The organism is Pseudomonas sp. LAMO17WK12:I10 (assembly GCF_900215185.1).
Taxonomy (GTDB): Bacteria; Pseudomonadota; Gammaproteobacteria; order Pseudomonadales; family Pseudomonadaceae; genus Aquipseudomonas; species Aquipseudomonas chlororaphis.
In genome coordinates this window covers 1-55770 of the sequence record NZ_OBDX01000031.1, presented here as the reverse complement: position 1 = coordinate 55770, position 55770 = coordinate 1, and the positions used below count along the sequence as shown (strand labels likewise).

Below are 55770 nucleotides of genomic sequence, written 5' to 3'. Positions count from 1 at the left end.
CTGGCCGGGCATCGCCGGGTGTTCGGGTTTGCCGGACGGGTCATGGGCGACCTGGACTGATGCAATCCCGGTAGCCGCTGCCGCAGGCTGCGATGGCTGCGCAGCGGCCCCAGCATTTCAAAACGAACGAAGGTCCTTCGGCCCTTAGCGCAGCCTTCGGCAGCGGCTACAGGTGCTCGACTCAATTCTTAGGAAGGTGCAATGAAGATTTCCCGCCAAGCCTACGCCGACATGTTCGGCCCCACCGTCGGTGACAAGGTGCGCCTGGCCGACACCGAGCTGTGGATCGAAGTCGAGAAGGACTTCACCACCTACGGCGAAGAAGTGAAGTTCGGCGGCGGCAAGGTGATCCGTGACGGCATGGGCCAGGGTCAGCTGCTGGCGGCCGAGGTGGTCGACACCCTGATCACCAACGCGCTAATCATCGATCACTGGGGCATCGTCAAGGCCGACGTCGGCCTCAAGGACGGACGCATTGCCGCCATCGGCAAGGCCGGCAACCCGGACATCCAGCCCGACGTGACCATCGCCGTCGGCGCCAGCACCGAAGTCATCGCCGGCGAGGGCATGATCCTCACCGCCGGTGGCATCGACACCCATATCCACTTCATCTGCCCGCAGCAGATCGAAGAGGCGCTGATGAGCGGCGTCACCACCATGATCGGCGGCGGCACCGGGCCGGCTACCGGCACCAACGCCACCACCTGCACCTCGGGGCCCTGGCACATGGCGCGCATGCTCCAGGCGGCGGACGCGTTCCCGATGAACATCGGCTTCACCGGCAAGGGCAATGCCAGCCTGCCGGAACCCTTGATCGAGCAGGTCAAGGCCGGGGCCATCGGCCTCAAGCTCCACGAAGACTGGGGCACCACCCCGGCCAGCATCGACAACTGCCTGAGCGTCGCCGACCAGTACGACGTGCAGGTGGCGATCCACACCGACACCCTCAACGAATCGGGTTTCGTCGAAACCACCCTCGGCGCGTTCAAGGGCCGTACCATCCACACCTATCACACCGAAGGCGCCGGCGGCGGCCACGCCCCGGACATCATCAAGGCCTGCGGTTTGCCCAACGTGCTGCCGAGCTCGACCAACCCGACCCGGCCGTTCACCCGCAACACCATCGACGAACACCTGGACATGTTGATGGTCTGCCACCACCTCGACCCGAGCATCGCCGAGGACGTGGCCTTCGCCGAAAGCCGCATCCGCCGCGAGACCATCGCCGCCGAAGACATCCTCCACGACCTGGGCGCCTTCTCGATGATCAGCTCCGACAGCCAGGCCATGGGCCGGGTCGGCGAGGTCATCACCCGCACCTGGCAGACCGCCGACAAGATGCATCGCCAGCGCGGCCCGCTGCCGGGCGACGGCGCCGGCAACAGCAACTTCCGGGTCAAGCGCTACATCGCCAAATACACCATCAATCCGGCGATCACCCACGGCATCAGCCACGAAGTGGGCTCCATCGAAATCGGCAAATGGGCCGACCTGGTGCTCTGGCGGCCGGCGTTCTTCGGGGTCAAGCCGACGCTGATCCTCAAGGGCGGGGCCATCGCCGCCAGCCTGATGGGCGATGCCAACGCCTCGATCCCGACCCCGCAGCCGGTGCATTACCGGCCGATGTTCGCCAGCTACGGCGGCAGCCGGCACGCCACCAGCCTGACCTTTATCAGCCAGGCCGCGCTGGCGGCCGGGGTGCCGCAACAATTGGGGCTGAAAAAGCAGATCGCGGTGGTCAAGGGTTGCCGCGACGTGCAAAAGAGCGACCTGATCCACAACGACTACCTGCCGGATATCGAGGTCAACCCGCAGACCTATCAGGTCAATGCCGACGGCGTGCTGCTCTGGTGCGAACCGGCGGACGTGTTGCCGATGGCGCAGCGCTACTTCCTGTTCTAGGGGCTGTACGAAAAGTCGGCGAGCGAAGGTCAGGCAAGGCGCAACGACCAACGGGAGTAACAGCCAAGGGCTGGCCCGAAGGGTGAGCGCAGCGAATCAAAACAGGCGAGGAACGGCCGGGGTCGCGTTCGACTTTAGGGGCTCGAGCCTGTTTCTGCGTAACGCCGCAGGCGTCTAGCGCGCAGCATGGTCTGCGTAGCGCCGAAGGCGCCCAGCGCGCAGCCACTTTTCGTACAGAGCCTAGAAACCTGGATCCAACGGGCGCCCATCCGGGCCGCCCAACGGTCAGCAAAGCCGGACGTCTTGCTGTGTTGAACGGCTCAATCGCGGCTAGAATTCGACAGGCCGTCCTCACTTTTGCTGCCTGACAAGGTTCCCGGCCATGCGTCTACCCGACTTCATCGTGCAACACGTTGATCGAATCGTTGATGAGTGGGAGCAATTCGCCCGATCCATCGCCCCCGAAACCGACTCCCTGACCCGCCTGCAACTGCGTGACCACGCCAAGTCCATCCTGCTGGCCGCCGCTCGCGACATGCGCACCGCCCAGACCGCCAGCGAACAGACGGCCAAGGCCAGGGGCGAAGGCCCGGAGAACAGCCCAAGCCTCGACGAAGCCGCCGCCAGCCATGGCGAGTTGCGCCACAACGTGGGCTTCGACCTGGTGCAGATGACCTCGGAATTCCGCCACCTGCGCGCCTGCGTGATCCGTCTCTGGGTCTCCCGCCTGGAGTCGCCACAGCTGGTCTATTTCCAGGACATGATCCGTTTCAACGAAGCCATCGACGAAGCATTGGCCGAGTCCACCACGGCCTATGCCGAACAGGTCAACCGTTCGCGGGATATCTTCCTGGCGATTCTCGGCCACGACCTGCGTACCCCCTTGCAGGCGGTGAGCATGTCCACCGAGATGCTGGCGCGCAAAGTCGCGCTGGATGCCGATGCGCTGGCCTATGTGTCGCGGATCAAGAGTGGCGCCAGGCACATGGCGGCGATGGTCGGAGACCTGCTGGAGTTCGTCCGCAGCCGCCTGGGCAGCAGCCTGCCCATCGAACCGGCGCCCATGGACATGGCCAGTGCCATCAAGGCAGCCATGGACGAAGCCTGCGCCGGCCAGCCGGACTGCACGCCGGCGTTGAACTTCCATGGCGACAGCCACGGCATCTGGGATCGCGGGCGCATCGAGCAGATGCTGCAGAACCTGATCGGCAACGCCCTGCAGCACGGCAGCAATAACCACACCGTGACCATCACCCTCACGGGTGGCACCGAACAGGTGTTGCTGACCATCCACAACTACGGCCCGCCAATACCCAAGGTAGCCTTGAGTAGCCTCTTCGATCCGCTGGTGCGCAGCGCCAACGAAGAACTCGGCAGCCCCTCCACCAGCCTCGGCCTGGGCCTGTTCATCGTCAAGGAAGTGGTCACCGCCCACCAGGGCAGCATCGAGGTCAGCTCCAGCGAGGCCGATGGCACCACCTTCACCGTGACCCTGCCGCGGGTGTCCCACGCCAAATAGTCGTAGAGGCCGACATCCCTGTAGCCGCTGCCGAGCCTGCGAGGCTGCGCTCGACCGCGAAGCGGTCGTAAACCGGGCACGGCTTTCCTTCAGGTAAACCGCTAATGCAGGTTTTGCGAGGACTGCGTCCTCGAACGCAGCTCGCGAACTCGGCAACGGCTACAGACGCTCGTCAGTCGCTGAGCAGACGCCCCAGGCGCTGCTTGAGCATCTGGTTTTCCGTGCGCAACTCGCGGACTTCGTCGAGCAGTTCCAGCGCCAGGGCGACGCCTTCCCACTCCAGTTCCAGATCGCGCCGCAACTTGGCGGCGCGCTTGGCGACCGCCAGTTCGTAATCGGTGAAACGCCAGTCCCGTGGCGCCGAGCCATGGGGATCGAGGATCCCGTGCTCGACGATTTCCATCACATAGGCGGCCGGCAGATCGGCCACCTCGCAGAACTCTTCCATATCCAGCTGAACGATCAGGGTGCTCATGGTTAGCGACTCCTTGTTTCAGATCAGAATGGGTTGCAGATCAGAAATGCTCCCGCGGATTGAAGGCGGCCTTTTTCGCCAGCTCCTGCCACAGCGCCTTGACGTCGTCGCCGGAGGCCTTGGGCATCACGGCCTTGAGCTGCACGAACAGATAACCGCGATGCCCGGCCTTGTTCAGCAGGCCATGGCCCTTGGCGCGCAGGCGTTGGCCGTTCTGGCTGCCGGCCGGCACCTTGAGGTTGATCTTGCCAGTCAGGGTCGGCACCGCGACCTCGGTCCCCAGCGCCAGCTCCCAAGGGGCCAGCGGCAAGGTGATGATCAGGTTCTCGCCCTCGATATCGAACTTCGGATGGGGCGCGAAACGAATGGTCAGGTACAGGTCGCCATTGGCCCCGCCGCCGACACCCGGCGCGCCCTGGCCCTTGAGCCGGATACGCTCGCCGTCGGCGACGCCGGCCGGGATCTTCACGTTCAGGCTCTTGCTGGTGTTGCTGACGTGCTGGCCGGCAGCGTTGTACTGCGGCACCTTGAAGCTGACCTTCTTCGACTCGGCCGACAGGGTCTCTTCCAGGAAGATCGGTAATTCCATTTCCACGTCTTGCCCCCTGCGCCCGGCGCTGCGCGATTGTCCACCGCCGAAACCCGGCCCGCGGTTGCCGAAGATCGAACTGAAGAAGTCCGAAAAATCCCCGCCATCGCCGAAACCGCCGGCATCCGCGTGGCCCTTCCAGCCCGGTGGGCCCTGGAACGGCTGGCCGTGCTGGCCATAACGCCGCAGGTCGTCGTATTCGGCCCGCTTGTCCGCGCTTTTCAGCGCTTCGTAGGCTTCCGACGCGTCCTTGAACTTGGCTTCGGCGTCTTTTTCCTTGCTGACATCCGGGTGATATTTGCGCGCCAGCTTGCGATAGGCGGCCTTGATCGCCTTGTCGTCCGCCGTCGGCTCCACCCCGAGAATCTTGTAATAGTCTTTGAAGTCCATCTAAGGATCACCATCCGTTATCAATGTGGCGCGGCGGGATGTACAGCATGCACTCTTGAACAGCGTCAAGGCTGATCGATCTCAATACTGTGACTCACGCGGCGCAGCAGAAGTTTATCGGCAACTGGCGGCGGTTCTTGCGACCGCCCGATGGCTGCCCGGCCCATGCCTGCAAGTTTGGGGTGAAGAATAGTCTTTCAAGGCTTGCGGGTTACGATTTAGCGGATAGTCGGCCTTCGATTCTGCGAACGACTGGCATACACTGCGCGGCCGTTTTTTCCAACCGGAACTCGAAAGACATGAAAAACGCATCTGCGGCCCGTGCCTGCGGTATCGACTTCGGCACGTCCAACTCCACGGTCGGCTGGCTGCGCCCCGGCATGGAAACGCTGATTGCGCTGGAAGACGACAAGATCACCCTGCCGTCGGTGGTCTTCTTCAACATCGAAGAACGCCGTCCGGTGTATGGCCGCCTGGCACTGCACGAATACCTGGAAGGCTACGAAGGCCGGCTGATGCGCTCGCTGAAGAGCCTGCTGGGTTCCAAGCTGATCAAGCACGACACCAGCGTGCTGGGCACGGCGATGCCGTTCAAGGACCTGCTGGGCCTGTTCATCGGCCAGCTCAAGAGCCGCGCCGAAGCCGCCGCCGGTCGGGAGTTCGAGGAAGTGGTGCTGGGTCGTCCGGTGTTTTTCGTCGATGACGACGCCGCCGCCGACCAGGAGGCCCAGGACACCCTGGTGGAAGTGGCGCGCAAGCTGGGCTTCAAGGAAGTCTCCTTCCAGTACGAGCCGATCGCCGCGGCCTTCGACTACGAGTCGACCATCGAGCGCGAAGAGCTGGTGCTGATCGTCGACATCGGCGGTGGTACCTCCGACTTCTCCCTGGTGCGCCTGTCGCCCGAGCGCCGTGGCCTGGACAACCGCCACGAGGACATCCTCGCCACCGGTGGCGTACACATCGGCGGCACCGACTTCGACAAACAGTTGAGCCTGCAGGGCCTGATGCCGCTGTTCGGCTACGGCAGCCGGATGAAGAGCGGCGCCTACATGCCCACCAGCACCCACATGAACCTGGCGACCTGGCACACCATCAACTCGGTGTACTCACAGAAGTCCCAGCTGGCCCTGGGCAGCATGCGCTACGACATCGAAGACACCGGCGGCATCGACCGCCTGTTCAAGCTGATCGAGCAGCGCGCCGGGCACTGGCTGGCCATGGAGGTGGAAGAGAGCAAGATCCAGCTGACCCACGCCGACAACCGCGTGGTGCCCCTGGACCGTATCGAGGCCGGCCTGAGCGTGGACCTGAGCCGGGCGCTGTTCGAGTCGTCCATCGACAGCCTGCTGGAGCGCATCCGCGGCAGCGTCACGCAACTGCTGGGCGATGCCAATGTCGGCGTCGGCCAGGTCGATACGGTGTTCTTCACCGGCGGTTCCAGCGGCATCCCGGCCCTGCGCCAGAGCGTCGCGGACATGCTGCCCAACGCGCGCCACGTCGAAGGCAATATCTTCGGCAGCATCGGCAGCGGCCTGGCGATCGAAGCGAAGAAACGCTACGGCTAAAAAAGCATCGCCTGTAGCCGCTGCCGCAGGCTGCGATAAGGTCCGCAGGACCTTCTGCGATTTTGAGATCGCTACGGCCTTCGGCCGATCGCAGCCTGCGGCAGCGGCTACAGGGATAGCGTCAGGTCAAACCAATCCCGCCTGCTTCAATTCACTCTTCAGGTAGGCGTAGTAGATCGGCCCGGCCACCACCCCCGGCAGGCCGAACGCCGCCTCGAACACCAGCATCGCCAACAGCAATTCCCAGGACTTGGCACTGATCTGCCCGCCGACGATCCGCGCGTTGAGGAAGTATTCCAGCTTGTGGATAAAGATCAGGTAGCCCAGCGCCGCCGCGGCCACCCAGATCGACAGCGACATGCCGACAATGGTGATCAGGGTGTTGGAGATCAGGTTGCCGATCACCGGCAACAGCCCCAGCAGGAAGGTCAGCACGATCAGGGTCTTGGTCAGCGGCAGCTTGACCCCGAACATCGGCAGGATCAGCGCGAGGAAGATCCCGGTGAAGAAGGTGTTGAGCAGGGAAATCTTGATCTGCGCGAACACGATGTTGCGAAAGGCCTGGACCAACAGATGCAGGCGGTCGAACAGCGCGGCCGCCAGCGGCTTGCGCTTGGTCAGGTCGGGCACGCGCTGCAAGGCGATGATCGCCCCCAGCACCATGCCAATCAGCAAGGTCACGAACATGTGCGCCGCGTCCTTGCCCACCAGTTGCAGCTCGCTCAAGTGCTTGCTGGCCCAGGCGCCGATGGCCACCTGGAACTCCGCCGCGCTGGCCGGCAGATAGGAGTCGAGGAACGGCGGCAACTGGCCGCGCGCCTTGTCCACCACTGTCATGAATTTGTCCAGGGAAGCCCCCGGGTTCTCCGCTTCGTGCAGCAGGAAGCTGATGGCGCCGGCGAACAGCAGCGTCAGCACGCTGACCACCAGGGTGCCGAGCAGGGCCACCGCCAACCAGCGCGCCCGCCGACCTTCGATCAGCCGTTGCAGTTGCGGGGTGAGCATGTTGACCAGTTCGAACACCAGCAGGCCCGCCAGCAGGCTCGGTAATAGCCGCAACGGGATTACCAGCAACAGGCCGCCGAAGATAATCACCCAACTGAACAACAACAGATGACGCTGAGAAAACGTTGGCATACAGCCTCAAACAAACAGCGTGAAAGGATTGGCAGTCTGCCAGCGTTGCACTGACGATGCGAGGCCGACAGGCGCGGGTTTGCTGGCGATCAACGATACAGGGTGTGTCAGGCAAACCGCCGCGACCGGATCGTGAACAAGCTCGCGCCTGCGAAGGAGAAGGTTATTGCTTCTTCAGGCACGTGCTCATGAAGGCCTTGCGCTCATCGCCCTTGAGGGCTTTGGCAGTGGCGTCGGCGTTGCAGGTCTTCATCCGTTCCTGCGGGGTTGCCGCGGCAGCCGGGGTGGCTTTCAGGCAGGTGCTCATAAAGGCTTTGCGCTCATCGCCCTTGAGGGCTTTCGCGGTGGCGTCGGCGTTGCAAGTGGTCATCTTGTTCTGCTGGGCGGTGGCGGCAAATCCTTGGGAACAGAGCAACAGACCAACCATCAACAAAGGGATACGCAGCATCTTCATGGAGTTTTCTCCTTGTTACCGCACCGACGGGCGCGGCCTCCAGCGCAGTGTAGACAAACCCTGTTACAGGTTCACCTGTTCTGTAGGCTGGTGCGCCGGTACTGCTCGGGGGTGCAACCGGCCTGGCGCTGGAACATCGCGATAAATGCCGAGGCGCTGCTGTAGCCCATGTCGAACGCCACCTCCTGGACACTGCGCGCGCTGTCCAGCGCCTCGATGGACGCCAGGAAGCGCAGGCGCTGGCGCCACTCGCCGAAACTCATGCCCAGCTCGCGCACGAATTGCCGGGCCAGGGTGCGTTCGCTGACGTGGATCTGCCGCGCCCAATCGGCCAGCGCGCGGTTATCCCCCGGGGCGGCCTGCAACGCTTCCAGCACACCGAGCAAGGCCGGGCTGCTGGCATACGGCAGGTAACCGTCATGCACCGGCGCCTGTTGCAACTGGTCGAGCATCACCTGGGCCAGGCGGCTGTCCGCTTCCTGCTCGGGGATCTGCACATCGCGCGCGGCGAAGTCCTTGAGGATCGCCTTGAGGATATCGCTGATAGCCAGGGTACAGGCCTGCTGCGGCAGCGCCTGGCACAACTGCGGGGCCAGGCACACGGCGCGGTACACGATCGGCTGCGGGCTGTAGAAACTATGCTCGGTGCCCGGCGGAATCCAGATGGCGTACTGTGGCGGCGACATAAAGCGCTGGCCGGCGATTTCCATGTGCATCACGCCATGGGCCGAATATTCCAGGCAGCCCCAGGGGTGACGATGTTCCAGCGCATGGCTGTGGGCGTCGAAATCGGCATAGCGGAAGTACACCGGCGCCGGCAGACCGCTGAAGGGCAGCAGGTCGATGTGTTTTTTGCTCATGCTGTCCGGATTCAGGGGTGGGTTGTCTGGATCGAAGTATAGGCCTGGATCCAGACAGAGGGATAATCACCCTTCATCAACGTTCTGGTTTTTCCTCATGCAATACGCTTATCCGTTACTGGCCGTCTTTATCTGGGCCGGCAATACCGTTATCAACAAGCTGGCGGTCGGGGCGATCTTCCCCGCGGAGATCGGTTTCTATCGCTGGCTGCTGGCCGGCCTGTTGTTCACGCCGTTCATGCTCAAGGCAGTGGTCGCCCATTGGGCGGTGATCCGCCCGAACCTGGGCAAGATCTTCATCCTCGGCGTGCTGGGCATGGCGGTGTACCAGAGCCTGGCCTACTTCGCCGCGACCCTGACCTCGGCCACCAACATGGGCATCATCCTCTCGCTGATGCCGCTGATGTCGCTGGCCATGGCCATCGCCAGCCTCGGCCAGCGCCTGACGGCCGGCGCCCTGGCCGGTGCCGTGTTGTCGTTTGCCGGGGTGCTGGTGGTGGTGTCGTCCGGCAGCCTCGACGTGCTGCTGGAACAGGGGGTGAACCTGGGCGACGCGATGATGCTGATCGCCACCCTGGCCTACGCGGTCTACAGCACCCTGCTGAAAAAATGGCAGCTGCGCCTGCCGCCGCTGGTGCTGCTGTATCTGCAGGTGCTGGTGGCCGTGGTGGTGCTGTTCCCGCTGTTTTTGGCCTCGCCGAAAACCGGCCTGACCCTGCACAACATTCCCCTGGTGCTTTATGCCTGCCTGCTGGCCTCGATGCTCGCGCCGCTGGCCTGGATGCAGGCGGTGGTACGCCTGGGACCGAGCCGCACCACACTGTTCTTCAACCTGCTGCCGCTGATCACCGCGCTGATTGCCGCCGTGGTGCTGCATGAACAGCTGGCGCTGTATCACCTGGTGGGTGGGGTGCTGACCCTGGGCGGGGTGATCCTGTCGGAACGCTGGACCACCGCGCTAGGGCGCAAGGCCAGCGTCGCCTAACAGCTCGCCAGGGACCGCTCGATCCTGTAAGAGCGAACTTGCTCGCGATAAATCTCAAGACCGCCACATCCCTCTCTGGCTATACCCCCGCCGCCTTCAACCGCTGCGCATGCTCGACGAACAGCCGGATCGGCTCGGCGCCCTTGCCCACCAGCCCCAGCGACTGGTTGACAATATCGAAGTGGTCCAGGGGGTAATCGTCGCCAATCACCGTGCCCAGGTGCGAGCTGTAGCGGCCGACCATGCCATCGCATTGCCCGGCCTCGCGGACAAAGGTCCTGGCGAACAGCCGGCAGGTGCGGTTGGTGCCGTCGAACAGGTTGCGCCCGCGATTGGTCTTGCCCGGCTGCAAAGTGCCGGACCAGGAGTAGTAGCGCACCCCGTTGACCTCTTCCGGCCCCTGCCCGCCCCAGGTGTCCGGCAAGCCCTGGGGGTACTGGCGGTTGAACAGCGCCACGCCCTCGCTGGTCAGCGAGCGGTGCGAGGCATGGATATCCGCCGGCAGCTTCGGCCCGCGATAGCCGGTATCGAGCCAGCTCATCAGCACGGCAATCACCCGCAGGATAAAACTCAGCACGCGCCCGCGCAGGGTGTCGATGGAATGGTGGCGTTCGATGTAGTCGGCCAGCTCCGAGCCATGATTGGGCCCGGCCACCGAAGTCACCGAGGCCACCCAGTCCGGGCGTTTGGCCGCGGCATAGCGGGCGGTGAGCGCCCCCTGGCTGTGGCCGATCAGGTTGACCTTGTCGGCGCCGGTTTCGCGGCGGATCTCCTCGACCCGCGCCAGCAACTGCTCGCCGCGCACCTCCGTGGAGTGCAGCGGCGAGACCTGCACGGCAATCACCGTGGCCCCGCCGCGGCGCAACGCCGACTCGATGCCGAACCAGTAGGAGTACAGCACCAGCCGGATAAACCCCAGCATGCCGGGGACCAGGACCAGCGGGTAACGCGTGGCAAGCTCTTGGGACATGGGAACATCCTTGTGATCGGACTTGTATCAGGGACCGCGGCGCCCGAGGCTGGATGCAGACAGCAGCCAAGAGCATCGACAGCCAAGATGACAGCTTCACGACCACTGTATGACATTCCCCCGGGCTCCATCCCTTCTACTTAAGCCCCACCACCCCGGCCACGATCAGCCCCACCGACAGCAGCTTGACCAGCGTCAGGCTCTCCCCCAGCAAGGCGAAACCGAGGAACACCGTGCCCAGGGAGCCGATGGCGGTCCAGATCGGGTAGGCGATGCTCACCGGCAGTTCACGCATCGCCAGGGTCAAGAAGTAGATGCCGCCCAGCGCGGCCACCACCGTCAGCAGCGACGGCCATAGCCGGGTGAACCCCTCGGCGTACTTCATGCCCATGGCGAAGGTGACTTCGAAGGCGGCGGCGATCAGCAAGAACAGCCAGGCCATGTCGCCTCCTCAGAAGGTCCGCGCCAGTGCCAGCAGGCGTTGCTCGGCTTCGGTGCAGGACACCTGGAACGTGCGCTCCGCCGACTCCTCGCCTTCGGCCGCGACCACCGTGACGTCCTCGATCCCGATAAAGCCCAGTGCGGTGCGCAACCACGGATCGGCGTGGTTCATGGCTTCCAGCTCGCCACCCGGGCCGAAGCCGAAGCCGCCGCGACTGGTGACGATCAGCGCTTTCTTGCCCCGCACCAGCGGCTCGTATTGGGCGATGCCATTGTCCTGCACGGTATTGAAGGTCAGGCCCAGGCGCACGATCTGGTCGACCCAGGCCTTGAGGCCGCTGGGCACGCTGAAGTTGTACATCGGCGCCGAGATCACCAGCAGCTCATGTTCCAGCAGTTCCGTCACCAACTCGTCACTCAGGGCCAGGTCGGCCTGCATCGACAAGGGCCGTGCCTGGGGTTCGGGATAAAACGCCGCGGCGACGAAGGCCTCGCTGACGTGGGGCAGCGAAGCGCGGCCGACTTCCCGGCGGGTCAACTGGCCCTGGGGATGGGCCTCGAGCCAGGCCTGGAGAAAACGCTCCGTCAGCCGCCGCGAATGGGAGCGTTCGCCACGGGGGCTACCATGTACTGCTAGAATTCTGCTCATCTGTCATTCCTCATCCTGGATCATTCTGGAAGACCGTAAAAGCCTTCCTGGGCGAGGAATAAAGCTATTGATGCAGGCCCCCTGGAACAAATGAGCAATAGTTGATCAGGATGAATCCATTTCACCCATAAGGTGACCCAGTATGTTTGCCAACCTGCCGCTGACCGCCCTGCGCGCCTTCGAATCGGCGTCCCGGCTCCTGAGTTTCAAGGCCGCCGCCGAGGAACTGTCGGTTACACCCACGGCGATTTCCCACCAGATCCGCTCCCTGGAAAGCTGGCTGGGCGTGCCGCTGTTCCAGCGCCTGCCGCGCCAGGTGCGCCTGACCGAATGCGGCGAACGGCTGTTCCACAGCCTGCACGGCGCCTTGCTGGAAGTGGCGCAGAGCGTCGACAGCCTGCGTCCGCAACGCAGCGGCGCGAACCTGATGATCTCCACCACGCCGGCCTTCGCCGCGCTGTGGCTGGTGCCGCGCCTAGGGCGTTTTTATGCCCGGCATCCGAACATCAACCTGCGCCTGGACACCAACTGTGAGGTCATCGACCTGCAGCAGGATGCCAGCGTCGACCTGGTGATCCGCTACAGCCTGGACGACTACCCGAATCTCTATGGGCTGTGCCTGTTCGACGAGTGCTTCGCGGTCTACGGCTCGCCGGAGCAGGTGGTCCAGGCCCGCGAGCAAACGCCGACGCTGATCAGCGTGCGCTGGCACAACTCCAAGCTCTATGCCCATGGCTGGGAGGCCTGGTGCGACAAGGCGCAGGAAAGCTGGATGCAGGGCCGTCCGGTGATTCGTGAATACGACGAGGAACACTACGCCCTGCAGGCGGCCATTGCCGGCCAGGGCCTGGTGCTGGCCAGCAATATCCTGGTGTCGGAAAGCGTGGCCAGCGGCCTGCTGCTGCCGTATCGCCCGGAGATCCATGTCGACGGCGCGGGCTACAGCGCCTTGTGCGTGCCCGGGCGCGAACGGCATCCGCCGGTGCGGGTATTTTTCCAGTGGCTGCGCGAAGAGGCCCAGGCGGCCGGGCATCCCATGCTCGCCGCTGGCTAATGCCCCAGGGACCAGGCAGGAGCGAGCTTGCTCGCGAAAAGATCGCCAAGGATGACCAGTTTTGGCAGACAGGTCGCCGCTTCGCGGCTATCGCGAGCAAGCTCGCTCCTACAGGAAAATCCCGTTTGCTCTCAACGCGTCGGTTTGACCGCCACCGGCGCCTTGCCCGAACGCATCTGCTCGAGTAGCGGCGCGCACTGGTTCGGCTCGCCGCCGCTCGGCGCCACCAGCGCCAGCAATCCGGCCGCCGGCCCGGCGATCACCCCCAGCGCCACCATGCCGGCGCCGCGCAACATCAGCGGCACGGCCTCGACCCCAGCCTCCGGCTTGATGAACTTGCCTCGCACATAGAGCGGCGAGCGCAGGGAGAACAGGCGCAGGCCCTTGGATTCCGGAGTGATGGTCAGGTCCAGTTGCTCGCTGGCCATGTTCGCGGTGCCGTCGATGTAGACGATCGCGTTCTCGGTATCGAACACGAACAGGCGAGTGGTGGCCAGGCCGGTCTTGATGCCGAAGTCGGCGGCGGCGCAATTGATCTTCACTTCCTTGTCGCCAAACATCTTGCCGATCACATAGTTGCCGACGTTGAGCCCGGCGATCTCCATCAGGCTGCGGCTGATGGCGCCGTCGTTGATCAGCATCTTCAGCTCGCCGTTGGCGCTGCCGAGCAGGGCCGCCACCGAGTTGCCGCGCCCGGCGATATCGGCATCGCCATTGAGTTCGCCGAAGCTGGTTTTCATCGGCTCGAAGGTCGGGAACAGCTGCTTGAGCTTGAAGTTGCGCGCGGTCAGCTTGGCCCGGCCTTCCAGCGGCGTGGCCTGGCCGTTGAGGCGAATCTGCGCATCCAGCTTGCCGCCGGCCACGCCGAAACGCAGCGGCTCCAGGCTCAGGCGTCCGTCGTCGAGCACCAGGTGGGTGTACAGGTCGGTGAAGGGCAAATCGGCGCTGTGGACGATGCGCTTGCCGGTGAACTCGACATCGGCGTCCATGTCGCGCCAGCGCTCAGTGCGGAACTCTTCCACCGGCAGCACCTTGTCCGCCGGCTGCTTGCTGTCGCCGCCCCGGGCCTTCTGCTCGGCGTTGGAGTCGGCGCCGATCAGCGGCGCCAGGTCGCTGAACAGCAACTGATTGGACACCAGCCCGCCGGTCAGCTTGGGCCGGGGCTGGCTGGCGACGTAGGTCAGGTTGCCGTGGATGTCGCTGTCGCCGATCTTGCCGTTGAAATCCTGGTACTGGAACTTCGCCCCGGCCGGTTCGCGCAACTGCGCGCTCAGGTGGCCATCGGTGGCATAGGCCGGCGAGTCCGGCAGGGTCACGCCGGTCAGCGGATACAGGTTGCCCAGGCTGGTGCCGGCAAGCTTCATGCGCAGATCCAGCGCGCCGAGGTTGAGCGGGTCGGTCAGGGTGCCGGCCAGTTCGACGCGGGTATCGCCGATCGTTGCCTGGACTTGCAGCGGGAACGGCTTGCTCGCGTCCTGCAGCGCCAGCAAGCCGCCGATCTTGCCGGAGCCGGTGAGCGCCTGGCCGTGATATTGCCCCTTGGCCTTGAAGGCAAAGGCGTAGGACTGGGGAGCTGCGCCCTTCTCCTCGGCTTTCTTCGCCGCCTTGTCGCCGACGATATCGCTGAACGGAATCGGCTTGCCCAACGGGTCGATCAGCAGGTCGAGGCGGGTTTTCAGGCTTTGGTCATTGAGGATGACATGGCCTTTGTCGAAGCCGATGGCGCCGATGTCCACCACCCAGTTGGAGGGTTCGGCATTCGGGTCTTTCGGGTCGAACTGAAAGGTCCAGTTGGCGCGGCCGTCGGCCAGGCGTTCGAGAGCGGCGTTCGGCTCGGTGAGGTCGATACGCGGAATGCGCACGCGCTGCGCCAGCAATGCCAGGGGCGAAATGCGCAACTCGACGCGCTTGAGGCTGACCATCTGCGGCGCCTTGGACCAGTCGGGGTTGCCCAGGGTCAGGTCTTCGGCCACCACATGCGGCCATGGCACCCAGGCCCGCCAGCCGCCTTCGTCGGGCTCGCGCTGCCAGATCACCGCCAGGTTGCCGTTGATGGCGAAGGGGCGATGCAATTCTTCGGAGACTTTGGCATTGAGTGGCGGCTTGATCCGGTTCCAATCGAAGAACGCGATGATCAGTACCAGCACGGCCAGCAGCAGGAAAAGGCTACCGACTGTCCAGGCGAGAATTTTACGAGTGCGCATCATGCACAGGGCTCCTGACTACTGAAGGACGCCGGGATAACGACGCCCCTGTGAACGGCCGGGGTTGAAATCCACCGGTCATGAAAACTAGGACTGACAAACGGCCCGCAGGTTTAACCCAAAGCCGCGAATCAGACACAAAAGCGCGGACTTTCCTGACCGAAGCGCCAGCTTGGCGTTACCGCCGCCGCACTTCTGCGAGGCGCAGATGGGTCGAAAATACCCACCCCGGTGCAAAACCTTTCTTCGGAAACGCCCGTTCTAGAGCCCTCGGGCAGAACAATCAATTCTGTTGATTATTACCATTGTCTTTATGAACTTTTATATCGATTTTGCGCGCGTAACATTGGCTCCGTACCCACTTTATCGCCCTCCCAAGGAGCAACCCATCATGAAACGCCAATTACTGCTTAGCCTGACCCTCTCGATCCTGGCAGCCAATGCTTTCGCCCTGCCAGCCGCTGAACAGGCTACCCCACAAGTCAAGGCCAGCACCTCGGTATTCACCCAGACCCTGGCTTCCGACGGTGGCGACCGCACTCCACAAGGCCAGACCCTGGCTTCCGACGGTAGCGACCGCACCCCACAAGGCCAAACCCTGGCTTCCGATGGCGGCGACCGCACCCCACAAGGCCAGACCCTGGCTGAAGACGGCTTCGATCGCACTCCCCTGGGCCAGGCTGTAGCCGAAGGCGGCCGTGATCGCCTGGAAGAGAAAGGTCTGGTTTAAGACGGCAACGACCGTTTGGCCTAACGCAACCCAGCTGTGAGTCAAGCCTATGATGCCTCTACAGAAAAGCCCGGTCCCTGGATCGGGCTTTGTTTTTTCCTGAGCCGCGCCGTTTTTTTCTGCGTCCACCGCTCCGATCCAGGTCTCGCCTTCAGCCCACCGCCCCCACCAGGTTCGACGCCGGCAAAGTTGATTTGCTAGAGTGCGCCGCTCTCTTGATCAGAAAACCAGCCCGCCGATGCTGCCCCGCGCCGAACAGAAACAACAGACTCGCAACGCTCTGATGGACGCTGCCCGCCACCTGATGGAATGCGGCCGCGGATTCGGCAGCCTGAGCCTGCGCGAAGTGGCGAAAACCGCCGGCATAGTGCCGACCGGTTTCTACCGGCATTTCGACGATATGGACCAGCTTGGCCTGGTACTGGTCAGCGAAGTCGGCCAGACCTTCCGTGAAACCATCCGCCTGGTGCGCCATAACGAATTTGTCATGGGCGGCATTATCGATGCCTCGGTGCGGATCTTCCTCGATGTAGTGGCAGCCAACCGCTCGCAGTTCCTGTTCCTCGCCCGCGAGCAGTACGGCGGTTCGCTGCCGGTGCGCCAGGCGATCGCCAGCCTGCGGGAAAACATCAGCGCTGACCTGGCGGCCGACCTGACCCTGATGCCCAAGCTGCAACACCTGAACATCGCCGACCTGACGGTGATGGCCGACCTGATCGTCAAAAGTGTGTTCGCCACCTTGCCGGACATCATCGACCCGCCCGCGCAAGCCCTGCCCGAGCACCTTACGCCGCAGGCGAAAATCACCCAGCAGCTGCGCTTCATCTTTATCGGCCTCAAGCACTGGCAAGGGCTGGGCAGCACCGAATAACCCCCCGCCGCTGTGCTCAACCGCACAGCCTCCTCCACCGCCTCATCTGCCCGCCATGGCTTGCGCCAGAGCGGCGCTTCGCCGCGCATCAAAAAACAGCACAACGCACCAAGTCAGTGCTATAAATCAGCGCACACCCTGAATTTGTAACAAAATAAAACATAAGCCCGCCCCATTTTCAGGCGCTTTCCACCCGTTTCCGATCAGACCGGGCGATTGGCAAGGCACTTGCTCTACACCCTGCATCGCTCATAGCTGGAAGCCTTCCAATGCTGGTGATTCATCGCAGAATCGCGCCGCAACCCGACTGGTCCGCCGAGTTGCACCTGACCTTCGAAGCCCGCAGCAAAAGCCGTTTGCGCTGTTTTAGTGCCGACGGCGAGGACGTCGGGCTATTTCTGGAGCGTGGCCAGCCGCCGCTGCACGACGGCGAATGCCTGCAAGCCGAAGACGGCCGGATCGTGCGGGTCTGCGCGCGTCCGGAAACCCTGTTGCATGTCACCTGCCGCAATGCCTTCGAACTGACCCGCGCCGCCTACCACCTGGGCAACCGCCACGTCGCGCTGCAAGTCGGCGATGGCTGGCTGCGCCTGCTCGACGACTATGTGCTCAAGGCCATGCTCGAACAGCTCGGCGCCAATACCGAAACCATCGAGGCGCCGTTCCAGCCGGAACACGGCGCCTACGGCGGTGGCCATCATCATTCCCGCCACGGCGACGAGGACTTCAACTACGCGCCGCGGCTGCACCAGTTTGGCGTGCGCCCATGAACCCGGCCTGGGCCCTGCTGCGCTTGGCCAGCCCACAGCTGCCGATTGGCGGCTACAGCTATTCCCAGGGCCTGGAAATGGCCGTGGAACAGGCCACGGTCAACGATCCGCACAGCGCCCGACGCTGGATCGGCGACCAGTTGCTGCTCAACCTCGCGCGCTTCGAAGCACCGCTGTTGCTGGCCCATTGTCAGGCGGCCGCGGACGAGGACTGGGCGCAATTGCTGCAGCTGTGCCAGGAACATCGCGCCAGCCGCGAAACCCGCGAGCTGCATCAGGAAAGCCGGCAAATGGGCTATTCCCTGCAACAGCTGTTGAACGGCCTGCCGGAGCTGGATCCGCCGGCCCACGCCTTTCTCGCGCAGATCGCCGAGCCGCATCTGGCCCTGGGCTGGGCCCTGGCCGCGCGGGCCTGGCGGATCAGCCCGCAGGACGCCCTGGCCGCCTGGCTGTGGAGCTGGCTGGAAAACCAGCTGGCGGTGCTGATGAAAACCCTGCCCCTGGGCCAGCAGGCTGCTCAGCGCCTGACCAGCGAACTGTTGCCGCTGTTGCAAGAGGCCCAGCGCAATGCCTCGAACCTCGACCCCGAACATTACGGCAGCGCCGCCTTCGGCCTGTCCCTGGCGTGCATGGCCCATGAGCGCCAGTACAGCCGCCTGTTCCGTTCCTAGGTCCTTTTAGTTTGGCGCCTTTTACTTGGGTGCCTTTTATTGTGGAGAGTCACATGAACGCACAACCTCTGCGCGTCGGCATCGGCGGCCCGGTGGGCTCCGGCAAGACCGCCCTGACCCTGGCCCTGTGCCTGGCCCTGCGCGAACGCTACAACCTGGCGGTGGTGACCAACGATATCTACACCCGCGAAGACGCCGATTTCCTGGTGCGCAACCAGGCTCTGGCGCCCGAGCGCATCATCGGCGTGGAAACCGGCGGCTGCCCACACACAGCGATTCGCGAAGACGCCTCGATCAACCTCGAGGCGGTGGATCAGCTGAACCGGCGTTTTCCCGGCCTCGACCTGATTCTGGTGGAGTCCGGCGGCGACAACCTGTCGGCGACCTTCAGCCCCGAACTGTCCGACCTGACCATCTACGTGATCGACGTGTCGGCGGGCGACAAGCTGCCGCGCAAGGGTGGCCCGGGCATCTGCAAGTCCGACCTGCTGGTGATCAACAAGATCGACCTGGCGCCCCTGGTTGGCGCTTCGCTGGAGATGATGGACAGCGATACCCAGCGCATGCGCGGTGGCAAGCCATTCGTCTTCAGCAATCAGAAGACCGGCCAGGGCCTGGAGGAAATCATCGCCTTTATCGAACGCCAGGGACTGCTGATCGCGGCCTGATCGCTCTTTTCAAAAAGCTCAACAAGGAAGCCTGTCCATGACACTCAAACGCATTCTCGGCACCCTCGCCCTGCTGCTGACTCCAGCTTTGGCCTTCGCTCACCCGGGCCACGGCGACAACGGCCTGATGGCCGGCATCAGCCACCCGATCGGTGGCCTCGACCACTTGCTGGCGATGGTTGCGGTCGGCCTGTGGGCCGCGCAGCAGCAAGGCGCGGCGCGCTGGGCACTGCCCTGCACCTTCGTCGGCACCATGCTGATCGGCGGCGTGCTGGGTTTTGCAGGGCTGAACCTGCCGGCCCTGGAAAGCGGGATCGCCGCCTCGGTCCTGGCCCTCGGCCTGGCCGTGGCCCTGGCGGTGCGTCCGCCGTTGAGCCTGGCGGTGGCCGCCACCGCGCTGTTCGCCCTGTTCCACGGCGTGGCCCACGGCCTGGAACTGCCGGACATGTCCAGCCCCTGGACCTATGCCGCAGGCTTTGTCGCCGCCACCGCGGCACTGCACGCGGCCGGTTATGCCGTGGTCCGGCTCCTGCCACAGGCCGCTGCGCCGCTGGTGCGCCTGGCGGGCGCGGCATCCGCCGCGACTGGTGTGTGGTTGCTGGCCGGCTGATGCACGTCGTTTGAGGCTTTTTTTCGCGAGCAAGCTCGCTCCTGCAGGAACAACGCCGCCACTGTAGGAACGAGCTTGCTCGCGATTAAGGGCTCCGGCCCAACCACGATCCCCAGGGCCTTCTCTGCTACCATGTCGCGCATTCCACCCTGCCGTGACGACGCCAGCCAATGCCCGATGTTTCCAGCCCCACTTCCCCGTCTGAATCGACCGCCCTGTTTACGGCCGTGCAACAGCATTTCCACAGCGTGATCGTGCCGCTCTGGCAGGGGCCGGGCTGGAATCCGGAACTGGCGCTGCCCTTCGAGGCGCTGGACGCCGAGCATGCCCCGCTGCCACCTCAGCGTTATCGGGCCATGGCCTGCGCCCGGCAGCTGTACCTGTTTTCCAGCCTGATCGGCGATGGCCGTACGCCGCTTGCCGAAGAGCGCGCCGCGGCGCTGTTCCGTTCCCTGCAACGGCACTTCCACGACGCCGAACACGGTGGCTGGTTCTACAGCATCGATGCCCAGGGCACGCCGCTGGACAGGCGCAAGGACCTCTACACCCACGCCTTTATCGTCTTTGCCTGCGCCCATTACTGGGCCAGGGTCCGCGAGCCGCTGGTGGAATCGGTGCTCAATGCCGCGCTGAAAGTGGTGGCCGAACGTTTTGCCAGCGGCGATGGCTTGTACGAAGCGGCCCTCGCCGAGGACTGGTCGTCCCTGGCCTCCGGTCCCTTGCAGAACCCGCTGATGCACCTGGCCGAAGCCTTCCTCGCCACCCTGGCCGTGCGTGACGACGCCGCCGTGCAAAGCGCGCTGCAAGCCCTGTGCACATCCATGCAGCAGCGCTTCATCGAGCCACGGCATGGGCTGATGATGGAGAAACCGCTGGGGGCTGTGGATAACTGGTTCGAGCCGGGGCACCAGTTCGAATGGTTCTTCCTGCTGCAATCCTCGGCCTTGCTGCGCGGCTGCCCGCTGCACGCCTCGCTGGAGCGGGCATTCGCCTATGCCGAGCAGGTTGGTGTGGATAACTCCAGCGGCGCGGTGAGTGGGATGCTGAGTGTCGAGGGCGATGTGCTCGACCCGACCCAACGCATCTGGGCCCAGGCCGAATACCTGCGCGCCCTGACCTTGCGCCAGGACAGCGCCGAACGCCTGCAGCACCAGTTGCTGGCGCTGCAACAACACTTCCTGCATGCCAAGGGCTGGAACGAATGCCTGGACGCCCATGGCGTACTCAGCCGCCGGGACATGCCGTCAACCACGCCTTATCACCTGGCGACCTGTTATCTCGGCCTGGCTGAATACTTCGGCTGATCTTTACATCGCTATCGCGAGCAAGCTTCGCTCCTACAGAAAAGGCATGCCTCTGTAGGAGCGAAGCTCGCGATTGCGCGCCTGCGCTCAGGAAGGCCTCAGGCAATCCACTTGCGATCGCCGGTAAAGCTGATGGTCAGCCAGCGCGCCGCATCCGCCTTGCCGAGCTGTGTGGATATCTCCTCGCGCAGCTTGTCCAGCGTCGCCACGCCCTGCAATGGATAGTCCTGCGGCAGCACAATGTGAATCTCGATAAACCGCGCCCGTCCGTGCTTCTGCACATACGAGACATAGTCGGCAAAGCCGTGTTCGACTTTCGCCTCGTCCATCACTTGGCGAACCTTGTCATCCAGTTGGTCCGGGACAATCCCCAGTACATCGCGTAACGCTGGCTTGAGAATATTGAAGGCCGGCGCGAGCATGCTCAGGGCCAGCAGGATCAGGATCGACGGGTCGACGTAAGCGGCCCACTGGCCATAACCCTGGGTCTTGAGCAGCAACGCGATGAGAAAGCTCACCAGCAAGCCGACCGAGAGCATCGCGTCCACCAGCCAGCTGATGTTGTCGAACTGGATCAACGAGGATTTCAACGTGCGATTGCGATAACGGACGTAGAAGAAATAGGCGAAGCAGACGACGCTAAGCACCATCGCAAAAGGGATCACCAGGCCCAGTTCGATCTCGCGGCCACCGTTGATGATGCCGAACATACCGCTGAGAAAAGCGTAGATCGCAATCAGCAACAAAAAGCTGCCTTCGATCAACAGCACCATCGGTTCCAGGTGCCAGAAGCCGAACTGAAAGCGCTGGTTACTTTCCTTGGCGATCAGCTTGGCGGTGATCAGCATCAAGACCTTGATGACGGTCGCGATCAGCGAAAAGAAACCATCGAACAGAATCGATTGGGAACCGGAAAAAAAACCCGTGACGATAGCGGCGATCGCCACGGCGAACATCAGGACGGTCGATTGTTTGAGCAGTACCTGCTCACCTCGGTTACTCACATTTCCTCCTCGAGAACCTTTGAATTCGCGGCCTTGATGCAAGGCTGCGGTGGGTTGCGGAGCGGGAGTCTACCTTGTGCGGGCTGATTCAGGCCTGAACGGCTGTGTTGCCAAACGCATCGGCACGCGGAGTGTAGCCGCTGCCGCAGGCTGCGATAAGGCCCGGAGGGCCTTCGGCGATCTTGAAGAGCACGCCCTCTTCGAGGTCGATCGCAGCCTTCGGCAGCGGCTACAGGGGGAGCATTCAGCCCTTGGCGTTGCGCTCGATGGCGAAACCGGCCCAGGTCTGGCTCACCGGCATCAGCTCCAGGCTGTTGATATTGACGTGGGCCGGGGTGTTGAGCACCCAGAAGATGGTGTCGGCGATGTCCTGCGGCTGGATCGGCTCGGCACCGGCGTAGGTAGCGTTGTAACGCTCCTGGTCGCCTTTGAAGCGCACCAGGGAGAACTCGCTTTCGCACAGGCCCGGCTCGATGTTGGTCACCCGCACACCGGTGCCTTGCAGGTCGCAACGCAGGTTCAGGGAGAACTGTTTGACGAACGCCTTGCTCGCGCCATACACGTGGCTGCCCGGATACGGGTAGTTACCGGCGATGGAGCCGAGGTTGACGATGCCGGCGCCGCGGCCATGGGCGATCAGCCGTGGCAGCAGCAGGCGGGTGCTGTACATCAGGCCCTTGATGTTGGTGTCGACCATGGTGTCCCAGTCGTCCAGGTCGCACTTGGGCGCCGGGTCGACCCCCAGGGCCAGGCCGGCGTTGTTGATCAGCCCACGCAGCTTAGCGAAGGACGGCGGCAGGTTGGCGATCGCTTCTTCCATGGCCTTGCGGTCCCGCACATCGAGCACCAGGCCGTGCACCTCGGTCTGCTTCGACAGCTCGGCGCACAGGGCGTTGAGACGCTCTTCGCGGCGACCGGTCAGCACCAGCGACCAGCCGGCCTCGGCAAAACGACGGGCACAGGCTTCGCCAAAACCGGAGGTCGCGCCGGTAATAAACAGGGTGGAAGTCATGGTGTTCTCCTTGCTGGGCGTCGAACCGCCGTGGAAATGAAAAATCGTTTCGCAGCATGCCCGGCCTGAATCGCAGCGGCAACCGGAGGTTGTGCGAGCCAGGCTATCAGCCTCCCCTGTAGCCGCTGCCGAAGGCTGCGATCGGTCTGGGCGGCATTCCGTTCGAAGAGGGCGTGCTCTTCAAGATCGTTGAAAGGCCCTCCGGGCCTTATCGCAGCCTTCGGCAGCGGCTACAGGGACGCAACTGTACAGAAAACAACCAACACCAGCCAAGCCCCGGTTTTCGTGGCCCGCAGCCATATGCACGCACCTTATCCACAGGACGCTCCACAGTCTTTGGGGGCAAGTGCAAAAGTCTGCAAGCCGCTATCCACAGGGGCTGCAGGCGGTTTTAGAAAGTTTTTTGCTTGACCCGGGCATGGCGTCCATGCAGCCCCGGCCAATGAAGGCAATCGGACGGTCAGGCGAGGGATGGCTTCAAGCCAGTAACGACGCTGCCTTGGCGAGTCTTTCCAGAGTTTAGTCACAGACTTATCCACAGGCTTGTCCAGGGTGTTTTCGCCCTTTGCCTGCGACAATAAAAAGGTTGACAACGGCTGCTCGAAGTCCGGCAAAAACGCCTGATCAAAAAACAACCATCCGCCTGCAGGCCATGCCATTCAAGGCGTCCAGCCAGCTACTCCCACGTTACCCACAGCCAGTTCCACAGCAAACGGGGACAAGTCAAAACCGTGGCAAAACAACTATTTGCAGCGTCTTTATGCCGCGCTTTGCCAGCTTGCGCAGAATGTTTTCCACAATTTGCGTTTTCTGCTGTGGACAAGGTCATTCACTCTCTGTAAGAGCGAGCTTGCTCGCGAAGAACCCGAGAACGACGCGTATATCCAGACAGCCAGCGTCACCGTTGACGAGCATCGCGAGCAAGCTCGCTCCTACAAGATCAAGGGGATAAAAAATGCCCCGGCGGCGCGAACCGGCGGGGCATGTCTTATCCACGGTACTCAGGCTCAGTGACCGCCCAGATACGCGTTACGCACCTCCTCGTTGACCAGCAGTTCCTGGCCGGTGCCGCTCAGGCGGATCTCGCCGTTGACCATCACATAGGCGCGGTCCGACAGCTTCAGCGCGTGGTTGGCGTTCTGCTCGACCAGGAAGATGGTCATGCCGGTGGAGGCCAGCTCGCGCAGGGTGGCGAAGATCTGCTTCACCACGATCGGCGCCAGCCCCAGGCTCGGTTCGTCCAGCAACAGCAGCTTGGGACGGCTCATCAGCGCGCGGGCGATGGCGAGCATCTGCTGCTCGCCGCCGGACATGGTCATGGCCCGCTGGGTCCGACGTTCCTTGAGCCGCGGGAACAGTTCGAACATGCGCTGCATGTCTTCGCTGGCGTACTTGTCGCCGATGGGGATGGTGCCCATCAGCAGGTTCTCTTCCACCGTCATGTCCGGAAACACCCGGCGCCCCTCCGGCGACTGGGCGATGCCGTTGGAGGCGATGTAGTGCGAGGACTTGTGGGTGATGTCCACACCGCGATAGATGATCTGCCCGGACTCGGCCCGCGGCTGGCCGAAAATCGACATCAGCAGCGTGGACTTGCCGGCACCGTTGGAGCCGATCAGGCTCACGGTTTCACCTTCGTTGATGTGCAGCGAGACTTTCTTCAGGGCCTGGATCGGCCCGTAGTACACGTCCAGGTCCTTGAGTTCGAGGATAGGCGCAGTCGTCATACCAGTTCCTCTTCGTCCGCACCCAGGTAGGCGGCAATCACTTTCGGGTCGTTGCGGATCGCTTCGGGCCCGCCCTCGGCGATCACGTTGCCGTGGTCGAGCACCACGATATGGTCGGAAATACTCATCACCATGCCCATGTCATGTTCGATCAGCACCACGGTCAGGTCGTGCTCGTCGCGCAGCAGCCGGATCATCGCGCTGAGCGCTTCGGTTTCCTGGGGGTTGAGGCCGGCGGCCGGTTCGTCGAGGCAGATGATCTGCGGCCGGGTGCACATGGCGCGGGCGATTTCCAGGCGGCGTTGCTGGCCGTAGGACAACTCGCCGGCCAAGCGGTTGGCGCAGTCCACCAGGTCCACCACCTCCAGCCAGTAGAAGGCGTGGTCCAGGGCGTCGCTTTCAGCCTTGCGGTAAGCCTTGGTATTGAGGATGCCGGACACCAGGTTGCGGTTGACCCACATGTGCTGGGCCACCAGCAGGTTCTCCAGCACCGACATTTCCCTGAACAGGCGAATGTTCTGGAAGGTCCGCGCCAGGCCCGCCCGGTTCACCAGATGGGTACCGCCGAACATCTTGTAGAACAGCCGGCTGGCAAAGCGCCTGGGCGACACGAAGTCGGTCGCGCGAAACGGCTCGCCCAGCAGCTTGATGACGTTGGTCGGCTTGCCCCGGGTATTGAGGGCGATATGCCCGCCCGTGGCCTTGTAGAAACCGGTCAGGCAGTTGAACACCGTGGTCTTGCCGGCGCCGTTGGGGCCGATCAGGGCGAAGATGGAGTTGCGCTTGACCTCCAGGCTGACGTCGCTCAGGGCCTTGATGCCACCGAAGTGCATCATCAGGTTCTCTACCTTGAGAATGACTTCATCGCTCATGGCACGCTCCTCTCGACCAAGGCACCTTTACGCGGGGTTACCCCGGTGCGGCTGATACGAATCAGGCCTCGCGGCCGCCAGATCATCATTAACACCATGAGAATGCCGAACAGCAGCACCCGGTACTCGGAGAAGCTGCGCAGCAGCTCCGGCGCCACGGTGAGGACGAACGCCGCGATCACCACGCCCACGGTCGACCCCATGCCGCCCAGGACCACGATGGCCAGGATCAGCGCCGACTCGAAGAAGGTGAAGGACGAGGGGTTCACAAAGCCCTGGTAGCTGGCGAAGAACACCCCGGCCAGGCCCGCGGTGGAGGCACCGATGGTGAAGGCCGAGAGTTTCACCAGCACGTGGTTCAGGCCCATGGCGCGGCAGGCGATCTCGTCTTCGCGCAGCGCTTCCCAGGCCCGGCCGACCGGCATGCGGGTCAGGCGATGCTTGATGTAGAGGACCAGCAGCACCACGATGAATAGCACGATGTAGATGAACAGGAACTTCAGGTTGGGGTTGTATTCCAGGCCGAAGAACTCATGGAACGGCACCCCGCCATCCTTCGCCCGCCGAGTGAACTCCAGACCGAAAATGCTCGGCGACGGAACCGGCATGCCGTTCGGGCCGCCGGTGAAGGACAGCCAGTTGTTGAGGATCAGGCGGATGATCTCGCCGAAGCCCAGGGTCACGATGGCCAGGTAGTCACCGTGCATGCGCAACACCGGGAAGCCGAGTATGCATCCCGCCAGCGCCGCGGCGAGGGCCGCCAGGGGCAGCACGGTCCAGAAACCCAGGCCGAGGTACTGGTAACCCAGCGCCAGGCCGTAGGCACCGATGGCGTAGAACGCCACGTACCCCAGGTCGAGCAGCCCGGCCAGGCCGACCACGATGTTCAGCCCCAGGCCGAGCAGCACGTAGATCAGGCCGAGGATGACCACGGTCAACAGGTACTTGTTGGCGAAGAACGGGAAGACGATGGCGATCACGATCAGCGCCGGGATGATCCAGCGCAGCCGCGACTTGTAGTCCGGCGCCAGCACATGCACACCGGAACCGGTGCTTTCGAAACCCTGGAGGATCTTCAGCCCCTTGGGCGTCTGCAGGAACAGGCTCAAGGCGAAACGGCCGATCATCACGATCGCCACCAGCCAGCCGACGCGGGCCGGTTGCAGGTTGAAGCTGTAGCCCTCGAGTACCACGCCCACGATAGGACCGAACACGATCAGCGAGATCAGCCCGGCCAGTACGGCGTCGATGAGGCTCTTTTTGATATCAATCGGTTTATTGGCAGCAGACATACTTATACCTTCGCCACGAGTGGGCGACCCAGCAGGCCTTGGGGACGGAAGATCAGAATCAGCACCAGCAGCGAGAAACTGAACACGTCTTTGTAGTCGGAGTTGATCAGACCGGAGAACAGCGACTCGGAGATCCCGAGGATGATCCCGCCGAGCATCGCGCCCGGCAGCGAGCCGATGCCGCCGAGTACCGCCGCGGTGAACGCCTTGATGCCGATGATGAAGCCGGCATAGAAGTCGAACGTGCCGTAGTTCATGGTGATCAGTACGCCCGCCAGCGCCGCCATGGCGGCGCCGATGATGAACACGTAGGAAATCACCCGGTCGGTGTTGATCCCGAGGATCGAGGCCATCTTGCGGTCTTGCTGGGTGGCGCGGCACATGCGGCCGAGCTTGGTGTACTTGATGATGTAGGTGAGCACCGCCATGCCGGCGAATGCCGCCACCAGGATGAAGATCTTGGTGTAGGTGAGCTGGACGAAACCGGTGCCGATATCGACCTTCCAGGCGCCGGCCAGCAGCGTCGGTACACCTTGTTGCTTGGCGCCCTGGCTGATCTGCGCGTAGTTCTGCAGGATCAGCGAGATACCGATGGCGCTGATCAGCGGCGCCAGGCGGGTGGAGTTACGCAGGGGTTTGTAGGCGACGCGCTCGATGACCCAGCCATAGATCCCCGTCACGACGACAGTGAAGACCAGGGTACCGAGAATGAGTAGCGGGAAGGATTCGATGCCGAAGTAGGCCAGCAGAGCCAGACTGATTGCCGCGAGGTAAGCGGAAATCATGTAAACCTCGCCGTGGGCGAAGTTGATCATGCCGATGATGCCATAGACCATTGTGTAGCCGATGGCGATCAGACCATAGACGGACCCAAGGGTCAGTCCATTGATCAGTTGCTGCAGGAAAATACCATCCATAACGCAATCTCACGCATTTGAGAGACTGCACACAGCGGATACGACGGCCTTGGGGTTCACCCACCCGCGCAACACGACAGTTGTGCAGCTCTACGAGAAAAGACAGGTACTGCACGGACACGCATGCAGCAGGCCTGCGCCCTCCCCTGGAGGAAAGGCCGGCCTGCCCAGACGCTCATGTCACTTCTGTTTTTCCAGCTGGTGGTATTTGCCGTCCTTGTCCCACTGGTAAACCACGTAGTCGGAGACTTTCAGGTCGCCCTTGGCGTCCCAGGTCTTCTCGCCCATCACGGTTTTCACCGGGTTGGCCTTGAGCCACTTGGCGGCGTCCTCGCCCTTGTTGGACTTGGCCCCGCCGAAGCCGGCAGCCAGTGCCTGGACCGACGCGTAGGCGTACAGGGTGTAGCCTTCAGGCTCGGTGCCGGCCTTGCGGAAAGCGTCGACCACGGTCTTGCTGTCCGGCAGCAGGCGCGGGTCGGCGCCGAAGGTCATGTACACGCCATCGACGTATTGCGGACCGCCAGCGGTGGTCACCAGTTCGTCGGTGACGATACCGTCGTCGGACATGAACTTGACGTCTTTGAGGCCCTGCTCGCGCATCTGGCGTACCAGCGGACCGGCTTCCGGGTGCAGGCCGCCGAAGTAGACGACATCGGCACCGGCGGCGCGGATCTTGGTGACCACGGCGCTGAAGTCTTTCTCGCCGCGGGTCAGGCCTTCGTACAGCACGGGCGTCACGCCGCGCTTGCTCAACTGGGCCTTGGTGGCATCCGCCAGGCCCTGGCCGTAGGTGTCCTTGTCGTGCAGGACCACGACTTTCTTGCCCTTGAGCACGTCGACGATGTAGTCGCCGGCGACGATGCCCTGCTGGTCGTCACGCCCGCACATGCGGAACATGGCGGAGAGGCCGCGCTCGGTGACCTGCGGGTTGGTGGAGCCCGGGGTGATGGCGATCACGCCCGCATCGCTGTAGACCTCGGAAGCCGGAATGGTCGACGACGAGCAGAAGTGACCGACCACACCGGCCACCTTGTCCTGGTCCACCAGGCGGTTGGCCACGGCCACGGCCTGCTTCGGTTCGCAGGCGTCATCGCCCTTGACCAGGACGATCTTCTCGCCGTTGACGCCGCCCTTGGCGTTGATCTCGTCAGCCGCTGCCTGTGCACCCTTCATGTACTGCTCGCCAAATGCCGCGTTGGCGCCTGTCATGGGACCTGCTACGCCGATCTTGAGGTCGGCCTGAGCAAACGCAGAAACACCCAACGCAGCTGCCACTGCGAGGGCCAGAAAGCCTTTCTTGTAAAACGTCTGGGACATGAGGTGGTGCTCCAAGGTTTTTTTAGTTGGCACTGCGACTTCACCGAATGCTCAGAGCAAGGGCCGTGCCATTGGTTTTTTATTCTGAAAAAAGTCGCTCTTTTATTGTTATTTCGACTGTTTCGAGCCCTTTTTTATTGGGCGTGCAACCGTCTAAACCGCGGAAGGTGAAACCTTACAAAACATCAGGCGCAACCCGCCTGCGCCATCATTGCAACCGCAGCGCAAATCAACGTGCAACCAGCCTGTAACAGCCTGCGTAACCGAACTGCACACTACTGGTGCAGGACTGCTACGCCCCGCACCACTACAGGCTAGTCGCTGCGCCGAAAAGCGCCGCACCCGGCAACATATTTCCTTTGTCAGATAACGATCCGCAGGCACTGGCCCGCGTGATAGAGGGAGAACCCGGCCTCGTACAGGCAACTGCGCAAGCCCACGCCGGCCAGGGGCTGCATGGGGGCGAAGGGAATCGGCAAGGCCTGAGGATTTCCGTTACACAGGTAATCGGCGAAGGCCTTGCCGACCACGGTACCGGTGGTCACGCCCCGGCCGTTGTAGCCGGTGACCGCCACCAGACCGGGCGCCGGCTCGAACAGACGCATCAGGTGATCGGGGGTAAAGGCGATGCAACCGGTCCAGGTGCACTCCCACTCCACCGTTTTCAGGTAAGGGAAATAGTGCTGTTGTACCCGGTCGGCCCAGGCCTTGAGGAACCAGGCCGGCTTCTGGTTGCCATTGCCCAGGCTGCCCAGCAACAGGCGGCCGTCGGCGTCCCGGCGAATGCTGCTGAGCACCTGGCGGGTATCCCAGGAACCCTGGCCACCCGGCAGGATCCGCTGCGCGGCTTCCTCGCTCAGCGGCCTGGAGGCGACCTGATAGTAGTAACCGGGGAAAAAATTGCGCCGCAATTCGGTCCAGTCGCCCTCGGTGTAGGCATTGGAGGCAATCACCACCTGCTCGGCCAGCACCGAGCCCTGGGCGGTCTGCACCGACCAGCGCTGGCCCTGGCGTTCGAGACGGGTCACCGGCGAATGGTCGAACAGTTGGCCACCCAGGTCGACCGCGGCCTTGGCCAGGCCACTGACATAGGCCATCGGATTGACCGTGCCGGCCCGACGATCGAGCAAGGCGGCGGCGATCTTCCTGGTGCCGGTGGCGTTTTCACAGGCCGCGCCGGTCAACAGTTCGACCGGCGCGCCCCGGCGTTTCCACTGGGCTTCCCGGCTGCGCAGGTCGGCCTCGCCCCGGGCGTTGTGCGCCATGTGCAAGGTGCCTTCGCGGCGCAGTTGGCAATCGATGCGGTATTTGTCGATCAGGCTGAACACCAGGGCCGGCGCCGCCCCCAGCATGCGGTTGAGCTGGCTGCCGACCGCCTCGCCGAAACCGGCCTCAATCTCGTCCGGCGGGATCCACATCCCGGCATTCACCAACCCCACGTTGCGTCCCGAACCACCGTGGCCGGTGCGGTGGGCTTCCAGTACACAAACCCTTTTGCCCTGCTCCAGCAGGTGCACGGCGGCTGACAGACCGGTAAAGCCCGCGCCGATCACGCAGACATCCACCCTGACCTCGCCCTTGAGCGCAGCATTGTCAGGCCTTTGCGGCGTCAGTTTTTCCCACAGGCATTCTTCGCGTAACGACATTGCCAGACTCCGAAATCAACGAACCACAGACCATGAACCAGCACCTCCCTGTAGCCGCTGCCGCAGGCTGCGATCGACCGTACGGTCGCGGCGAACTGAAGGCCGCCGCAGGCCCGACAGGAGATCGAGAACCAAGCTCCTTCGGAGCTTATTGCAGCCTTCGGCAGCGGCTACAGCGCCCGGCAGGCGGGCGCGATCGGGGTCGATCAATCGAAGGTAATACCCTGCGCCAATGGCAACTCCAGCGAGTAGTTCACGGTGTTGGTCTGCCTGCGCATATAGGCGCGCCAGGCATCGGAACCGGATTCGCGGCCGCCGCCGGTTTCTTTCTCGCCACCGAAGGCGCCGCCGATTTCCGCGCCGCTCGGGCCGATGTTGACGTTGGCGATGCCGCAGTCGCTGCCCACCGCCGACATGAACTGCTCGGCCTCACGCACATCGGTGGTGAAGATGCAGGACGACAGGCCTTGCGGCACGGCGTTGTTCAGGCGCAGCGCTTCGGCGAAATCGCTGTAGCCCACCACGTAGAGGATCGGCGCGAAGGTTTCGCTGCACACCACGTCGCTCTGCTCCGGCATCTCGACGATCGCCGGCGACACGTAATAGGCGTTGGGGAACTGGTCTTCCAGCTGGCGCTTGCCGCCGAACACCCGGCCACCCTCGCTCAGGGCCTGCTCCAGCGCATCCTGCATGTTGTCGAAGCTGTGCTTGTCGATCAGCGGGCCGACCAGGTTGCCTTGCAGCGGATGGCCGATGCGCACCTTGGAATAGGCGGCCTTGAGCCGGGTGACGATTTCGTCCTTCACCGACTCATGGGCAATCAGCCGGCGCAACGTCGTGCAGCGCTGGCCGGCGGTGCCGACGGCGCTGAACAGGATGGCGCGCACGGCCATGTCCAGATCGGCGCTCGGCCCCAGGATCATCGCATTGTTGCCGCCCAGCTCGAGGATGCTGCGGGCGAAACGCGCGGCGACTTTCGGCGCCACTTCGCGGCCCATCCGGGTGCTGCCGGTGGCGCTGATCAGGGCCACGCGCGGGTCATCCACCAGCGCTTCGCCGGCGTCGCGCCCGCCGATGATCACCTGGCTCAGGTACTCGGGGGCATCGCTGAAGTTCTTCAGCACGCGTTCGAACAGCGCCTGGCAGGCCAGGGCGGTCAACGGGGTCTTTTCCGAGGGTTTCCAGATCACCGGGTTGCCGCAGACCAGCGCCAGGGTGGTGTTCCAGGCCCAGACCGCGACCGGGAAGTTGAACGCGCTGATCACCCCGACGATGCCCAGCGGGTGCCAGGTTTCGCGCATGTGGTGGCCCGGGCGCTCGGAGGCGATGGTCAGGCCGTACAGCTGGCGTGACAGGCCGACCGCGAAGTCGCAGATGTCGATCATTTCCTGCACTTCGCCCAGGCCTTCCTGGGTGATCTTGCCGGCTTCCCAGGACACCAGCTCACCGAGGTCGGCCTTGTATTCGCGCAGCACTTCGCCGAACTGGCGCACCAGCTCGCCACGCCGCGGCGCCGGCACCTTGCGCCACAACTCGAACGCATGCTCCGCGCGACTGACCTGCTGCTCCACCTCGGCCGCGCCCTGCCAGTTCACCGAGGCGATGCGGCTGCCGTCGATCGGCGAATGCACGGGCTGCTTGCCCGATTGATACAGGGCCGGGTTCACACCAAGACGATCAAGCAATGCGGCAACCATGGGTCACTCCTTACAAATGGAAAGCAAAAAGTCGTAGCCGTTGACACAGCTATTCAGGACTGTAGTTGTAGCCGGCCCGAGACTTGCCAACAAACGACGATTAGGCGAGATATCATTCCGTTTATTCATGCTGCGCAGCCGGGACAAGAACAAGGAACCCTCGATGCTGAACAAACGCTACCTGCCCTCGATCACCGCCCTGCAGTGTTTCGAGGCCGTCACCCGGCACCTGAGCTTCACCCGCGCCGCCGAGGAGCTGAACCTGACCCAGAGCGCGGTCAGCAAGCAGGTCGCGCAGCTGGAAGAGCTCCTGCAACACCTGCTGTTTCGCCGGGTACGTCGGCGCCTGCAACTAACCCCGGCCGGCGACCTGTACCTGGTGGAGGTGCGCAAGATCCTCTCGCAGATCGAGATGTCGACCCATTACCTGCGCTCCTACGGCGGCGAAACCGAAGTCCTGCGGGTGTCCACCCCATCGACCTTCGGCGCGCGCTGGCTGGTGCCGCGCCTCAAGGGCTGGCGCCTGCGCCACCCGCAGATCCACCTGGACCTGTGCAACGAGCAGGAAGCCGACGACCTGCTGCAGGGCCGCAGCGACATGGCGTTCTACTTCGGCCAGGGTTCGCGCCCGGGCACCGAGTGCCTGAAACTGTTCGGCGAAGAGCTGGTGGCGGTCTGCGCCCCCGGCAGCCTGCCGGACAAGCCGTTCACCGACCCGACGCAGCTGGCCGAGCTGGTGCTGCTGCAACTGGCCTCGCGGCCGCAGGCCTGGCATGACTGGTTCGACAGCCAGGGTTACCACACCGAGCACAGCTATCACGGCCCGCGCTTCGAAACCTTCTACATGTGCATCCGGGCCGCCCAGGTCGGCTGCGGCGTGGCGCTGCTGCCGCGGTTCCTGGTGGAAGAAGAGCTGGCCGAGGGCAAGCTGGTCCTGGCCTGGGACTACGCCATGCCCAGCCACGACGCCTATTACCTGGCCTACCCCGAACATGCGGCCGAAGTGCCCAAGGTGCGGGACTTCGTACGCTGGATGCTGGAACAGATCGACAGCCCGACGCCGGCCTGATCCGGGATGGGGGCCAGACGGATGGACGCCATCGCGAGCAAGCTCGCACCTACAAGAGCAGCGCCGTATCTGTAGGAACGAACTTGCCCGCGATGAGGCCATCAGCCTCGACATCGTCCCCAAGCAAAAAACACTGGCAAAACCCACGGCGGATATGCGCCACTACTGCCTTCATTGAACAAGCTGGAAAGCCGCGCCCTTCATCGCGGCCAGCATGGAGATTCCCGTTATGAGCGAGAGTGTGTTTGCCGATCGCATCGTGCAGAACCTGCTCGACACCGACTTCTACAAACTGACCATGATGCAGGCGGTGCTGCACAACTACCCCAATGTGGAAGTCGAATGGGAATTCCGCTGCCGCAATAGTGAGGACCTGCGCCCCTATCTGGCGGAGATCCGTTATCAGTTCGAGCGCCTGGCCGACCTGAGCCTGAGCGCCGACCAGTTGAGTTTTCTCGAGCGCATCAGCTTCCTGAAACCGGACTTCCTGCGTTTTCTCGGGCTGTTCCGCTTCAACCTGCGGTATGTGCATACCGGTATCGAGAACGGCGAGCTGTTCATCCGCCTGCGCGGGCCCTGGCTGCATGTGATCCTGTTCGAAGTGCCGATGCTGGCGATCGTCAGCGAGGTGCGTAACCGCTATCGCTACCGCGAAGTCGTCCTGGAACAGGCGCGCGAACAGCTGTATCGCAAGTTCGACTGGCTGAGCGCCAACGCCAGCGCCGATGAACTGTCGCACCTGCAGGTGGCCGACTTCGGCACCCGCCGGCGCTTCTCGTACCGGGTCCAGGAAGAAGTGGTGAACGTGCTCAAGCACGACTTCCCCGGGCGTTTCGTCGGCACCAGCAACGTGCACCTGTCCCGCGAGCTGGACATGAAACCCCTGGGCACCATGGCCCATGAGTGGATCATGGCCCACCAGCAACTGGGGCCGCGGCTGATCGACAGCCAAATCGCCGCCCTCGACTGCTGGGTCCGCGAGTACCGCGGCCTGCTGGGGATCGCCCTGACCGACTGCATCACCACCGACGCCTTCCTCAACGATTTCGATCTGTACTTCGCCAAGCTGTTCGACGGTTTGCGCCACGACTCGGGCGACCCGATTGCCTGGGCGGAAAAAGCCATCGCTCATTACCTGAAACTGGGCATCGAGCCCATGAGCAAGACCCTGGTGTTCTCCGACAGCCTGACGCTGCCCAAGTCCCTGGAGATTTTTCGCGCGTTGCGCGGTCGGATCAATGTCAGCTTCGGTATCGGCACCAACCTGACGTGCGATATTCCCGGTGTCGAGCCGATGAGCATCGTGCTTAAAATGGCCGCCTGCAATGGCCAGCCCGTCGCCAAGATCTCCGACGAAGCGGGCAAGACCCATTGCAAGGATCCCAACTTCGTCGCTTATCTGCGCCACGTTTTCCAAGTACCTGCCGCCCTTTCTGGCACATCAAGCAAGGAGTGAATCATGCAAGCCGTACAGCGTGAGATTGCTGAACAGCTCAAGGTCCAACCCCCTTTCAAGGACCAGGCCGATCTCGAGGCAGAAGTCGCCCGGCGGGTCGCGTTCATCCAGCAATGCCTGCTCAATTCCGGGCTCAAGGCCCTGGTGCTGGGCATCAGCGGTGGCGTCGACTCCCTGACCGCGGGCCTGCTGGCCCAGCGGGCGATGCGCGAACTGCGCGCCAGCAGTGGCGACCAGGGCTATCGTTTCATCGCCGTGCGCCTGCCGTACGACGTGCAGTTCGACGAACACGATGCCCAGGCCTCGGTGGACTTCATCGAACCCGACGAGCGCCACACCGTGAACATCGGGCCGGCGGTCAAGTCCCTGGCCAATGAAGTGGCGGCCTTCGAAGGTCATCAGGCGGTAAGCCGGGACTTCGTCCTTGGCAACACCAAGGCACGCATGCGCATGGTCGCGCAGTACACCATCGCCGGTGCCGCCCATGGCCTGGTGATCGGCACCGACCACGCCGCCGAAGCGGTGATGGGCTTCTTCACCAAGTTCGGTGACGGCGCCTGCGACCTGGCCCCGCTGAGCGGGCTGGTGAAGAATCAGGTGCGGGCCATTGCCCGGCATTTCGGCGCGCCGGAGTCGCTGGTGGAGAAGATCCCTACCGCCGACCTGGAAGACCTGTCTCCCGGCAAGCCGGACGAAGCGTCCCACGGCGTGACCTACGCCGAGATCGACGCCTTCCTCCATGGCCAGCCGGTGCGCGAAGAGGCGTTCAAGATCATCTGCAACACCTACAACAAGACCCATCACAAACGCGTGATGCCGTTCGCGCCATAAACAGCCCGTAGCCGCTGCCGAGCCTGCGAGGCTGCGCACGGCCGCAGAGCGGTCGCCAAACCAGGCGCCGCGGTATGTTCGATGGACCGCGTGGGCAGGTTTTGCGAGGACTGCGTCCTCGTACGCAGCCTCGCAGGCTCGGCAGCGGCTACAAGTCTGTATACGCAGTTCCAGGCACAAAAAAAAGCGCCCCGCAGGGCGCTTTTTTTATCACACGGAATCAACCGATCACTTCAGCACCACGGCGCCTTTCATCATCGAGTTGTGGCCCGGGAACGAGCAGAAGAACTCGTAGCTTTCGCCAGCGGTCAGCTTCGACACGTCGAAGGTCACCGAGTCTTTTTCGCCGGAGCCGATGATCTTGGTGTGGGCGATGACGCGGCTGTCGCCTTCTTTCAGGTAGTTCTTGTCGATGCCGGCGGCCATGCCGTCGGTAGCGATACCGGCCATGTCCGCGCTTTTGCTCAATACCCAGTTATGGCCCATGACGTTCTTCGGCAGGCTGCCGGAGTGGGTCAGGTTCACGGTGAAGGTCTTGCAGCTCTTGTCGATGGTGATTTCCTTCGTGTTGAAGGACATCTGGTCGGTGGAGTCGACATCGACCTTACATTCGGCGGCCATCAGCTGGCTGCTGGCCAGTGTCAACAGGGATACCGCAACGAGTTTGGCAAACATGGTGAATCTCCAAGGCAGGGTTAACAAAATCCATCTGAATCCATGAAGGTGAAGACTGCCTGAATTTTTCGCAAGTTCCTATGATTTACATCAAGAAATTGTATACAACTTCACGCTATCGGCCTGATCGAGAGAATCAAACAGCCAGCCCTCGACCCCGGGCCTATGCTCGGCGCACATCACTATCGGAGTGTCCGCCATGCACCTCAACAGCCTGTTCCGCAGCCTGCTCGCCGCCTATGCCTGTGGCGCCAGCGGCACCTATGAAAGCCCCCGCAGCGAGGATTGACCCTTGGAGCGCGGCCGGCCAGCCATTACTCTGTGGCCCTCACCGACCATGGAGTAAGGCATGTCTTTAGCGTCTGTATGCGTGTTCTGCGGTGCCAGCACCGGCACCAACCCGGCCTACCGCGAGGCCGCCGAAGCCCTCGGGCGCCAACTGGCCGAACGCAAGCTGACCCTGGTCTATGGCGGTGGCGCCGTCGGCCTGATGGGCATAGTCGCCGACGCGGCCCTGGCGGCTGGCGGCGAAGTCATCGGCATCATTCCCCAGAGCCTCAAGGACAAGGAAATCGGCCATCCGGGCCTGACGCGCCTGGAGGTGGTCGACGGCATGCACGCCCGCAAGGCACGCATGGCCGAGTTGAGCGACGCCTTTATCGCGCTGCCTGGCGGCCTGGGTACCCTGGAGGAGTTGTTCGAAGTCTGGACCTGGGGGCAATTGGGCTATCACGCCAAGCCCCTGGGGCTGCTGGAAGTGAATGGTTTCTACGAGAAGCTCACGGGTTTTCTCGATCATATCGTCGGCGAAGGCTTCGTTCGCACCCCGCACCGTGACATGCTGCAAGTGAGCGAATCGCCGCGCAAACTGCTGGAGGCGCTGGAAGCCTGGCAACCCACGGTAGCCCCCAAATGGGCCGAGCAGAAACCCGATTAACCGCCGGGCCCCGATACAGGGCAGAATACGCGCCGCTCAAACCTCACCTTCGACCCCAGAGGATCGCCCATGGCTAAACCCAATTACTCCTTCGCCAAACGTCAGCGAGACCTGGCAAAGGAGCAGAAGAAAGAGGAAAAGCTGCAACGCAAGAAAGCGGCCGCTGAAGAAGCCGGCGCACCAAGCCCGGATACAGAAGACGACGTGGCCGTCGACGACGCCGATGCAGTAGACGATCAGGCCCCCAAGGCCTGAGACCCGCCAGGCCCGATACTTCCATCAGGCCCTCGGGATCTGGGGTCGGCCATTCGTTGCCGACCCTCGGATACCCAACGCTTTGACAATCGAATCGCGATAACCCTGTGGCAAGTTGGCCGGTAACTGGTCCGCCGCGAACAGGCCGATTTCCTTGTGCTCGTGACTGATGGTCGGGACAAAACCGCCCAGGAGCCGGCAGCGATAGGTCGAGATAAACACATGCTTGCCGGGGATGACCTCGAACAGGTACGAATCCAGCGGTTCCTCCACCGCCACCCGCACATCCAGCTCTTCCTCGATCTCCCGCGCCAGGCATTGCGGCGCCGTCTCCCCCAGCTCGATGCGCCCGCCGGGCAGCTCCCACTCGTCACGCTCGTTGAGCATCAGCACCACCAGCCCCTCGGGGGATTGCAGCACGCCCTTGATCGATACCGGGAACATAAGTAACTCCTGTAAAGCCGGTAGCCGCTGCCGAAGGCTGCGATAAGGTTCGAAGAACCTTCCTGTGGCCGCAAAAGCACGGCCGCTACGCGCCCGAGCGCAGCCTGCGGCAGAGGCTACAGTGAGATCCGTTCATTCAGCGGCATCACCGTCACCCGCACTTCCGGGTCGTGGCTGCCGCCGCCGAGAATCACCCCGCGCAATGGCGAGACATCGGAAAAATCCCGGCCCCAGGCCAGGGTGATGTGCTCCAGTGCCGGCTGCACGTTGTTGGTCGGGTCGAAATCCACCCAGCCGAGCACCGGGCAGAACACCGAAACCCAGGCATGGGAAGCATCCGCGCCGATCAGGCGTGGCTGCCCCGGTGGCGGCTGGGTCAGCAGGTAGCCGCTGACATAACGCGCCGCCAGGCCACGGGAACGCAAACACGCCAGCATCAGATGGGCGAAGTCCTGGCAGACCCCGCGCCGCCGCTCCAGCACTTCCACCAGCGGCGTCGCCACCTGGGTGGCTTCGGCATCGAAGGTGAACTCGCTGAAGATCTTTTCCATCAACGCTTGCACCCCCAGCAACAACGGACGCCCGGCGGGGAAACAGCTTTCGGAGAACTCGACGAAGCTTTTCTTCAAGTGCACATAAGGCGACTCGAAGCGGTAACGACACGCCTCCATCAAGGCCACGGACAACGGCCGGCTGCTGTAGGTCAGCGCACTGCGGGTGGCGTCCCAGGGCAATGAACGGCTGAAATCCAGCGCGGGCCTGGCCAGCACCTCCACCGTCAGCTGCGCATTGACCAGCAGCTCGTCATGGGGCCGCTCGAACGCCAGCCGGGTCAGCGGGTTGCCGAACACGTCCAGCTCGTCGCGACGGCTGGTGGGGTCGGGGCTGATCAGCAGTTCCTGCTGGCTGCAATGCTGCCAGGCGCAGGCGCGCGGCCACAGGTGCGCCAGCTGCTGGGCCAGGGAAACCGGACTGTCGTAGTGGTAATGGGTATCGTGGAATATCTGGTAATGAGCGCTCATCAGACGGATACCGTTCGTTGGCTGACATCGTCGACATGGGCGAAATGCCGCAGCGCCAGGCGGTCGGAGACCTGCCCGCTGGCATCGGCGATTTCCTGCAACAGGTCGGCCAGGCCTTCGAGCGCCGCCCGCACGCTGGCCTCGCCGAACAGCGGGTTTTCCAGGCAGCCCAGGTCGAAGCGCCCCAGGCGCCCCACCAGCTTGGGCAAACCGGTCTCGCGCGGTACGCCGAACTCGTCGTTCAAACGATTGAGGGTCCGGGTCACCAGCTTCAGCTGGAACAGCACCGCATGGGGGTTCTGTTCGTCGAGCAGCAACAGGTCGAGTACCGGGATCAACTGCGCCACCGCCAGGTAGCGGGAACGGTAGGTGATGCTGCTGTTGCCCAGTTCCAGCAGCCACTCCAGCCCGGCCTGGTCGAACGCGGTGGCGCTGCGCAGGAAGGCCGCCAGGCTGCTGCTGAGAAACTGCAGGCGCTCGATGCGTCGGCCAATCATCAAAAAGCGCCAGCCTTCGTCGCGGGTCATGTCGTCCAGGGCGAAGCCCGACAGCGCCGCCAGGGACATCACCAGGCGGTTGAGGAAGTCCAGCAGCTCGCCGAAGTCCGGCTCGCGGGCTTCCAGCGCCAAGGCTTCGCGCTGCAATTCCACCAGCGCCTGCCAGTTCTCCCGCGAAAGCTTGCCACGCACCTGGGACGCCGCCCACTGCAGGCGCTGCAGGTTGGAACGCAGGCTGAAGGACCAGTCGTCCCCCTGCAAGGCCGCCAACAAACGCTCGGGCAACTCGCCTTCGTCCGGCAGCAGCATCAGGCTTTCGCCCAGCTCGACCGCCGCCTGCAAGGCCTGCGGGTCATCGCCGTCGACATAGCGCGCCAGCATGATCCGCAACAGCCGCGCACTGCCATCGCAACGCTCGCAGTAACGGCCGAACCAGAACAGGTTTTCCACCACCCGCGACGGCAGGTACGGATCGCGCCGCACCAGTTCATGCACGCCGATGGTCCGCTGGCCTTTCCACTGTTCGCCGCTGGGCGCACGCTCGCCCAGCACCCAGGTGTCCTTGCTGGCGCCGCCGCGCTGCATCGATACCACCTCGGCATCGGCTTCGGCGGCCACCCGGGTCAAGCCGCCCGGCAGTACCCGGTAACCATCGCGGCTGGCCACGGCATACACCCGCATGCCGATGGCCCGCGGTTGCAGCTGGCCGTCCTCGGCCTGCCAGACCGGCGCCTGGGACAGCTGCGCCAGTTCCTGGGCGACATAGGCATAAGGTCGCGCCCGCATGCGCTCGGCCAGGGCCTGGCGCTCTTTCTCGCAAAGGTCGCGACCAAACAACGGGGCAAAGCTCTGGGACGGGAACGCCGGCTTGATCAGCAGTTCCGGGAGTTTCTCCAGGGCCTGGGCCAGCACCGGCGCCTCGCCGCACCACCAGGTGGCGACGGACGGCAGAATCAGCTCTTCGCCGAACAAGTGCTCGCTGATCTTCGGCAGGAAGCCCAGCAGGCCTGGCGACTCCAGCACGCCGCTGCCCAGGGCATTGGCCACCAGCACCCGCCCCCGCCGCACCGCCTCCAGCAACCCCGGCACGCCGAGGGCCGAGTCGGTGCGCAGTTCCAGCGGGTCGCAGAAGTCGTCGTCGAGCCGGCGCATGATCGCGTGCACCCGCCGCAGGCCGCTCAGGGTCTTGAGGTAGACCGTGGCGTCGCGCACCGTCAGGTCGCCGCCTTCCACCAGCGGATAACCGAGCTGGCGCGCCAGGTACAGGTGTTCGAAATAGCTCTCGTTGAAACGTCCCGGGGTCAGCAGCACGATCAGTGGCGCTTCGTCGTCCCGGGGCGCCTGGCGGGCCAGGGTTTCCTGCAGGGTGCGGAAGAACCCGGCCAGGTGCTGCACCTGCAGATCGCGGTACAGGTCCGGAAAGGCCCGGGACACGATCATGCGGTTTTCCAGGGCGTAGCCGGCACCGGACGGCGCCTGGGTACGGTCGGCGGTGACCCACCAGCGCCCGTCCGGGGTGCGCGCCAGGTCGACCGCGTACAGGTGCAGGAAGGCGCCATCCGGCGGCTGGATGCCCTGGCACGGCCAGAGAAAGTTGTTATGGCCGAAGACCAGCTCGGCCGGCAGCAGGCCCTCGCGGATCAGCCGCTGGGGGCCGTACAGGTCGGCCAGTACCGCATTGAGCAAACGCGCCCGCTGCGCGATCCCGGCGGACAGCTGCTGCCATTCATCGGCGGCGATCACATGGGGCAACAAGTCCAGTTCCCACGGCCGGTCGGCGCCCTTGGGGTCGGCATAGACGTTGTAGGTGACGCCGTTTTCCTGGATCTGCCGGGTCAGCAGCGCCTGGCGCTGCATCAACTGCGCCGGCGTGCTGCGCTGCAACTGGTCGAACAGCCGGCGCCAGTGCGGGCGCACCGCGCCGCTGGCGTCGAGCAGTTCATGGTAGGTACCCGCCGTCAGCGGGTAGTGGTCAAGCAGGTCAGGCATGGAAAGCTCGGCAGACGGCAAGGTAAGTCAGATTAACGCAGACACATGACGCCCGGATATGCGAAACATCCGGGCGTCGCGTCTGCTTTAGAAACGTCGCAAATCGAGTGTCATCGGCAACTCGTCGTTGATCGTCAGGCTCGGCACCGACAAGGTGCCGGGGCTATGCCCCAGGCGGAAGAAGCGCGCCATGCGCCGGCTCTCGGCCTCGTTGGCATTCACCGGCAGGCTGTCGTAGTTGCGCCCGCCCGGATGGGCCACATGGTACTGGCAGCCGCCCAGGGAACGCTGCATCCAGGTATCGAGCAGGTCGAACACCAGCGGCGCGTGCACCGGGATGGTCGGTTGCAGGCAGTTGAACGGTTGCCAGGCCCGGTAGCGCACGCCGGCGACGAACTCCCCGACTCGCCCGGTGGGCTGCAGCGGCACCGCGACACCGTTGCAGGTCAACAGGTAGCGCTGCGGCGCCAGCCCGGTGAGCTTGACCTGCAGGCGCTCCAGCGATGAGTCGACATAACGCACCGTGCCGCCAGCGGAGCCCTCCTCCCCCAACACGTGCCAAGGCTCCAAGGCCTGGCGCAGCTCCAGTTCGACACCGCCGACCGCGTAATCGCCGACCTTGGGGAAACGGAACTCCAGGTGCGCGGCGAACCACTCGGCCCGCAGCGGGTAGCCGGCGGCATTGAGCTCGACTATGACATCGGCGAAGTCCTGCTCGATGAAGTGCGGCAACAGGAAGCGGTCGTGCAGCTCGGTGCCCCAGCGCGCCAGCTTGGCCGGGGCGTAGGGCTCGCGCCAGAAGCGCGCGACCAAGGCCCGCAGCAACAGTTGCTGGGCCAGGCTCATGCGCGCATGGGGCGGCATTTCAAAGGCGCGCAGTTCCAGCAGGCCCAGGCGCCCGGTGGCGCCATCCGGCGAGTACAGCTTGTCGATGCAGAACTCGGCGCGATGGGTGTTGCCGGTGACGTCGATCAGCAAGTTGCGCAGCAGCCGGTCGACCAGCCACGGCGGGCACTCTTCGCCCGGTTCGGGCATCTGCGCGAAGGCGATTTCCAGCTCGTACAACGCATCGTTGCGCGCCTCGTCGACCCGCGGTGCCTGGGAGGTGGGGCCGATGAACAGCCCGGAGAACAGATAGGACAACGACGGGTGGTTGTGCCAGTAGCTGATCAGGCTGCGCAACAGGTCCGGCCGGCGCAGGAACGGCGAATCCGCCGGCGTCGCGCCACCCAATACGAAGTGGTTGCCGCCGCCAGTGCCGGTGTGGCGCCCGTCGATCATGAATTTCTCGGTGGTCAGGCGGGTCTGCCGGGCCTCCTCGTAGAGGAATTCGGTGCGCTCCACCAGCTCGTCCCAACTGGCGGACGGCTGCACGTTGACCTCGATCACGCCTGGATCGGGGGTGACGCGGAAGTTGCTCAGGCGTGGATCGCTCGGCGGCTCGTAGCCCTCCAGCAGCACCGGGCAATGCAACTCCTCGGCGGTGGCCTCGATGGCGCTGACCAACTCCAGGTAATCCTCCAGGCGCTCCAGGGGCGGCATGAACAGGTACAAGCGCCCGCCCCGCGCTTCGGCGCAGAAGGCGGTGCGGGTCAGCCAGTCGGCGGACTGGTCGATCTGCGGCACCCGCTCATCGGCTGCGGCCGCTTCGCCGTGTTCGCGCAGTTGCGCACTGTCCGGCAGCTCGGGCAGCTCCTGGTTCGGGTCGGTGGGGTGCACATAGGGATACTCCGCCGCCGTCACCCAGGGCTGGGACGCCAGCGGCAGGCGATAGCCCAGGGGCGAATCCCCCGGGATCAACCGGCAATGGGTATCGCGCAGGTACCAGCGGCCGCTCTGCCACTGGTCGCCCCTGGCGGTACGGGCCAGCGGCAGGACCTGGCCGATGACCTTGTCCAGGCCCTGGCTGAACACCTTGCGCAGGCGCGCCCGCTCCAGCTCGTCCGCCAGCCGCGAATCCTCGGCGCTGACATTCTGCGGCAAGGTGCCTTCGCGCCACAGGTAGTAGAAGTTGTCTTCATAGGCCGGGAATACAAAGCGCGCGGGCAGCTTCAAGCGTTCGGCGACGCTGGCGAGGAAACGCCCGGCCAGCTCGCTGTCGGCGCCATAGTCTTCATGCTCGTCGGCAATCAGCGCGGCGTTATGCCAGATCGGCACACCGTCGCGGCGCCAGTAGCAGTTCAGCGACCAGCGCGGCAATTGCTCGCCCGGGTACCACTTGCCCTGGCCAAAGTGCACCAGGCCCTTGGGCGCGTAGTGGTTGCGCATGCGCTGGAACAGCTCGGCGGACAACCGGCGCTTGTTCGGCCCGAGGGCCGCGGTGTTCCATTCGGCGCCATCCGGGTCGTCGATCGAGACGAAGGTCGGCTCGCCGCCCATGGTCAGGCGCACGTCGCCTGCCAGCAGATCGGCATCGATCTGCCGGCCCAGGGCCTGGATCGCCAGCCATTGCTCCTCGGTGTAGGGCTTGGTGACCCGCGGCGCTTCCCAGGCTCGCTCCACCGACATCTCGTGGCCGAACTCGCATTCACAAGGCTCCACCAGGCCGCTGATTGGTGCCGCCGAGGACGGATCGGGGCTGCAGGCCAACGGGATATGGCCTTCTCCGGCAAACAGCCCGGAAGTGGCGTCCAGGCCGATCCAGCCGGCGCCGGGCAAGTACACCTCGCACCAGGCGTGCAGGTCGGTGAAATCGACCTCGGTGCCGGACGGGCCGTCGAGGGATTTGACGTCGGCGGTCAGCTGGATCAGATAGCCGGAAACAAAGCGCGCGGCCAGCCCCAGGTTGCGCAGCAGCTGCACCAGCAGCCAGGCAGAGTCGCGGCAGGAGCCGGAAGCCTTGTCCAGGGTCTGCTCCGGCGTCTGCACACCGGGCTCCATGCGGATCAGGTAGCCGATGTCTTCGCTCAGGCGCTGGTTCAGGGCCACCAGGAAATCCACCGCCGGTATCGGCGTGCGGTCGATGCCCTCGAGGTAAGCCTTGAACTTCGGCGTCAGTGGCAGGGTTTCCAGGTAAGGCGCCAGCTCGCGCTGCTCGTCGGCGGCATAGGCGAAGGGGATTTTCTCGGCGTAGGGCTCAAGGAAGAAATCGAACGGATTGAAGACCGCCATCTCCGCCAGCAGATCGACTTCGATCCGCAGCTCGTCGGTCTTCTCCGGGAAGACCAGGCGCGCCAGGTAGTTGCCCTGGGGGTCCTGCTGCCAGTTGATGAAGTGCTGCTCGGGCTGAACCTTCAGCGCATAGGAGAGAATCCGCGTGCGGCTATGGGCCGCCGGACGCAGGCGAACGATCTGTGGGCCGAGTTCGACCGCGCGGTCGTAGCGGTAATGCGTGACATGGTGCAATGCGACATGGATCGACACGGCGTGCCTCCTGCGGACCTGAACGTACACGAAAGCGCGCAAGACTTATGCCAGAGCACCAGTCCCCGGGCTTTCCCCAACGGCTGTGGGCAGTACAGCACCAAAAGCGAGCGGTGCGTGCTTCGGCGTGCGCAGGGTTGCACATAAATGTGGCGACAGGATGTAACCGGCGGTCAGCGCACCCGCTTCAGGCCGGCTTCCAGCCGCTGCAGGCGCCGGCGTTTGCGCGCCGCCACTTGCAGCACCTTGAGCCCGCGCTGGTAGCGCCGGGTGCTCATCAGGTACAGCCCGGCCAGGGGAATGCATAGGACAAAGGCCGGGAACAGTCGCTGGCGGGAGTCCAGCAGGACCAGCAGCGCGCATGCCAGGCAGAACACCAGCGCGCCGAACAAGGCCCAGGCGCCGCGCGGGTAGCCGCGGATCACCAACAGGAAACACAGGCTCATCAGCAGCCCAGCGCCCAGCATGGCCATCGCGGCGTAGTTGGCGACCTGGAAGTCACGGGGGAAATACAGATGGGGCACCTGCGCGGCGGTCAGCGAGATGCTGAAGACCGTCGTCATCATCACCGCGATGTGAATCACCCCGAAACGCCGCACATAGGGCTGCCAGGCGAGCCATTCGGCGGTTTTGAGGCGTAGCAGCCGGTCTTCGACCTGCCGTTGTTGCGGGGTTTTGCGGCGACGTAACACGCGGCGCTTCCTTGAGTTGATGCCAATCCTGGGGGCGCACCTTAACAAACCCGAACGGCGAAATGCACAACGCCAACCCTGGGGTTGGCGTTGTGTCTGTGCCGTTGTGTCCGGACAGCAGTGGCCTTAGCGGGGCACGACCGGTTTGCGGGCTGGCTTCTTGCCTTTGCCCTTGGCCGCATCCGTGCGTTCCTTGGCGGCCTGCTTGTTGCGGGCCATCGCGGCGGCCTTGGCCTGTTCGCGCTTGTCCCACGGGTTGCCACCGTCGCTGCCGCGTGGAGGCAGGCCGGTGTGCTGGGTGAGAATTTTGGTGGTTTCCTTGGCCACTTTGTGGCTGCCAGCCGGCGTCGAGTTCTTGCGACGGGCGCTCTGGTAGCTGTCGGTCGACGGCTGATGCAAAGGAATCAACTGGTTCTTGCCCGGCCCGATCAGGTCGGCGCGGCCCATGCGGGTCAGCGCTTCACGCAGCATCGGCCAGCCTTTCGGGTCGTGGTAACGCAGGAACGCCTTGTGCAGGCGACGCTGCTCCTCGCTCTTGACGATGGTCACCCCGTCACTCTTGTAGGTGACCTTGCGCAGCGGGTTCTTGCCCGAGTGGTACATCGCGGTGGCGGTGGCCATCGGCGACGGGTAGAACGCCTGCACCTGGTCGGCGCGGAAACCGTTGCCCTTGAGCCACAGGGCCAGGTTCATCATGTCTTCGTCGGTTGTACCCGGGTGTGCGGCGATGAAGTACGGAATCAGGTACTGCTCCTTGCCCGCCTCCTTGGAGTACTTCTCGAACATCCGCTTGAACCGGTCATAGCTACCGATGCCCGGCTTCATCATCTGGTTGAGCGGACCTTCCTCGGTGTGTTCCGGGGCGATCTTCAGGTAGCCACCAACGTGGTGGGTCACCAGTTCCTTGACGTACTCCGGCGACTCGACCGCGAGGTCGTAGCGCAGGCCGGAAGCGATCAGGATCTTCTTCACCCCCGGCAACGCACGAGCGCTGCGATACAGCTGGATCAGCGACGAGTGGTCGGTGTTCAGGTTCGGGCAGATGCCAGGGAACACGCAGGACGGCTTGCGGCACGCGGATTCGATTTCCGGGCTCTTGCAGGCGATGCGGTACATGTTCGCGGTCGGGCCGCCGAGGTCGGAGATGACCCCGGTAAAACCCGGAACCTTGTCGCGAATCTCTTCGATCTCGCGAATGATCGACTCTTCGGAACGGTTCTGGATGATGCGGCCTTCGTGCTCGGTGATCGAGCAGAAGGTGCAGCCGCCAAAGCAGCCACGCATGATGTTCACCGAGAACCGGATCATGTCGTAGGCCGGGATCTTCTCCTTGCCGTACGCCGGGTGCGGGATGCGCTGATAGGGCATGCCGAACACGTAGTCCATCTCTTCGGTGGTCATAGGGATGGGCGGCGGGTTGAACCAGACGTCGATCTCGCCATGCTTCTGCACCAGCGCACGGGCGTTGCCCGGGTTGGTTTCCAGGTGCAGCACGCGGTTGGCGTGGGCGTAGAGCACCGGATCGTTACGCACCTTTTCCATGGACGGCAGGCGGATCACGGTCTTGTCCCGGGTCATCTTCGGACTGGCCAGGATCTGCACGACCTTGGCTTCCTGGGGATCTTCGACCGGGCCTTTTTCCTGCTCGATGGCACAGGCCTGAGTGTCCTGGGTGTTGACGTACGGATTGATGATCTTGTCGATCTTGCCCGGACGGTCGATACGCGTGGAGTCCACTTCGTACCAGCCCTGCGGCGTGTCACGGCGAATGAACGCGGTGCCGCGCACGTCGGTGATGTCTTCGATCTTGTGCCCGTAGGACAGGCGCTGAGCGACTTCGACAATCGCCCGCTCGGCGTTGCCGTAGAGCAGGATGTCGGCGCTGGCGTCGATCAGGATCGAGTTGCGCACCCGGTCCTGCCAGTAGTCGTAGTGGGCGATGCGGCGCAGGGAGGCTTCGATGCCGCCCAGGACGATCGGCACGTGCTTGTAGGCTTCCTTGCAGCGCTGGCTGTAGACCAGGCTAGCGCGGTCCGGACGCTTGCCCGCCAGGCCACCCGGGGTGTAGGCGTCGTCGGAGCGGATTTTCTTGTCCGCGGTGTAGCGGTTGATCATCGAGTCCATGTTGCCGGCTGCGACGCCGAAGAACAGGTTCGGCTCGCCGAGCTTCATGAAGTCGTCTTTGGACTGCCAGTTCGGCTGGGCGATGATCCCGACGCGGAAGCCCTGGGACTCCAGCAACCGGCCGATGATCGCCATGCCGAACGACGGGTGATCGACGTAGGCATCACCGGTGACGATGATGATGTCGCAGGAATCCCAGCCGAGCTGATCCATCTCCGCCCTGCTCATCGGCAGGAACGGCGCCGGTCCGAAACATTCGGCCCAGTACTTGGGATAGTCAAATAACGGCTTGGCTGCTTGCATGTCGATGACCGGTATAGGTGTAGATGAGGGCGCGTTTATTTACAGAGAAATTCGCGGGCGCGGAATATAGCACAAAAAATAACCAATTCCGACGACTATGGTCGGAAATCGGTGGCCTGTAGCCGCTGTCGCAAACTGCGATCGGCTGCGCGGCAGACGCAACGCTCACCCATCGAACGAAGGTCCTGCGGCCCTTGTCGCAGCCTGCGGCAGCGGCTACCGCTGTTTATTCGTCGTCGTCGAAGTTGTAGCTGCCCGGCGCGAGGTTCTCGAAGCGGGTGTACTTGCCGATGAACGCCAGGCGGATAAAGCCGATGGGGCCGTTCCGCTGCTTGCCGATGATGATCTCGGCAATGCCCTTGTGCTCGGTCTCGGGGTGATACACCTCGTCCCGGTACACGAACATGATGACGTCGGCGTCCTGCTCGATCGCTCCGGATTCGCGCAAGTCGGAGTTCACCGGGCGCTTGTTCGGGCGCTGCTCGAGGGAGCGGTTGAGCTGGGACAGGGCCACTACCGGGCAGTTGAATTCCTTGGCCAGGGCCTTGAGGGAACGGGAGATCTCGGAAATCTCGTTGGTCCGGTTGTCGCCGCTGGAACCCGGGATCTGCATCAGCTGCAGGTAGTCGATCATGATCAGGGCGATGTCGCCGTGCTCACGCACCAGGCGGCGGGTCCGCGCGCGCATTTCCGAAGGGCTGATACCGGCGGTGTCGTCGATGAACAGCTTGCGGTCGTTGAGCAGGTTGACCGCCGAGGTCAGGCGTGGCCAGTCGTCGTCTTCCAGCTGGCCGGAACGCACCTTGGTCTGGTCGATACGGCCGAGGGACGACAGCATACGCATGATCAGCGATTCGCCTGGCATCTCGAGGGAGTACACCAGCACTGCCTTGTCACTGCGCAGTACGGCGTTTTCCACCAGGTTCATGGCAAAGGTGGTCTTACCCATGGACGGACGACCGGCGACGATGATCAGGTCGGCTGGCTGCAGGCCGCTGGTCTTCTCGTCGAGGTCGGTGTAGCCGGTGGACAGGCCGGTGATGGCGTTGTCGGTGTTGAACAGGGTGTCGATGCGGTCGATGGCCTTGGTCAGCAACTCGTTGACGCCCACCGGGCCGCCGGTCTTCGGACGCGCTTCGGCGATCTGGAAGATCTGCCGTTCGGCTTCGTCGAGAATCTCTTCGGCGGTACGGCCTTCGGGGTTGAAGGCACTGTCGGCGATCTCGGTGCTGATGCCGATCAGCTGGCGCAGGGTGGCGCGCTGGCGAACGATCTGCGCATAGGCCTTGATGTTGGCCACCGACGGCGTGTTCTTCGCCAGTTCGCCCAGGTAACCCAGGCCGCCGACCTGGGAAGTCTGGCCTTCCTTGTCCAACTGTTCGGACAGGGTCACGACGTCGATCGGCATGTTCTGATCGGCCAGCTTGGCGATCGCACGGAAGATCAGGCGGTGGTCATGTCGATAGAAATCGCCGTCGGAGACTTGATCGAGCACCCGCTCCCAGGCGTTGTTGTCCAGCATCAGACCACCGAGCACGGCCTGTTCGGCCTCGATGGAATGTGGCGGCACCTTCAGGGCAGCGGTTTGCAGATCGTATTGCTCGGGAGCGGAGATATCGTTCATGGCCACTTGGTTTTTTAGGAAAAGCAGGGGTTTGAAAAACTGAGGGTACAGAAAGACAAAGGGCACGACCTGTAAACAGGATCGTGCCCGATGTTACCGGCTAGCTCCCGAGGGTGCCAGCCGACAAGTACTGCTTAAGCTGCTACCACGACAACGCGCACGGTGGCTTCAACTTCAGCGTGCAGGTGCACGGCTACGTCGAATTCACCTACGTTGCGGATGGTGCCGTTCGGCAGACGAACTTCGCTTTTTGCAACTTCAACGCCGGAGGCGGTCAGTGCATCAGCGATGTCGTGGGTGCCGATCGAACCGAACAGCTTGCCTTCGTCACCAGCGGTGGCAGTGATAGTCACTTCCAGCTCAGCCAGTTGGGCAGCGCGAGTTTCGGCAGAAGCCTTTTTCTCTGCAGCCAGTTTTTCCAGCTCGGCACGACGCGCTTCGAACGCAGCCAGGTTGGCAGCGGTAGCAGCGGTGGCTTTGCCGAAAGGCAGCAGGTAGTTACGGCCGTAACCAGCCTTAACGTTTACCTTATCGCCCAGGTTGCCCAGGTTGGCGATTTTTTCCAGCAGGATCAGTTCCATTTGGTAATAACCTCTTAACTTTTAACCTTCACCGTTCGCAGGACCGTTATCGGCGTCTTTCGGCGCCGAACGACCGCGAAAATCAATCAGGCTGTCGACTATGGCCAACACCACGAGCAACGGATAGATCAGCTGCATAAACAGCAACAGCGTTACGTACAACCCCACCAGCCAGAACCTGGCCAGTCGCCCTTGCGCCACCAGCCCGTGAATCAGGGCCAGCCCGGCGAACACCAGCGGTACGCTGCACAACGGCGTCAGCATCGCCATCTGTGGACCGAGGTTCGGTCCCAGCAGCATGCAGGCCAGCAGCAACATCGCCAGTCCCAGCGGGAGCTTGATAGCGCGAAACTCGCGCCCAAAACCACCCGGGTTGTACAACAACGCCTGCCAGTAGCGCCCGACAATCAGGCTCAGCACACTGACGACCTGCAACAAAGCCGCAATCAGGCCGGTCAGGACCGGTGCAATCAGTGAGGCGAGACGAGCCCGCTCTTCAACCGACAACTGCTGGTAGAGATCACCGAGGGCCAACGGCAGGATTTTTACCAACTCCTGCGAGAGCATCTCGATCTGGGGGCGGTAAGCCACACCCAGCACTCCAGCAAACACCAGGCCCAGCGCTATGCTGACCAGCAGCACACGGTTCCAGGATTCGCTTGCGCGCAAAACCAACGCAAGGCCCGAAGACCCGAGCAACACCATGAGTGCGCGTGGATCGTCGGAATACAGCCACCAGAACAATGCCGGCAGCAATCCCAGGGCGAGGACACCAAGGGCGTCGCTCAAACCGCGCCGCAGGAGCACCAGGCTTCCCGCAGCAGCACCCAACCAATACAACAACGGCAATGCCGCACATCCGGCCACTACCAGAGTGGCCTGCATACGGCCGCGCATGATGAACTCAGCTAAGGCGCGCATGCATTCAATCCCTTACTACTTGTCGACTGCCCGGTCTCAGCGGCCGTGGCTGTCGGTGTAGGCCAGCAGGGCCAGGAAGCGGGCGCGCTTGATAGCGGTGGCCAGCTGACGCTGATAACGAGCTTTGGTACCGGTGATACGGCTTGGAACGATTTTGCCGGTCTCGGATACGTAGGCTTTCAGAGTGTTGAGATCTTTGTAATCGATCTCTTTCACGTCTTCAGCGGTGAAGCGGCAGAATTTACGACGACGGAAGAAACGTGCCATGTAATTGGCTCCTCAAAAGGTCCGTGGATTACTCGTCAGCGTTATCGCTGGCGTCGCTGTTATCGCTGTCATCGCCATCGGCGCTGTCAGAATGCTCAGGACGGTCACGACGCTCACGGCGCTCACTGCGGTTCTCTTCAGCCTTGAGCATCTCGGATTGGCCAGTGATGGCTTCTTCGCGACGGATGACCAGGTTACGGATCACAGCATCGTTGTAACGGAAGTTGTCTTCCAGCTCAGCCAGGGCTTTACCGGTGCACTCAACGTTCAGCATCACGTAGTGAGCCTTGTGAACATTGTTGATTGCGTAGGCCAGTTGACGACGGCCCCAGTCTTCCAGACGGTGGATTTTGCCGCCGTCTTCTTCGATCAGCTTGGTGTAACGCTCAACCATGCCGCCGACTTGCTCGCTCTGGTCAGGGTGGACCAGAAAGATGATTTCGTAATGACGCATGAATGCTCCTTACGGGTTGTAGCCTGCCGCTCAAAAGCGGTCAGACAAGGAGTGAATGACACTTGTGTGTCTTGCCTCAGAGATAGGCACATATGCGCCTGCCGCAACGGCAAGGGGCGCAATTGTAGAGAAGGGGGAACAGCGGCGCAAGGCAATTGGTGATTATTTGAACAACTGGGCGCCAGGGCGCACCAAACCTGCCAAGCAGGCCTGCTCACGATTGCGGCACCTCGGTCGGGCCGCTATCGCGAGCAAGCTTGCGCCTGCATGAAGGGAGGAAACTCAGGCCTTCTTGGCTGCGCTCTTGGCTTTGGCCGCACGCTGGCGCGTGGCCTCGAACAGGCACACACCGGTAGCCACCGAAACGTTGAGACTGCTGACGCTACCAGCCATCGGCAGGCGCACCAGGAAATCGCAATGCTCGCGGGTGAGGCGACGCATACCCTTGCCTTCGGCGCCCATGATCAGGATGGTCGGCCCGGTCAGGTCCTGGTCATACAGTTCCTGCTCGGCTTCGCCAGCCGTGCCTACGACCCACAGGCCGCGCTGCTGGAGCTTTTCCAGGGTGCGCGCGAGGTTGGTCACGGCCACCAGCGGAATCACTTCCGCGGCGCCGCACGCCACTTTACGCACGGTCGGGGTCAGGGTCGCCGACTTGTCTTTCGGCACCAGCACCGCCAGTGCACCGGCCGCATCGGCAGTGCGCAGGCAGGCGCCAAGGTTATGCGGGTCGGTCACGCCGTCCAGCACAAGAAGCAGCGGCGCGCCCTCGGTACGGTCGAGCAACTCATCGAGCATCGCCTCGCCCCAGACCTGGCTCGGGCTCACTTCAGCCACGACGCCCTGGTGAACGCCTTCGACCCAGGCATCCATTTCGCGACGCTCGGCCTGACCGACCGCCACGCGATTCTGCCCGGCCAGGTCCACCAGCACCTGCACGCGCGGATCGCTGCGGCCTTCGGCCAGCCAGATCTGCTTGACGCGCTTGGGGTGGTGACGCAGCAATGCTTCTACAGCGTGCACGCCGTAGATCTTTTCCAACTGACTCATGACTTGGCCTTGGGTTTACGCGCCCCGCCGCTTTTCGCCGCAGGACCTGCGCCCGCTTTCGGCGGACCTTTACGATGTTTGCTCGGCTTGCTGGAAGCCGGCTTGCCGGACTTTCCCCCAGACGCCGCTTTACCGCCGCTCTTGGCTTCGGCCAGCAGCGCCTGCTTCATTTCACGGCTCTTGCGCACTTCGGCGTTTTTCGCCGCCGCATCGCTGGAGCGGTAGGCCTCGACCGGCTTCTCCTTGGCCGGGCCACGACGCCCGGCCTTGGTTGGGGCAGGCTCGGCAGCCGTCTTGGCCGGAGGCACATCGACAGCGCCACGTTTTTTGCGACCGATCGGCGCACTGATGGTTTTTTCCGCCATTTCGAAGTCGATCTTGCGTTCGTCCAGATCGACGCGCATGACCCGCACTTCCACGCTGTCACCCAGGCGGAAGCTGCGGCCGGTGCGCTCACCGGCGAGGCGGTGATGCACAGGATCGAAGTGGTAGTAGTCGCCCGGCAGCGCCGTGACATGCACCAGACCTTCGACATAGATATCGGTCAGTTCGACGAACAGGCCAAAACCGGTCACCGCAGTGATCACGCCCGGGAACGCCTCGCCCACGCGGTCTTTCATGTATTCGCACTTGAGCCAGTTCACCACGTCGCGAGTCGCTTCGTCGGCACGCCGCTCGCTCATCGAGCACTGCTCGCCAAGCTGCTCGAGAATCGCCTCGTCGTAGGGATAGATGCGCGCCTTCGGAATGGTCATCGCACCGGCACGACGCACGTGAGGCGTGTTCTGCTTGGAGTGGATGACACTGCGAATCGCCCGGTGCGTCAGCAGGTCCGGGTAACGGCGAATCGGCGAGGTGAAGTGAGTATAGGCTTCGTAGTTCAGGCCAAAGTGGCCCTGATTGTCAGCGCTGTACACCGCCTGGCTCAAGGAGCGCAGCATCACGGTCTGGATCAGATGGAAGTCCGGACGATCCTTGATGCTTTCCAGCAAGGCCTGGTAGTCCTTCGGCGTCGGACCGTCCTTGCCTTTATGCAGGGACAGGCCGAGCTCGCCGAGGAAAGCGCGCAGTTTTTCCAGGCGTTCCGGCGGCGGACCATCGTGAACGCGATAGAGCGCGGGGATTTCATGCTTCTTGAGGAATTCGGCGGTGGCCACGTTGGCCGCCAGCATACATTCCTCGATCAGCTTATGCGCATCGTTACGGGTAGTCGGACGAATTTCCGCGATCTTACGCTCGGAACCGAAGATGATCCGGGTTTCCTGGGTCTCGAAGTCGATGGCGCCACGGGTATGACGGGCACCGAGCAGAACCTTGTACAGCGCATAAAGCTGCTTGAGGTGCGGCACGACATCGGCGTATTCGCCCCGCAGTTGCTTAGCCTCGCTGGTTTTCGGCTGTTCGAGGATAGTGCTGACCTTGTTGTAGGTCAGGCGCGCCTTGGAGTGGATCACCGCTTCGTAGAACTGGTAATCGGTCATCTCGCCGGATTTGGAGATGGTCATCTCGCACACCATGGCCAGACGATCGACTTTCGGGTTCAGCGAGCACAGGCCATTGGACAGCTGCTCCGGCAGCATTGGCACCACGCGCTCGGGGAAGTACACCGAGTTGCCACGCACCTGCGCCTCGTTATCCAGCGCCGAACCGATCTTCACGTAACTGGAAACGTCGGCGATCGCCACGTACAGCTTCCAGCCACCGCCAAACAGGCGCAGCTTGCCGGGCTTGGCTTCGCAGTAAACCGCGTCGTCGAAGTCGCGAGCATCTTCGCCGTCGATGGTGACAAACGGCAGATCGCGCAGGTCGATGCGCTTCTCTTTGTCCTTATCCTCGACTTCCGGCTTGAGCTTGCCGGCTTCCTTCAGCACCGCCTCGGGCCAGACGTGAGGAATATCGTAGGTGCGCAAGGCAACATCGATTTCCATGCCCGGGGCCATGTAGTTGCCCACGACCTCGACCACGTCGCCTTGCGGCTGGAAGCGCGGAGTCGGCCAGTGGGTGATCTTCACCTCGACGAACTGGCCGATCTTGGCGCCGGCATTGCGACCCGGAGTCACCAGCACTTCCTGCTGGATCTTCGGGTTGTCCGCCACCACAAAACCGATTCCGCCTTCTTCGAAGTAACGGCCGACGATGCTCTCGTGGGCACGGGACACTACTTCGACGATCATGCCTTCGCGGCGACCGCGGCGATCCAGACCGGAAACCCGGGCCAGTGCACGGTCGCCATCGAACACCAGGCGCATCTGCGCCGGGCTCATGAACAGGTCGTCGCTGCCGTCATCGGGAACCAGGAAGCCGAAGCCGTCACGGTGACCGCTGATGCGGCCGAGGATCAGGTCGAGCTTGTCCACCGGCGCATATGTGCCGCGGCGGGTGTAGATCAGTTGGGCATCGCGCTCCATGGCGCGCAGGCGGCGGCGCAGGGCTTCGATCTGGTCTTCCGTGGTCAGACCAAACTCTTCGACCAACTGTTCGCGGTTAGCAGGCGAACCCCGATCAGCAAGGTGCTGAAGGATCAGTTCGCGGCTAGGGATAGGGTTTTCATATTTTTCCGCTTCACGAGCGGCCTCGGGATCGAGGGACTGCCAATCGGCCATTAGATAAATTTCACCTTGTCTATATGCGGGTTAGTTTGGCATACGCGTATTGAAACGGGAAATTTCAGGCTAAGACAGGCTCCGAAAAGTCCTTTAGAGGCTTCAGAACCATCCTGTAAAAGCCGTCGGCGAATTTTTTTCAACATTTTCAAGATTAGGGGTTTACAGCTCAAAAGGTGGTCCGTATAGTGCGCGCCATCGACGACGGAGACGTTGTCGATATTGCCCAGATGGTGAAATTGGTAGACACGCCAGCTTCAGGTGCTGGTGGCCGCAAGGCCGTGGAAGTTCGAGTCTTCTTCTGGGCACCA

General features: G+C 63.3%; 51 protein-coding genes and 1 tRNA gene (1 of these 52 only partly in view). 19 read left to right on the top strand and 33 right to left on the bottom strand.

From position 1 onward, the window contains the following. The 3 genes from CRO75_RS26575 to CRO75_RS26565 form a co-directional block, all read left to right on the top strand. Positions 1-60: the 3' end of an urease subunit beta gene (locus CRO75_RS26575; RefSeq protein ID WP_009041950.1), read on the top strand. The gene continues 249 nt to the left of window position 1, outside the view; the window shows 60 of its 309 coding nt (coding positions 250-309); its start codon lies beyond the left edge, outside the window; the stop codon is at positions 58-60. A gap of 141 nt (positions 61-201) precedes the next feature. Beyond that, positions 202-1902 carry an urease subunit alpha gene (gene ureC / locus CRO75_RS26570; RefSeq protein WP_097139267.1) on the top strand — a complete coding sequence of 567 codons (1701 nt, stop codon included), beginning with the start codon at positions 202-204 and terminating at the stop codon, positions 1900-1902. Between the two features lie 382 nt (positions 1903-2284). Continuing rightward, complete coding sequence (locus tag CRO75_RS26565; protein ID WP_097139265.1) at positions 2285-3421, top strand: HAMP domain-containing sensor histidine kinase; 1137 nt, start codon at positions 2285-2287, stop codon at positions 3419-3421. Between the two features lie 172 nt (positions 3422-3593). Here the strand turns inward: CRO75_RS26565 and CRO75_RS26560 are convergent, their stop codons facing one another. Both CRO75_RS26560 and CRO75_RS26555 read right to left on the bottom strand, forming a co-directional pair. Next, on the bottom strand, positions 3594-3896 hold the full coding sequence (locus CRO75_RS26560; RefSeq protein WP_009041947.1) for a chaperone modulator CbpM: 303 nt from the start codon (positions 3894-3896) through the stop codon (positions 3594-3596). Positions 3897-3936: 40 nt separating this feature from the next. Then, positions 3937-4875 (bottom strand): DnaJ C-terminal domain-containing protein, encoded by a 939-nt coding sequence (locus CRO75_RS26555; protein ID WP_097139263.1) that lies wholly within the window; start codon positions 4873-4875, stop codon positions 3937-3939. Between the two features lie 299 nt (positions 4876-5174). On the opposite strand from CRO75_RS26555, the gene CRO75_RS26550 reads away from it, so the two are divergent. Beyond that, positions 5175-6440: an Hsp70 family protein gene (locus tag CRO75_RS26550; RefSeq protein WP_062823812.1), complete on the top strand. Its 1266-nt coding sequence runs from the start codon at positions 5175-5177 to the stop codon at positions 6438-6440. Between the two features lie 126 nt (positions 6441-6566). Here CRO75_RS26550 and CRO75_RS26545 read toward each other — a convergent pair whose 3' ends face one another. The 3 genes from CRO75_RS26545 to CRO75_RS26535 form a co-directional block, all read right to left on the bottom strand. Further along, positions 6567-7577: a membrane protein gene (locus tag CRO75_RS26545; RefSeq protein ID WP_009041944.1), complete on the bottom strand. Its 1011-nt coding sequence runs from the start codon at positions 7575-7577 to the stop codon at positions 6567-6569. Between the two features lie 163 nt (positions 7578-7740). Beyond that, positions 7741-8031 (bottom strand): PsiF family protein, encoded by a 291-nt coding sequence (locus CRO75_RS26540; RefSeq protein WP_097139261.1) that lies wholly within the window; start codon positions 8029-8031, stop codon positions 7741-7743. A 71-nt stretch (positions 8032-8102) separates the two neighbouring features. Further along, entirely contained in the window at positions 8103-8891 is a 789-nt protein-coding gene (locus tag CRO75_RS26535) for a helix-turn-helix transcriptional regulator (RefSeq protein WP_085533667.1), read from the bottom strand. 97 nt (positions 8892-8988) lie between these two features. On the opposite strand from CRO75_RS26535, the gene CRO75_RS26530 reads away from it, so the two are divergent. Next, positions 8989-9876, top strand: coding sequence for a DMT family transporter (locus CRO75_RS26530; RefSeq protein ID WP_097139259.1), 888 nt, complete (start codon positions 8989-8991; stop codon positions 9874-9876). A gap of 79 nt (positions 9877-9955) precedes the next feature. On the opposite strand, the gene CRO75_RS26525 is transcribed toward CRO75_RS26530, so the two are convergent. The 3 genes from CRO75_RS26525 to CRO75_RS26515 form a co-directional block, all read right to left on the bottom strand. Then, positions 9956-10846: a triacylglycerol lipase gene (locus tag CRO75_RS26525; RefSeq protein WP_097139257.1), complete on the bottom strand. Its 891-nt coding sequence runs from the start codon at positions 10844-10846 to the stop codon at positions 9956-9958. A gap of 136 nt (positions 10847-10982) precedes the next feature. After that, positions 10983-11288 carry a multidrug efflux SMR transporter gene (locus CRO75_RS26520; RefSeq protein ID WP_007932767.1) on the bottom strand — a complete coding sequence of 102 codons (306 nt, stop codon included), beginning with the start codon at positions 11286-11288 and terminating at the stop codon, positions 10983-10985. Between the two features lie 9 nt (positions 11289-11297). Next, positions 11298-11936, bottom strand: a complete 639-nt coding sequence (locus tag CRO75_RS26515; RefSeq protein ID WP_038582498.1) for an NAD(P)H-dependent oxidoreductase — start codon at positions 11934-11936, stop codon at positions 11298-11300. A gap of 142 nt (positions 11937-12078) precedes the next feature. On the opposite strand from CRO75_RS26515, the gene CRO75_RS26510 reads away from it, so the two are divergent. Continuing rightward, entirely contained in the window at positions 12079-12990 is a 912-nt protein-coding gene (locus tag CRO75_RS26510) for a LysR substrate-binding domain-containing protein (RefSeq protein ID WP_097139255.1), read from the top strand. Positions 12991-13121: 131 nt separating this feature from the next. Here the strand turns inward: CRO75_RS26510 and CRO75_RS26505 are convergent, their stop codons facing one another. Further along, entirely contained in the window at positions 13122-15197 is a 2076-nt protein-coding gene (locus tag CRO75_RS26505) for an AsmA family protein (RefSeq protein ID WP_097139252.1), read from the bottom strand. 388 nt (positions 15198-15585) lie between these two features. Here CRO75_RS26505 and CRO75_RS26500 point away from each other — a divergent pair, with 388 nt between their 5' ends. The 7 genes from CRO75_RS26500 (at position 15586) to CRO75_RS26470 (ending at position 20818) form a co-directional block, all read left to right on the top strand. Then, positions 15586-15924 carry a hypothetical protein gene (locus CRO75_RS26500; RefSeq protein WP_097139251.1) on the top strand — a complete coding sequence of 113 codons (339 nt, stop codon included), beginning with the start codon at positions 15586-15588 and terminating at the stop codon, positions 15922-15924. A 238-nt stretch (positions 15925-16162) separates the two neighbouring features. Continuing rightward, complete coding sequence (locus tag CRO75_RS26495) at positions 16163-16795, top strand: TetR family transcriptional regulator (RefSeq protein WP_009041936.1); 633 nt, start codon at positions 16163-16165, stop codon at positions 16793-16795. A 269-nt stretch (positions 16796-17064) separates the two neighbouring features. Beyond that, entirely contained in the window at positions 17065-17565 is a 501-nt protein-coding gene (gene ureE / locus CRO75_RS26490) for an urease accessory protein UreE (RefSeq protein ID WP_062823818.1), read from the top strand. Continuing rightward, on the top strand, positions 17562-18236 hold the full coding sequence (locus CRO75_RS26485) for an urease accessory protein UreF (RefSeq protein WP_009041934.1): 675 nt from the start codon (positions 17562-17564) through the stop codon (positions 18234-18236). Before ureE ends, CRO75_RS26485 begins: the two co-directional genes overlap by 4 nt. 53 nt (positions 18237-18289) lie before the next feature. After that, on the top strand, positions 18290-18904 hold the full coding sequence (gene ureG / locus CRO75_RS26480) for an urease accessory protein UreG (RefSeq protein ID WP_009041933.1): 615 nt from the start codon (positions 18290-18292) through the stop codon (positions 18902-18904). 37 nt (positions 18905-18941) lie between these two features. Further along, positions 18942-19514, top strand: coding sequence for a HupE/UreJ family protein (locus CRO75_RS26475; RefSeq protein WP_053259447.1), 573 nt, complete (start codon positions 18942-18944; stop codon positions 19512-19514). A gap of 170 nt (positions 19515-19684) precedes the next feature. Then, positions 19685-20818, top strand: coding sequence for an AGE family epimerase/isomerase (locus CRO75_RS26470; RefSeq protein ID WP_097139249.1), 1134 nt, complete (start codon positions 19685-19687; stop codon positions 20816-20818). A gap of 98 nt (positions 20819-20916) precedes the next feature. Here the strand turns inward: CRO75_RS26470 and CRO75_RS26465 are convergent, their stop codons facing one another. The 10 genes from CRO75_RS26465 to CRO75_RS26420 form a co-directional block, all read right to left on the bottom strand. Further along, positions 20917-21822: a cation transporter gene (locus tag CRO75_RS26465; protein WP_062823821.1), complete on the bottom strand. Its 906-nt coding sequence runs from the start codon at positions 21820-21822 to the stop codon at positions 20917-20919. Between the two features lie 244 nt (positions 21823-22066). After that, the gene (locus tag CRO75_RS26460) at positions 22067-22834 is read right to left on the bottom strand and encodes an SDR family oxidoreductase (protein ID WP_009041929.1); all 768 of its coding nucleotides are present in this window, start codon (positions 22832-22834) and stop codon (positions 22067-22069) included. Positions 22835-23145: 311 nt separating this feature from the next. After that, positions 23146-23493, bottom strand: a complete 348-nt coding sequence (locus CRO75_RS33065; RefSeq protein WP_177409790.1) for a hypothetical protein — start codon at positions 23491-23493, stop codon at positions 23146-23148. 348 nt (positions 23494-23841) lie between these two features. Beyond that, entirely contained in the window at positions 23842-24561 is a 720-nt protein-coding gene (locus CRO75_RS26450) for an ABC transporter ATP-binding protein (protein ID WP_007925221.1), read from the bottom strand. Then, entirely contained in the window at positions 24558-25433 is an 876-nt protein-coding gene (locus CRO75_RS26445; RefSeq protein ID WP_097139247.1) for an ATP-binding cassette domain-containing protein, read from the bottom strand. The genes CRO75_RS26450 and CRO75_RS26445 overlap by 4 nt, the downstream gene beginning before the upstream one ends. Further along, positions 25430-26725, bottom strand: a complete 1296-nt coding sequence (gene livM, locus CRO75_RS26440) for a high-affinity branched-chain amino acid ABC transporter permease LivM (RefSeq protein WP_097139244.1) — start codon at positions 26723-26725, stop codon at positions 25430-25432. Before livM ends, CRO75_RS26445 begins: the two co-directional genes overlap by 4 nt. Positions 26726-26727: 2 nt before the next feature. After that, a complete protein-coding gene (locus CRO75_RS26435; protein ID WP_007925218.1) occupies positions 26728-27642 on the bottom strand; it encodes a branched-chain amino acid ABC transporter permease in 915 nt (304 codons plus the stop codon). Between the two features lie 180 nt (positions 27643-27822). Then, a complete protein-coding gene (locus tag CRO75_RS26430) occupies positions 27823-28959 on the bottom strand; it encodes a branched-chain amino acid ABC transporter substrate-binding protein (protein ID WP_007925216.1) in 1137 nt (378 codons plus the stop codon). A 362-nt stretch (positions 28960-29321) separates the two neighbouring features. Further along, complete coding sequence (locus CRO75_RS26425) at positions 29322-30605, bottom strand: FAD-binding oxidoreductase (RefSeq protein WP_097139242.1); 1284 nt, start codon at positions 30603-30605, stop codon at positions 29322-29324. A 206-nt stretch (positions 30606-30811) separates the two neighbouring features. Then, positions 30812-32302, bottom strand: a complete 1491-nt coding sequence (locus CRO75_RS26420) for an aldehyde dehydrogenase family protein (RefSeq protein ID WP_007925211.1) — start codon at positions 32300-32302, stop codon at positions 30812-30814. Positions 32303-32465: 163 nt separating this feature from the next. Here CRO75_RS26420 and CRO75_RS26415 point away from each other — a divergent pair, with 163 nt between their 5' ends. The 3 genes from CRO75_RS26415 (at position 32466) to nadE (ending at position 35658) form a co-directional block, all read left to right on the top strand. Further along, positions 32466-33371 carry a LysR family transcriptional regulator gene (locus CRO75_RS26415; RefSeq protein ID WP_025808040.1) on the top strand — a complete coding sequence of 302 codons (906 nt, stop codon included), beginning with the start codon at positions 32466-32468 and terminating at the stop codon, positions 33369-33371. A 229-nt stretch (positions 33372-33600) separates the two neighbouring features. Further along, positions 33601-34827, top strand: a complete 1227-nt coding sequence (gene pncB / locus CRO75_RS26410) for a nicotinate phosphoribosyltransferase (RefSeq protein WP_007925207.1) — start codon at positions 33601-33603, stop codon at positions 34825-34827. Positions 34828-34830: 3 nt separating this feature from the next. Continuing rightward, complete coding sequence (gene nadE / locus CRO75_RS26405; RefSeq protein ID WP_053259437.1) at positions 34831-35658, top strand: ammonia-dependent NAD(+) synthetase; 828 nt, start codon at positions 34831-34833, stop codon at positions 35656-35658. Between the two features lie 228 nt (positions 35659-35886). On the opposite strand, the gene azu is transcribed toward nadE, so the two are convergent. Beyond that, positions 35887-36333 carry an azurin gene (azu, locus tag CRO75_RS26400; RefSeq protein ID WP_007921507.1) on the bottom strand — a complete coding sequence of 149 codons (447 nt, stop codon included), beginning with the start codon at positions 36331-36333 and terminating at the stop codon, positions 35887-35889. 349 nt (positions 36334-36682) lie between these two features. Here azu and CRO75_RS26395 point away from each other — a divergent pair, with 349 nt between their 5' ends. Continuing rightward, positions 36683-37270, top strand: a complete 588-nt coding sequence (locus CRO75_RS26395) for a TIGR00730 family Rossman fold protein (RefSeq protein WP_092419106.1) — start codon at positions 36683-36685, stop codon at positions 37268-37270. Positions 37271-37339: 69 nt separating this feature from the next. After that, a complete protein-coding gene (locus CRO75_RS26390; RefSeq protein WP_009041920.1) occupies positions 37340-37525 on the top strand; it encodes a hypothetical protein in 186 nt (61 codons plus the stop codon). Positions 37526-37549: 24 nt separating this feature from the next. Here CRO75_RS26390 and CRO75_RS26385 read toward each other — a convergent pair whose 3' ends face one another. The 13 genes from CRO75_RS26385 to rnr all read right to left on the bottom strand — a co-directional run bounded on the left by CRO75_RS26385 (position 37550) and on the right by rnr (position 55459). Next, positions 37550-37969: an NUDIX domain-containing protein gene (locus CRO75_RS26385; protein WP_097139240.1), complete on the bottom strand. Its 420-nt coding sequence runs from the start codon at positions 37967-37969 to the stop codon at positions 37550-37552. Between the two features lie 116 nt (positions 37970-38085). Further along, on the bottom strand, positions 38086-38991 hold the full coding sequence (locus CRO75_RS26380; protein WP_097139238.1) for a transglutaminase family protein: 906 nt from the start codon (positions 38989-38991) through the stop codon (positions 38086-38088). Further along, positions 38991-41477, bottom strand: a complete 2487-nt coding sequence (locus tag CRO75_RS26375) for a circularly permuted type 2 ATP-grasp protein (protein ID WP_097139235.1) — start codon at positions 41475-41477, stop codon at positions 38991-38993. The genes CRO75_RS26380 and CRO75_RS26375 overlap by 1 nt, the downstream gene beginning before the upstream one ends. Positions 41478-41564: 87 nt before the next feature. After that, positions 41565-44840, bottom strand: coding sequence for a transglutaminase family protein (locus tag CRO75_RS26370; protein WP_097139233.1), 3276 nt, complete (start codon positions 44838-44840; stop codon positions 41565-41567). A gap of 173 nt (positions 44841-45013) precedes the next feature. Then, entirely contained in the window at positions 45014-45532 is a 519-nt protein-coding gene (locus tag CRO75_RS26365; RefSeq protein ID WP_097139230.1) for a hypothetical protein, read from the bottom strand. 126 nt (positions 45533-45658) lie between these two features. Beyond that, a complete protein-coding gene (locus CRO75_RS26360; RefSeq protein ID WP_097139228.1) occupies positions 45659-47959 on the bottom strand; it encodes a YgiQ family radical SAM protein in 2301 nt (766 codons plus the stop codon). Positions 47960-48185: 226 nt separating this feature from the next. Continuing rightward, a complete protein-coding gene (gene dnaB, locus CRO75_RS26355; RefSeq protein ID WP_007921486.1) occupies positions 48186-49583 on the bottom strand; it encodes a replicative DNA helicase in 1398 nt (465 codons plus the stop codon). A 134-nt stretch (positions 49584-49717) separates the two neighbouring features. Further along, positions 49718-50164: a 50S ribosomal protein L9 gene (gene rplI, locus CRO75_RS26350; protein WP_007921484.1), complete on the bottom strand. Its 447-nt coding sequence runs from the start codon at positions 50162-50164 to the stop codon at positions 49718-49720. Positions 50165-50185: 21 nt separating this feature from the next. Then, entirely contained in the window at positions 50186-51085 is a 900-nt protein-coding gene (locus tag CRO75_RS26345; protein ID WP_009041913.1) for a hypothetical protein, read from the bottom strand. Between the two features lie 36 nt (positions 51086-51121). Next, positions 51122-51352, bottom strand: coding sequence for a 30S ribosomal protein S18 (rpsR, locus tag CRO75_RS26340; protein ID WP_002551829.1), 231 nt, complete (start codon positions 51350-51352; stop codon positions 51122-51124). Positions 51353-51380: 28 nt separating this feature from the next. Continuing rightward, complete coding sequence (gene rpsF / locus CRO75_RS26335; RefSeq protein ID WP_007921481.1) at positions 51381-51806, bottom strand: 30S ribosomal protein S6; 426 nt, start codon at positions 51804-51806, stop codon at positions 51381-51383. A 282-nt stretch (positions 51807-52088) separates the two neighbouring features. Continuing rightward, positions 52089-52856 carry a 23S rRNA (guanosine(2251)-2'-O)-methyltransferase RlmB gene (gene rlmB, locus CRO75_RS26330; protein ID WP_023970226.1) on the bottom strand — a complete coding sequence of 256 codons (768 nt, stop codon included), beginning with the start codon at positions 52854-52856 and terminating at the stop codon, positions 52089-52091. Next, a complete protein-coding gene (gene rnr / locus CRO75_RS26325) occupies positions 52853-55459 on the bottom strand; it encodes a ribonuclease R (protein WP_097139226.1) in 2607 nt (868 codons plus the stop codon). The genes rlmB and rnr overlap by 4 nt, the downstream gene beginning before the upstream one ends. Positions 55460-55683: 224 nt before the next feature. On the opposite strand from rnr, the gene CRO75_RS26320 reads away from it, so the two are divergent. Further along, positions 55684-55770: transfer RNA gene (locus CRO75_RS26320), tRNA-Leu, on the top strand.

Bases quoted from the DNA above. Each gene is read 5' to 3' on its own strand.
- ureC (WP_097139267.1), top strand. From the start codon at position 202: ATGAAGATTTCCCGCCAAGCCTACGCCGACATGTTCGGCCCCACCGTC.
- CRO75_RS26565 (WP_097139265.1), top strand. From the start codon at position 2,285: ATGCGTCTACCCGACTTCATCGTGCAACACGTTGATCGAATCGTTGAT.
- CRO75_RS26560 (WP_009041947.1), bottom strand. From the start codon at position 3,896: ATGAGCACCCTGATCGTTCAGCTGGATATGGAAGAGTTCTGCGAGGTG.
- CRO75_RS26555 (WP_097139263.1), bottom strand. From the start codon at position 4,875: ATGGACTTCAAAGACTATTACAAGATTCTCGGGGTGGAGCCGACGGCG.
- CRO75_RS26550 (WP_062823812.1), top strand. From the start codon at position 5,175: ATGAAAAACGCATCTGCGGCCCGTGCCTGCGGTATCGACTTCGGCACG.
- CRO75_RS26545 (WP_009041944.1), bottom strand. From the start codon at position 7,577: ATGCCAACGTTTTCTCAGCGTCATCTGTTGTTGTTCAGTTGGGTGATT.
- CRO75_RS26540 (WP_097139261.1), bottom strand. From the start codon at position 8,031: ATGAAGATGCTGCGTATCCCTTTGTTGATGGTTGGTCTGTTGCTCTGT.
- CRO75_RS26535 (WP_085533667.1), bottom strand. From the start codon at position 8,891: ATGAGCAAAAAACACATCGACCTGCTGCCCTTCAGCGGTCTGCCGGCG.
- CRO75_RS26530 (WP_097139259.1), top strand. From the start codon at position 8,989: ATGCAATACGCTTATCCGTTACTGGCCGTCTTTATCTGGGCCGGCAAT.
- CRO75_RS26525 (WP_097139257.1), bottom strand. From the start codon at position 10,846: ATGTCCCAAGAGCTTGCCACGCGTTACCCGCTGGTCCTGGTCCCCGGC.
- CRO75_RS26520 (WP_007932767.1), bottom strand. From the start codon at position 11,288: ATGGCCTGGCTGTTCTTGCTGATCGCCGCCGCCTTCGAAGTCACCTTC.
- CRO75_RS26515 (WP_038582498.1), bottom strand. From the start codon at position 11,936: ATGAGCAGAATTCTAGCAGTACATGGTAGCCCCCGTGGCGAACGCTCC.
- CRO75_RS26510 (WP_097139255.1), top strand. From the start codon at position 12,079: ATGTTTGCCAACCTGCCGCTGACCGCCCTGCGCGCCTTCGAATCGGCG.
- CRO75_RS26505 (WP_097139252.1), bottom strand. From the start codon at position 15,197: ATGATGCGCACTCGTAAAATTCTCGCCTGGACAGTCGGTAGCCTTTTC.
- CRO75_RS26500 (WP_097139251.1), top strand. From the start codon at position 15,586: ATGAAACGCCAATTACTGCTTAGCCTGACCCTCTCGATCCTGGCAGCC.
- CRO75_RS26495 (WP_009041936.1), top strand. From the start codon at position 16,163: ATGCTGCCCCGCGCCGAACAGAAACAACAGACTCGCAACGCTCTGATG.
- ureE (WP_062823818.1), top strand. From the start codon at position 17,065: ATGCTGGTGATTCATCGCAGAATCGCGCCGCAACCCGACTGGTCCGCC.
- CRO75_RS26485 (WP_009041934.1), top strand. From the start codon at position 17,562: ATGAACCCGGCCTGGGCCCTGCTGCGCTTGGCCAGCCCACAGCTGCCG.
- ureG (WP_009041933.1), top strand. From the start codon at position 18,290: ATGAACGCACAACCTCTGCGCGTCGGCATCGGCGGCCCGGTGGGCTCC.
- CRO75_RS26475 (WP_053259447.1), top strand. From the start codon at position 18,942: ATGACACTCAAACGCATTCTCGGCACCCTCGCCCTGCTGCTGACTCCA.
- CRO75_RS26470 (WP_097139249.1), top strand. From the start codon at position 19,685: ATGCCCGATGTTTCCAGCCCCACTTCCCCGTCTGAATCGACCGCCCTG.
- CRO75_RS26460 (WP_009041929.1), bottom strand. From the start codon at position 22,834: ATGACTTCCACCCTGTTTATTACCGGCGCGACCTCCGGTTTTGGCGAA.
- CRO75_RS33065 (WP_177409790.1), bottom strand. From the start codon at position 23,493: ATGGCATGGCCTGCAGGCGGATGGTTGTTTTTTGATCAGGCGTTTTTG.
- CRO75_RS26450 (WP_007925221.1), bottom strand. From the start codon at position 24,561: ATGACGACTGCGCCTATCCTCGAACTCAAGGACCTGGACGTGTACTAC.
- CRO75_RS26445 (WP_097139247.1), bottom strand. From the start codon at position 25,433: ATGAGCGATGAAGTCATTCTCAAGGTAGAGAACCTGATGATGCACTTC.
- livM (WP_097139244.1), bottom strand. From the start codon at position 26,725: ATGTCTGCTGCCAATAAACCGATTGATATCAAAAAGAGCCTCATCGAC.
- CRO75_RS26435 (WP_007925218.1), bottom strand. From the start codon at position 27,642: ATGGATGGTATTTTCCTGCAGCAACTGATCAATGGACTGACCCTTGGG.
- CRO75_RS26430 (WP_007925216.1), bottom strand. From the start codon at position 28,959: ATGTCCCAGACGTTTTACAAGAAAGGCTTTCTGGCCCTCGCAGTGGCA.
- CRO75_RS26425 (WP_097139242.1), bottom strand. From the start codon at position 30,605: ATGTCGTTACGCGAAGAATGCCTGTGGGAAAAACTGACGCCGCAAAGG.
- CRO75_RS26420 (WP_007925211.1), bottom strand. From the start codon at position 32,302: ATGGTTGCCGCATTGCTTGATCGTCTTGGTGTGAACCCGGCCCTGTAT.
- CRO75_RS26415 (WP_025808040.1), top strand. From the start codon at position 32,466: ATGCTGAACAAACGCTACCTGCCCTCGATCACCGCCCTGCAGTGTTTC.
- pncB (WP_007925207.1), top strand. From the start codon at position 33,601: ATGAGCGAGAGTGTGTTTGCCGATCGCATCGTGCAGAACCTGCTCGAC.
- nadE (WP_053259437.1), top strand. From the start codon at position 34,831: ATGCAAGCCGTACAGCGTGAGATTGCTGAACAGCTCAAGGTCCAACCC.
- azu (WP_007921507.1), bottom strand. From the start codon at position 36,333: ATGTTTGCCAAACTCGTTGCGGTATCCCTGTTGACACTGGCCAGCAGC.
- CRO75_RS26395 (WP_092419106.1), top strand. From the start codon at position 36,683: ATGTCTTTAGCGTCTGTATGCGTGTTCTGCGGTGCCAGCACCGGCACC.
- CRO75_RS26390 (WP_009041920.1), top strand. From the start codon at position 37,340: ATGGCTAAACCCAATTACTCCTTCGCCAAACGTCAGCGAGACCTGGCA.
- CRO75_RS26385 (WP_097139240.1), bottom strand. From the start codon at position 37,969: ATGTTCCCGGTATCGATCAAGGGCGTGCTGCAATCCCCCGAGGGGCTG.
- CRO75_RS26380 (WP_097139238.1), bottom strand. From the start codon at position 38,991: ATGAGCGCTCATTACCAGATATTCCACGATACCCATTACCACTACGAC.
- CRO75_RS26375 (WP_097139235.1), bottom strand. From the start codon at position 41,477: ATGCCTGACCTGCTTGACCACTACCCGCTGACGGCGGGTACCTACCAT.
- CRO75_RS26360 (WP_097139228.1), bottom strand. From the start codon at position 47,959: ATGCAAGCAGCCAAGCCGTTATTTGACTATCCCAAGTACTGGGCCGAA.
- dnaB (WP_007921486.1), bottom strand. From the start codon at position 49,583: ATGAACGATATCTCCGCTCCCGAGCAATACGATCTGCAAACCGCTGCC.
- rplI (WP_007921484.1), bottom strand. From the start codon at position 50,164: ATGGAACTGATCCTGCTGGAAAAAATCGCCAACCTGGGCAACCTGGGC.
- CRO75_RS26345 (WP_009041913.1), bottom strand. From the start codon at position 51,085: ATGCGCGCCTTAGCTGAGTTCATCATGCGCGGCCGTATGCAGGCCACT.
- rpsR (WP_002551829.1), bottom strand. From the start codon at position 51,352: ATGGCACGTTTCTTCCGTCGTCGTAAATTCTGCCGCTTCACCGCTGAA.
- rpsF (WP_007921481.1), bottom strand. From the start codon at position 51,806: ATGCGTCATTACGAAATCATCTTTCTGGTCCACCCTGACCAGAGCGAG.
- rlmB (WP_023970226.1), bottom strand. From the start codon at position 52,856: ATGAGTCAGTTGGAAAAGATCTACGGCGTGCACGCTGTAGAAGCATTG.
- rnr (WP_097139226.1), bottom strand. From the start codon at position 55,459: ATGGCCGATTGGCAGTCCCTCGATCCCGAGGCCGCTCGTGAAGCGGAA.